Source organism: Streptococcus vicugnae (assembly GCF_016461705.1).
Lineage (GTDB): Bacteria > Bacillota > Bacilli > Lactobacillales > Streptococcaceae > Streptococcus > Streptococcus vicugnae.
The window spans coordinates 1-47,883 of the sequence record NZ_JAEMHW010000008.1 but is presented as its reverse complement, the minus strand read 5'-3'; the positions used below and the strand labels follow the sequence as shown (position 1 = coordinate 47,883).

General features: G+C 38.3%; 57 protein-coding genes and 13 tRNA genes. All 70 read right to left on the bottom strand.

The genetic code is table 11. The features are described from left to right. Window positions 1-836: 836 nt before the first annotated feature. The 70 genes from rplQ to JG537_RS09120 all read right to left on the bottom strand — a co-directional run bounded on the left by rplQ (window position 837) and on the right by JG537_RS09120 (window position 47,831). A complete protein-coding gene (rplQ, locus tag JG537_RS09465) occupies window positions 837-1,223 on the bottom strand; it encodes a 50S ribosomal protein L17 (protein WP_003062890.1) in 387 nt (128 codons plus the stop codon). Between the two features lie 14 nt (window positions 1,224-1,237). Continuing rightward, entirely contained in the window at window positions 1,238-2,176 is a 939-nt protein-coding gene (locus JG537_RS09460) for a DNA-directed RNA polymerase subunit alpha (RefSeq protein WP_009853219.1), read from the bottom strand. Window positions 2,177-2,224: 48 nt separating this feature from the next. Then, window positions 2,225-2,608 carry a 30S ribosomal protein S11 gene (gene rpsK, locus JG537_RS09455; RefSeq protein ID WP_003062885.1) on the bottom strand — a complete coding sequence of 128 codons (384 nt, stop codon included), beginning with the start codon at window positions 2,606-2,608 and terminating at the stop codon, window positions 2,225-2,227. 17 nt (window positions 2,609-2,625) lie between these two features. Further along, complete coding sequence (rpsM, locus tag JG537_RS09450) at window positions 2,626-2,991, bottom strand: 30S ribosomal protein S13 (RefSeq protein ID WP_003067196.1); 366 nt, start codon at window positions 2,989-2,991, stop codon at window positions 2,626-2,628. Between the two features lie 17 nt (window positions 2,992-3,008). Next, window positions 3,009-3,125 carry a 50S ribosomal protein L36 gene (gene rpmJ / locus JG537_RS09445; RefSeq protein ID WP_002959355.1) on the bottom strand — a complete coding sequence of 39 codons (117 nt, stop codon included), beginning with the start codon at window positions 3,123-3,125 and terminating at the stop codon, window positions 3,009-3,011. Window positions 3,126-3,150: 25 nt separating this feature from the next. Beyond that, a complete protein-coding gene (gene infA / locus JG537_RS09440) occupies window positions 3,151-3,369 on the bottom strand; it encodes a translation initiation factor IF-1 (protein ID WP_001040189.1) in 219 nt (72 codons plus the stop codon). Between the two features lie 117 nt (window positions 3,370-3,486). Beyond that, complete coding sequence (locus JG537_RS09435) at window positions 3,487-4,143, bottom strand: adenylate kinase (RefSeq protein ID WP_074482941.1); 657 nt, start codon at window positions 4,141-4,143, stop codon at window positions 3,487-3,489. 96 nt (window positions 4,144-4,239) lie between these two features. Continuing rightward, entirely contained in the window at window positions 4,240-5,544 is a 1,305-nt protein-coding gene (gene secY, locus JG537_RS09430) for a preprotein translocase subunit SecY (protein ID WP_039696042.1), read from the bottom strand. 16 nt (window positions 5,545-5,560) lie between these two features. Continuing rightward, window positions 5,561-6,001 (bottom strand): 50S ribosomal protein L15, encoded by a 441-nt coding sequence (rplO, locus tag JG537_RS09425; protein ID WP_003062876.1) that lies wholly within the window; start codon window positions 5,999-6,001, stop codon window positions 5,561-5,563. 141 nt (window positions 6,002-6,142) lie between these two features. Continuing rightward, window positions 6,143-6,325, bottom strand: coding sequence for a 50S ribosomal protein L30 (gene rpmD, locus JG537_RS09420; protein ID WP_006531331.1), 183 nt, complete (start codon window positions 6,323-6,325; stop codon window positions 6,143-6,145). A gap of 14 nt (window positions 6,326-6,339) precedes the next feature. Continuing rightward, window positions 6,340-6,834, bottom strand: coding sequence for a 30S ribosomal protein S5 (gene rpsE / locus JG537_RS09415; RefSeq protein WP_003062871.1), 495 nt, complete (start codon window positions 6,832-6,834; stop codon window positions 6,340-6,342). An 18-nt stretch (window positions 6,835-6,852) separates the two neighbouring features. Beyond that, window positions 6,853-7,209, bottom strand: a complete 357-nt coding sequence (rplR, locus tag JG537_RS09410; protein WP_003001342.1) for a 50S ribosomal protein L18 — start codon at window positions 7,207-7,209, stop codon at window positions 6,853-6,855. A gap of 107 nt (window positions 7,210-7,316) precedes the next feature. After that, on the bottom strand, window positions 7,317-7,853 hold the full coding sequence (rplF, locus tag JG537_RS09405; protein ID WP_074482938.1) for a 50S ribosomal protein L6: 537 nt from the start codon (window positions 7,851-7,853) through the stop codon (window positions 7,317-7,319). Between the two features lie 140 nt (window positions 7,854-7,993). Beyond that, the gene (gene rpsH, locus JG537_RS09400; protein ID WP_006531328.1) at window positions 7,994-8,392 is read right to left on the bottom strand and encodes a 30S ribosomal protein S8; all 399 of its coding nucleotides are present in this window, start codon (window positions 8,390-8,392) and stop codon (window positions 7,994-7,996) included. 177 nt (window positions 8,393-8,569) lie between these two features. After that, window positions 8,570-8,755: a type Z 30S ribosomal protein S14 gene (locus tag JG537_RS09395; RefSeq protein WP_003062863.1), complete on the bottom strand. Its 186-nt coding sequence runs from the start codon at window positions 8,753-8,755 to the stop codon at window positions 8,570-8,572. Window positions 8,756-8,772: 17 nt separating this feature from the next. Then, on the bottom strand, window positions 8,773-9,315 hold the full coding sequence (gene rplE, locus JG537_RS09390) for a 50S ribosomal protein L5 (RefSeq protein ID WP_003067215.1): 543 nt from the start codon (window positions 9,313-9,315) through the stop codon (window positions 8,773-8,775). 26 nt (window positions 9,316-9,341) lie between these two features. Then, the gene (gene rplX, locus JG537_RS09385) at window positions 9,342-9,647 is read right to left on the bottom strand and encodes a 50S ribosomal protein L24 (protein WP_003067218.1); all 306 of its coding nucleotides are present in this window, start codon (window positions 9,645-9,647) and stop codon (window positions 9,342-9,344) included. A 76-nt stretch (window positions 9,648-9,723) separates the two neighbouring features. Next, on the bottom strand, window positions 9,724-10,092 hold the full coding sequence (rplN, locus tag JG537_RS09380) for a 50S ribosomal protein L14 (protein WP_003062856.1): 369 nt from the start codon (window positions 10,090-10,092) through the stop codon (window positions 9,724-9,726). A 24-nt stretch (window positions 10,093-10,116) separates the two neighbouring features. After that, window positions 10,117-10,377, bottom strand: a complete 261-nt coding sequence (gene rpsQ / locus JG537_RS09375; RefSeq protein ID WP_002944482.1) for a 30S ribosomal protein S17 — start codon at window positions 10,375-10,377, stop codon at window positions 10,117-10,119. A gap of 27 nt (window positions 10,378-10,404) precedes the next feature. Then, a complete protein-coding gene (gene rpmC / locus JG537_RS09370) occupies window positions 10,405-10,611 on the bottom strand; it encodes a 50S ribosomal protein L29 (protein ID WP_003062854.1) in 207 nt (68 codons plus the stop codon). 9 nt (window positions 10,612-10,620) lie between these two features. Further along, entirely contained in the window at window positions 10,621-11,034 is a 414-nt protein-coding gene (gene rplP, locus JG537_RS09365) for a 50S ribosomal protein L16 (RefSeq protein WP_003062852.1), read from the bottom strand. A gap of 3 nt (window positions 11,035-11,037) precedes the next feature. Further along, the gene (rpsC, locus tag JG537_RS09360) at window positions 11,038-11,691 is read right to left on the bottom strand and encodes a 30S ribosomal protein S3 (RefSeq protein WP_021141408.1); all 654 of its coding nucleotides are present in this window, start codon (window positions 11,689-11,691) and stop codon (window positions 11,038-11,040) included. Between the two features lie 12 nt (window positions 11,692-11,703). Next, window positions 11,704-12,048 carry a 50S ribosomal protein L22 gene (gene rplV, locus JG537_RS09355; RefSeq protein ID WP_003062848.1) on the bottom strand — a complete coding sequence of 115 codons (345 nt, stop codon included), beginning with the start codon at window positions 12,046-12,048 and terminating at the stop codon, window positions 11,704-11,706. A gap of 15 nt (window positions 12,049-12,063) precedes the next feature. Continuing rightward, entirely contained in the window at window positions 12,064-12,342 is a 279-nt protein-coding gene (rpsS, locus tag JG537_RS09350; RefSeq protein ID WP_000533765.1) for a 30S ribosomal protein S19, read from the bottom strand. Window positions 12,343-12,443: 101 nt separating this feature from the next. After that, on the bottom strand, window positions 12,444-13,277 hold the full coding sequence (rplB, locus tag JG537_RS09345) for a 50S ribosomal protein L2 (RefSeq protein ID WP_003067222.1): 834 nt from the start codon (window positions 13,275-13,277) through the stop codon (window positions 12,444-12,446). Window positions 13,278-13,294: 17 nt separating this feature from the next. Next, a complete protein-coding gene (locus tag JG537_RS09340; protein WP_003062842.1) occupies window positions 13,295-13,591 on the bottom strand; it encodes a 50S ribosomal protein L23 in 297 nt (98 codons plus the stop codon). Beyond that, entirely contained in the window at window positions 13,591-14,214 is a 624-nt protein-coding gene (gene rplD, locus JG537_RS09335; RefSeq protein ID WP_003067225.1) for a 50S ribosomal protein L4, read from the bottom strand. Before rplD ends, JG537_RS09340 begins: the two co-directional genes overlap by 1 nt. A 23-nt stretch (window positions 14,215-14,237) precedes the next feature. After that, on the bottom strand, window positions 14,238-14,864 hold the full coding sequence (gene rplC / locus JG537_RS09330) for a 50S ribosomal protein L3 (RefSeq protein ID WP_003067226.1): 627 nt from the start codon (window positions 14,862-14,864) through the stop codon (window positions 14,238-14,240). Window positions 14,865-14,973: 109 nt separating this feature from the next. Further along, window positions 14,974-15,282: a 30S ribosomal protein S10 gene (gene rpsJ / locus JG537_RS09325; protein WP_006531319.1), complete on the bottom strand. Its 309-nt coding sequence runs from the start codon at window positions 15,280-15,282 to the stop codon at window positions 14,974-14,976. Window positions 15,283-15,555: 273 nt separating this feature from the next. Beyond that, window positions 15,556-16,854: an MATE family efflux transporter gene (locus tag JG537_RS09320; RefSeq protein WP_199545147.1), complete on the bottom strand. Its 1,299-nt coding sequence runs from the start codon at window positions 16,852-16,854 to the stop codon at window positions 15,556-15,558. A gap of 53 nt (window positions 16,855-16,907) precedes the next feature. Next, on the bottom strand, window positions 16,908-18,392 hold the full coding sequence (gene thrC, locus JG537_RS09315; RefSeq protein ID WP_199545145.1) for a threonine synthase: 1,485 nt from the start codon (window positions 18,390-18,392) through the stop codon (window positions 16,908-16,910). A gap of 352 nt (window positions 18,393-18,744) precedes the next feature. Beyond that, window positions 18,745-20,538 carry an acyltransferase family protein gene (locus tag JG537_RS09310; RefSeq protein WP_199545143.1) on the bottom strand — a complete coding sequence of 598 codons (1,794 nt, stop codon included), beginning with the start codon at window positions 20,536-20,538 and terminating at the stop codon, window positions 18,745-18,747. Continuing rightward, complete coding sequence (locus tag JG537_RS09305; protein ID WP_199545141.1) at window positions 20,535-20,915, bottom strand: MORN repeat-containing protein; 381 nt, start codon at window positions 20,913-20,915, stop codon at window positions 20,535-20,537. Before JG537_RS09305 ends, JG537_RS09310 begins: the two co-directional genes overlap by 4 nt. 18 nt (window positions 20,916-20,933) lie before the next feature. Further along, complete coding sequence (locus JG537_RS09300; protein WP_132870026.1) at window positions 20,934-21,365, bottom strand: low molecular weight protein-tyrosine-phosphatase; 432 nt, start codon at window positions 21,363-21,365, stop codon at window positions 20,934-20,936. 248 nt (window positions 21,366-21,613) lie between these two features. Continuing rightward, entirely contained in the window at window positions 21,614-22,141 is a 528-nt protein-coding gene (locus tag JG537_RS09295) for a DUF7010 family protein (protein ID WP_074482928.1), read from the bottom strand. Between the two features lie 170 nt (window positions 22,142-22,311). After that, complete coding sequence (gene ruvB / locus JG537_RS09290; RefSeq protein WP_199545139.1) at window positions 22,312-23,310, bottom strand: Holliday junction branch migration DNA helicase RuvB; 999 nt, start codon at window positions 23,308-23,310, stop codon at window positions 22,312-22,314. Window positions 23,311-23,483: 173 nt separating this feature from the next. Further along, on the bottom strand, window positions 23,484-24,506 hold the full coding sequence (locus tag JG537_RS09285; protein ID WP_343068290.1) for a helix-turn-helix domain-containing protein: 1,023 nt from the start codon (window positions 24,504-24,506) through the stop codon (window positions 23,484-23,486). Between the two features lie 32 nt (window positions 24,507-24,538). After that, window positions 24,539-25,837, bottom strand: coding sequence for an adenylosuccinate lyase (gene purB, locus JG537_RS09280; RefSeq protein WP_199545130.1), 1,299 nt, complete (start codon window positions 25,835-25,837; stop codon window positions 24,539-24,541). 92 nt (window positions 25,838-25,929) lie between these two features. After that, window positions 25,930-26,154 (bottom strand): phosphoribosylaminoimidazole carboxylase, encoded by a 225-nt coding sequence (locus JG537_RS09275; RefSeq protein ID WP_199545128.1) that lies wholly within the window; start codon window positions 26,152-26,154, stop codon window positions 25,930-25,932. A 19-nt stretch (window positions 26,155-26,173) separates the two neighbouring features. After that, window positions 26,174-27,265, bottom strand: coding sequence for a 5-(carboxyamino)imidazole ribonucleotide synthase (gene purK / locus JG537_RS09270; RefSeq protein ID WP_199545126.1), 1,092 nt, complete (start codon window positions 27,263-27,265; stop codon window positions 26,174-26,176). Then, a complete protein-coding gene (gene purE, locus JG537_RS09265) occupies window positions 27,252-27,740 on the bottom strand; it encodes a 5-(carboxyamino)imidazole ribonucleotide mutase (RefSeq protein WP_021141395.1) in 489 nt (162 codons plus the stop codon). Before purE ends, purK begins: the two co-directional genes overlap by 14 nt. Continuing rightward, complete coding sequence (locus JG537_RS09260) at window positions 27,740-28,189, bottom strand: 2-thiouracil desulfurase family protein (protein WP_246454405.1); 450 nt, start codon at window positions 28,187-28,189, stop codon at window positions 27,740-27,742. The genes purE and JG537_RS09260 overlap by 1 nt, the downstream gene beginning before the upstream one ends. After that, complete coding sequence (purD, locus tag JG537_RS09255; protein ID WP_199545122.1) at window positions 28,179-29,441, bottom strand: phosphoribosylamine--glycine ligase; 1,263 nt, start codon at window positions 29,439-29,441, stop codon at window positions 28,179-28,181. The genes JG537_RS09260 and purD overlap by 11 nt, the downstream gene beginning before the upstream one ends. A gap of 362 nt (window positions 29,442-29,803) precedes the next feature. After that, on the bottom strand, window positions 29,804-31,351 hold the full coding sequence (purH, locus tag JG537_RS09250; RefSeq protein WP_199545105.1) for a bifunctional phosphoribosylaminoimidazolecarboxamide formyltransferase/IMP cyclohydrolase: 1,548 nt from the start codon (window positions 31,349-31,351) through the stop codon (window positions 29,804-29,806). 48 nt (window positions 31,352-31,399) lie between these two features. Then, window positions 31,400-31,951: a phosphoribosylglycinamide formyltransferase gene (purN, locus tag JG537_RS09245; protein WP_199545103.1), complete on the bottom strand. Its 552-nt coding sequence runs from the start codon at window positions 31,949-31,951 to the stop codon at window positions 31,400-31,402. Continuing rightward, window positions 31,951-32,970, bottom strand: a complete 1,020-nt coding sequence (gene purM, locus JG537_RS09240) for a phosphoribosylformylglycinamidine cyclo-ligase (protein WP_199545101.1) — start codon at window positions 32,968-32,970, stop codon at window positions 31,951-31,953. Before purM ends, purN begins: the two co-directional genes overlap by 1 nt. 32 nt (window positions 32,971-33,002) lie before the next feature. Further along, window positions 33,003-34,466 carry an amidophosphoribosyltransferase gene (purF, locus tag JG537_RS09235; protein WP_199545099.1) on the bottom strand — a complete coding sequence of 488 codons (1,464 nt, stop codon included), beginning with the start codon at window positions 34,464-34,466 and terminating at the stop codon, window positions 33,003-33,005. Window positions 34,467-34,578: 112 nt separating this feature from the next. After that, entirely contained in the window at window positions 34,579-38,304 is a 3,726-nt protein-coding gene (locus tag JG537_RS09230; protein WP_199545097.1) for a phosphoribosylformylglycinamidine synthase, read from the bottom strand. A 51-nt stretch (window positions 38,305-38,355) separates the two neighbouring features. After that, a complete protein-coding gene (gene purC, locus JG537_RS09225; protein WP_074482917.1) occupies window positions 38,356-39,066 on the bottom strand; it encodes a phosphoribosylaminoimidazolesuccinocarboxamide synthase in 711 nt (236 codons plus the stop codon). Between the two features lie 124 nt (window positions 39,067-39,190). Next, the gene (locus JG537_RS09220; RefSeq protein ID WP_157628625.1) at window positions 39,191-39,433 is read right to left on the bottom strand and encodes an acyl carrier protein; all 243 of its coding nucleotides are present in this window, start codon (window positions 39,431-39,433) and stop codon (window positions 39,191-39,193) included. A gap of 17 nt (window positions 39,434-39,450) precedes the next feature. Beyond that, a complete protein-coding gene (plsX, locus tag JG537_RS09215) occupies window positions 39,451-40,446 on the bottom strand; it encodes a phosphate acyltransferase PlsX (protein WP_132869539.1) in 996 nt (331 codons plus the stop codon). 136 nt (window positions 40,447-40,582) lie between these two features. After that, a complete protein-coding gene (gene recO, locus JG537_RS09210) occupies window positions 40,583-41,338 on the bottom strand; it encodes a DNA repair protein RecO (protein WP_199545094.1) in 756 nt (251 codons plus the stop codon). After that, entirely contained in the window at window positions 41,328-42,503 is a 1,176-nt protein-coding gene (locus JG537_RS09205) for a pyridoxal phosphate-dependent aminotransferase (RefSeq protein ID WP_132869537.1), read from the bottom strand. Before JG537_RS09205 ends, recO begins: the two co-directional genes overlap by 11 nt. A 186-nt stretch (window positions 42,504-42,689) precedes the next feature. Then, window positions 42,690-43,661, bottom strand: coding sequence for a ribose-phosphate diphosphokinase (locus tag JG537_RS09200; RefSeq protein WP_006531291.1), 972 nt, complete (start codon window positions 43,659-43,661; stop codon window positions 42,690-42,692). A 142-nt stretch (window positions 43,662-43,803) separates the two neighbouring features. After that, window positions 43,804-45,141 (bottom strand): CHAP domain-containing protein, encoded by a 1,338-nt coding sequence (locus tag JG537_RS09195; RefSeq protein WP_199545092.1) that lies wholly within the window; start codon window positions 45,139-45,141, stop codon window positions 43,804-43,806. Between the two features lie 101 nt (window positions 45,142-45,242). Continuing rightward, a complete protein-coding gene (gene mreD / locus JG537_RS09190) occupies window positions 45,243-45,758 on the bottom strand; it encodes a rod shape-determining protein MreD (protein ID WP_199545151.1) in 516 nt (171 codons plus the stop codon). Continuing rightward, window positions 45,751-46,578: a rod shape-determining protein MreC gene (mreC, locus tag JG537_RS09185; protein WP_213085507.1), complete on the bottom strand. Its 828-nt coding sequence runs from the start codon at window positions 46,576-46,578 to the stop codon at window positions 45,751-45,753. Before mreC ends, mreD begins: the two co-directional genes overlap by 8 nt. A 74-nt stretch (window positions 46,579-46,652) precedes the next feature. Continuing rightward, a tRNA-Ser gene (locus JG537_RS09180) sits at window positions 46,653-46,740 on the bottom strand. Between the two features lie 10 nt (window positions 46,741-46,750). Beyond that, window positions 46,751-46,824, bottom strand: a tRNA-Ile gene (locus JG537_RS09175). A gap of 36 nt (window positions 46,825-46,860) precedes the next feature. After that, window positions 46,861-46,931: transfer RNA gene (locus tag JG537_RS09170), tRNA-Gly, on the bottom strand. Window positions 46,932-46,947: 16 nt separating this feature from the next. Further along, a tRNA-Phe gene (locus JG537_RS09165) sits at window positions 46,948-47,020 on the bottom strand. A gap of 6 nt (window positions 47,021-47,026) precedes the next feature. After that, window positions 47,027-47,100, bottom strand: a tRNA-Met gene (locus tag JG537_RS09160). A 13-nt stretch (window positions 47,101-47,113) separates the two neighbouring features. Further along, window positions 47,114-47,203 (bottom strand) — tRNA-Ser (locus tag JG537_RS09155). A 24-nt stretch (window positions 47,204-47,227) separates the two neighbouring features. After that, a tRNA-Ile gene (locus tag JG537_RS09150) sits at window positions 47,228-47,301 on the bottom strand. Window positions 47,302-47,323: 22 nt separating this feature from the next. Next, window positions 47,324-47,397: transfer RNA gene (locus tag JG537_RS09145), tRNA-Met, on the bottom strand. 5 nt (window positions 47,398-47,402) lie between these two features. Further along, window positions 47,403-47,476: transfer RNA gene (locus JG537_RS09140), tRNA-Pro, on the bottom strand. Between the two features lie 6 nt (window positions 47,477-47,482). Next, window positions 47,483-47,556 (bottom strand) — tRNA-Arg (locus JG537_RS09135). Between the two features lie 19 nt (window positions 47,557-47,575). Beyond that, window positions 47,576-47,661, bottom strand: a tRNA-Leu gene (locus JG537_RS09130). 8 nt (window positions 47,662-47,669) lie between these two features. Further along, window positions 47,670-47,741 (bottom strand) — tRNA-Gly (locus JG537_RS09125). 17 nt (window positions 47,742-47,758) lie between these two features. Next, window positions 47,759-47,831 (bottom strand) — tRNA-Thr (locus tag JG537_RS09120). Window positions 47,832-47,883 lie beyond the last annotated feature (52 nt).

Below are 47,883 nucleotides of genomic sequence, written 5' to 3'. Positions count from 1 at the left end.
TAACTCGCTTTGTCAAGAACTTTTTTAAGTTTTTTCAAAGCTGTTTGAAATGTTAGCTGCTTCAAACAACAGCTTATTTAGTATACTAAACTTAATTTACACTGTCAACACTTTTTTGATAGTTTTTGATATTTTTTTGTAATACTGTCATAAAATCTGTCATGATAGGCATTCTTTCAGGCGTTTAAATTTTGATGGAATACTCTTTCTACTCTCTTATTTGACTATTTTATGACTTTATCACCGTCATTCTCCACCCAAAGCTTTCCTTTTTACTTTTCCGCACTTAGCTTATCAGGAAAAAATTAATTTTACCTATCCGCGAACGTCCCTCATTGCTGCCTTAGCTGCTTATTAAACTAATCTTACTCATCTAATACAGATAATTTTTTGTGCTTAGATGTTATAACTACCTCACCAACTCAAGAATCACTACTTTCGATTCTAGTAGGAGATTAAACGAAGTGTAAAGACGGATTTTATCCCATTTAGGCAATTTTTATACTCTGTTAATCGGATTTTTTGATATTGACGTCTACAAAGGCCATATAGCGTTCTCTGAAAGGTCTTATACCATTTCCCTCATTTGTAATATTAGGAGCTGTTATAAAGCAATTTTGAGCGTTTCTGAGCGACTTAGGTAGTAATGTAATAAATAAAGTATAAAAACGCCTGCTTACGAAGTGTTTCTAAACTAGAGACATTTCGTAAACAAGCGTTACTAAATCACCAATATGATGAGTGTTCCCGCTAGGGAAAATCCCCAGCGGTAGACCAGAGCTAGACTAAGAACCCTAGAGTTCCATCATCATAACACTCAACAAAATTGATAAAAATTATACTAATTCAATGATTGCCATTGGAGCAGCATCACCACGGCGAGGTTCAGTTTTAAGAATACGAGTGTATCCACCGTTGCGTTCTGCGTAACGTGGTGCGATTTCATCGAAAAGTTTTTGAAGTGCTGTTTGTGAAGTGTATTTTTCAGTAGCTTCATCAAAGTTTTCAGATGCAATTTCATTGCGAACGAAAGCAGCAGCTTGACGACGAGCATGAAGATCACCACGTTTACCTAAAGTAATCATTTTTTCAACTGTTTTGCGGATTTCTTTAGCACGAGCTTCTGTAGTTACAATAGATTCGTTAATCAAAAGATCTGTTGTCAAATCACGAAGCATTGCTTTACGTTGTGAGCTAGTGCGTCCTAGTTTACGGTAAGCCATTTTATCCTCCTATATTATTTATCGTTTTTGAGTCCGAGTCCAAGATCAGCAAGTTTAACTTTGACTTCTTCAAGGCTCTTACGACCAAGGTTACGGACTTTCATCATTTCAGGCTCAGTTTTTTCTGTCAAATCAAATACAGTGTTGATACCTGCACGTTTAAGACAGTTATATGAGCGGACTGACAAATCAAGTTCTTCGATAGTACGGTCAAGCACTTTTTCATCGTTAACTTTTTCAGTTTCTTTCATCACATCAGTGTTTTTAGCCACTTCAGTAAGGTCAGTAAACAAATTCAAGTGTTCGATCAAAACGCGCGCAGATAGACCTAAAGCATCTTCAGGAATGATTGTGCCATTTGTCATGATTTCGATTGTTAATTTATCAAAGCCATCATTGCTACCTACGCGAGCAGGTTCAACTTGATAATTAACTTTTTTCACTGGTGTGTAGATAGAGTCTACAGCCAATGTTCCCACTGGAGCATCTTCTTTTTTATTACCTTCTGCTGGAACGTAACCACGTTTTTTAGCAACAGTCATTGTAGCTTTCAAACTGTGTCCTTCAGCGATTGTAAAGAGATAGTGGTCTGGGTTGACGATTTCAACATCGCTATCTGTTAAAATATCTCCTGCAGTAACTTCTGCTGGGCCTTCAACATCAAGTTCGATAATTTTTTCATCATCAACATAAGATTTTACTGCAAGTCCTTTAATATTAAGGATGATTTGCATAACATCTTCGCGTACACCTGGAATAGTGTCAAATTCGTGGAGTACTCCATCAATTTTAATTGATGTTACTGCCGCACCTGGGAGTGAAGACAAGAGTACACGACGAAGAGAATTACCTAGAGTTGTCCCGTATCCACGTTCAAGTGGTTCGATGACAAATCTGCCGTAATCTTTATTTTCATCAATTTTTGTTATTATTGGTTTTTCAAACTCAATCATTTATTATACTCCCTCGAAACGAATCTTGTGTACTATTAACAATTATGATTACACACGACGACGTTTTGGAGGACGAGCACCATTGTGTGGCACAGGAGTAACGTCACGGATTGAAGTCACTTCAAGACCAGCAGCAGCAAGAGCACGAATAGCAGACTCACGACCTGAACCAGGACCTTTTACAGTAACTTCAACAGTTTTAAGACCATGTTCTTGTGCAGATTTAGCAGCAGCTTCAGCAGCCATTTGTGCAGCGAATGGAGTAGATTTACGAGAACCTTTGAATCCAAGAGCACCAGCTGATGACCAAGCAATTGCATTACCATGCACATCTGTAATCATAACAATAGTGTTATTGAATGTAGCGTGAATATGAGCAACACCAGATTCGATGTTCTTTTTCACACGACGTTTACGTGTTGGTTTAGCCAATTTTTTTACCTCCTATTTTATTTTTTCTTACCAGCAATCGCAACTGCTTTACCTTTACGAGTGCGAGCGTTATTTTTAGTGTTTTGACCACGGACAGGAAGTCCACGACGGTGACGGATACCACGGTATGAACCAATTTCCATCAAGCGTTTGATGTTCATGTTCACTTCACGACGAAGGTCACCTTCAACTTTAATTGCATCAACTTCACGACGGATAGCATCTTCTTGATCTGATGTCAAATCTTTAACACGGATGTCTTCAGAAACACCAGCAGCTGCTAAGATTTTCTTAGAAGTTGCAAGACCGATACCATATACATAAGTAAGTGAAATTACTACACGTTTTTCATTTGGAATATCAACTCCAGCAATACGAGCCATTTTTTCTCCTTTCTATATTATCCTTGACGTTGTTTGTGTTTTGGATTTGATGGACAAATTACCATAACACGACCGTTACGACGAATAACTTTACAGTATTCGCAAATTGGTTTGACTGATGGTCTTACCTTCATTTTTTAATCCCTCCAATTATTTCGATTATTTAAAGCGGTATGTGATACGTCCACGTGTTAAATCGTATGGACTCATTTCAACAGTAACACGGTCACCTACCAAAATACGAATGTAGTTTTTACGGATTTTTCCTGATACAGTTGCCAAGATTTGGTGTCCATTTTCTAATTCAACAGTAAACATAGCGTTAGGCATCGTCTCAACAACTTTACCTTCAATTTCAATCACATCTTCTTTTGCCACGCAAAAGTACCCCCTAAATTTCGATTTGATGTCCTCTGAGTACAGAGGTAACAATTATAAGCCAGACTAGCCTATTATATCACGACTCTTCTACTTGTGCAAGTAGAAACTCTTAAATTATTTTAATGATGAGATTGCTTTTTCAATGTCAGCAAATACATCATTGATGTCTTGGTTACCTTGAATATCAAAAACAATACCAGCTTTACGATAGTGTTCAATGATTGGTGCACCTTGAGCAATATTAACATCAAGACGACGTTTTACAGTTTCAGGTTTGTCATCTTCACGTTGGTAGAATTCATGTCCGCCACATGCATCACAAGTTCCTTCAACTTTTGTTGGATTGAATACTTTGTGGTATGTTGCTCCACAAGAACGGCAAATAAAGCGGCCAGATAAGCGTTCAATCAAGCTGTCTGGATTAACATCAATGTTAATAACACCGTCTAATTTAAGATCCAAATTTTTAAGTGTTTCATCCAAAGCATGTGCTTGTTCGATAGTACGTGGGTAACCATCAAGCAAGAAACCTTTTTCAGCGATATCAGCTTGTGCCAAACGTTCTTTAACAATACCGTTAGTTACTTCGTCAGGTACAAGTTCACCTTTATCGATGAATGATTTAGCAAGAACACCCATTTCAGTTTTGTTTGCCATTGCAGCACGGAACATATCTCCGGTAGAAATGTGTGCAACGCCGAATTCTTCAACGATTTTTGCTGCTTGAGTCCCTTTACCAGCCCCTGGTAAACCCATGATTAAAAGATTCATGATACTCTCCTTATTTTGTTTTTAAATAAATTTAACACCGAAGTGCTAAACTTATTCAAAAACAAAATAGAAAGGTTGACTAGGTCAACCTATATTCTATTCTGCTGTGTTCATGAAACCAACATACTGTCTCTTCAAGAGATAACCTTCAAGTTGTTTCATTCCTTCAATACCTGTTGAAATCAAGATAAGAAGACTTGTTCCTCCAAGAGCAATACTGCTAGATAAGTTCATTGCTTGTTGTGCAATAATTGGTGTTAATGAAATAAACGCCAAGAAAATTGAACCTACAGTAGCTAATTTCTTCAATAATGAAGAAAGATATTCTTCTGTTTCGCGTCCAGGTCGAACACTAGGAATATATGACGCACCTTTTTGCAAGTTTTCTGCTGTTTTTTCAGGATTAACTTGAACAAAAGTATAGAAGAATGAGAATAAAATAATTAGTACTGCGTAAATTACCATTCCGATCGGTGTTTGGTAATTCAAATATGATTCTAGAGTTGTAAGCCAAGGAATATCATGTCCATTTGAAATCAACGGAATAATCGTACTTGGAATCGTTGTAATCGAACTGGCAAAGATAACGGGAATGACGCCAGCCGGATTAATTTTTAAAGGAAGATAAGAACTTGTTGGTGCACCTTGAACCAATTTTGTATATTGGATTGGAATTTTATATTCTGCTTGTTGGACAAAGGTTGTAAAGAACACAATTGCCAATACAGCTACAATCAACAAAGCTACAAAGATATATGAAGATATTAAATCACTTGAACGAACGTTTACAAAGAAATCTTCATAGATTGTTGAAATAGCATTTGGAATTGATGAAATGATACCCGCGAAGATAATCATTGAAACACCATTTCCGAAACCTTTGTCGGTGATTTGTTCACCGAGCCATGTCACAATCATACTACCAGTAGTTAACAAAGCACCAATTAGAATGTATGTTTTAACATTTGGTGTTGACACCAATGAAATACTTGATAAAGTATTAAAGCCTGCTGTAATCCCGATTGATTGAATGAAAGCCAAGACAAGTGAAATATAACGAGTCGCTTGATTTAACTTACGACGCCCAACTTCACCTTGTTTGCTCCATTCAACAAACTTAGGCAAGATATCCATTTGCAACAGCTGAACAATGATAGATGCTGTGATGTACGGGCTAACACCCATTGAGAATACAGAGAAGTTACTCATAGCATTACCAGAAACAAGGTTCAACATATTTAGAAAGGGAAGTTCACCTAGTTGATCAAGACTTTTAGCATTGATACCTGGCACAGTAATATGTGTTCCAACACGGAAAACAAAGATGATAAAAAGTGTAAAGAAAATTTTATTTCTAACATTTTTTACCTTTAGTGCATCTTTAAGTAATTTAAAGAACATACCGAGTCCTCCTTAATTAGATGACTTCGATTGAACCACCTTTTGCAGTGATAGCTGCTTCAGCAGATTTAGAGAATTTAGCTGCTTTAACAGTCAATTTTTTAGTCAATTCGCCGTTACCAAGAACTTTAACGCCTGATTTTTCAGCACGAATGATTCCAGCTTCTTTAAGAACAACTGGAGTTACTTCTGTACCATCTTCGAAAACGTTAAGTTGGTCAAGGTTTACAAGAGCGTATTCTTTAGCGTTAACGTTCAAGAAACCACGTTTTGGCATACGACGGAACAATGGAGTTTGTCCACCTTCAAAACCAAGACGTACTTTACCACCGCTACGAGCTTTTTGACCTTTTTGACCGCGTCCTGCAGTTTTACCGTTACCAGATGATGTACCACGACCTACACGGTTACGTACTTTACGAGAACCTTCAGCAGGTTTAAGTTCATGAAGTTTCATTATTATTTTCTCCTTTTTTGTAAAATGCTAGCGCCTCTATGAGGGGAAAGGACTCCCCATAGAAACTCGCCTATACTAATATCTAGTTTAAGTCGCAAGAGTACCCCTTGCGACTTAAACCTAAAATTTATTTAATGTTAATTATTTAACATCTTCAACAGTTACCAAGTGTGAAACTGAAGTAACCATTCCACGGATAGCTGGAGTGTCTTCTTTGACAACTGAGCTATGTAATTTACCAAGTCCAAGAGCAGCAACTGTTTTACGTTGTGCAGGAATGCGTCCGATTGGAGACTTAGTCAAAGTAATTTTAATTTGAGCCATTATTATCCCCTTTCTTATGCTAAATCAGAAACTGAAACACCGCGAAGAGCAGCAACGTCTTCTGCACGTTTAAGTTGTTTCAAACCTTCAACAGTTGCGCGAACAATGTTGATTGGAGTGTTTGAACCAAGTGATTTAGATGTAACATCTGCAACACCGGCCAATTCGATGACGGCACGAACAGCACCACCAGCAGCAACCCCAGCACCTTCTACAGCAGGTTTCAACAATACTTTAGCTCCACCAAATTCTGAACGAACTTCGTGAGGAATTGTTGTACCAACCATAGGTACTTCGATCAAGTTTTTCTTAGCGTCTTCAACAGCTTTACGAATAGCTTCTGGTACTTCTTGAGCTTTACCAGTACCGAAACCTACACGACCATTACGGTCACCAACAACTACAAGAGCAGCAAAGCGAAGACGACGTCCACCTTTAACAACTTTTGTAACACGGTTGATCGCAACAACGCGTTCTTCAAGTTCAACTGCATTATCTTTAAATGCCATTATTAAGTGTCCTCCCTATTAGAATTTCAATCCGTTTTCACGAGCTGAGTCAGCCAAAGCTTTAACACGTCCGTGATAGAGATATCCACCGCGGTCAAACACCACTTCAGAAATACCTTTAGCTACTGCGCGTTCAGCAACAAGTTTACCGACAACAACGGCTTGTTCTGTTTTAGTTCCTTTAGAAACTTCTTTATCAAGAGTTGATGCACTTGCGAGCGTTACACCCGCTACGTCATCAATAACTTGAGCGTAGATGCCTGTATTAGAACGGAAAACGTTCAAACGTGGGCGATCAGCAGTTCCAGAGAGTTTACCGCGAACGCGACGGTGGCGTTTTTGGCGGATTTTGTTTTTATCTGGTTTCGAAATCACAATTTTCACCTCTTAATTAATTGATTAATGTCAAAACGACATTGTTTTTATAAATGTTAGCATATGAGTGCTGCGAGAATAGATCTCGCAAAACATCCCATAAACTATTATTTACCTGTTTTACCTTCTTTACGACGTACGTATTCACCAACGTAACGGATACCTTTACCTTTGTAAGGTTCTGGAGCACGAAGGCTACGGATGTAAGCAGCTGTTTGACCAACAACTTCTTTGCTGATACCGTTAACGACGATTGAAGTTGCAGATGGTACTTCAAATGAAATTCCTTCTGGAGCTTCTACTTCGTCTTGGTGAGATTTACCTACAGAAAGTACAAGTTTTGAACCTTGAAGTTGTGCACGGTAACCAACCCCGCGCATTTCAAGTTCTTTTTTGAAACCTTCAGAAACACCAATTACCATGTTGTTCAAGTTAGCACGAGCTGTACCATGGATTGTTTTCATTTCTTTTGAGTCGTTTGGACGGTGAAGTGAAACTTCAGTTCCTTCAACTTTGATTTCAATGTTTTTGTTAAACTCACGAGTGAGTTCGCCTTTAGGTCCTTTAACAGTTACTACATTGTTGTTGTTAGTAACTTCTACACCAGCAGGCAAGTTGATAACTTTATTACCAATACGTGACATAGTTTTATTTTCTCCTGTTAAATTGTCAAGCCGCATAAAGCGACGAGTTTTCACGGGGCGACTAATATACAGTAGCTGTATTATAGTCCATTATTAAGTAAGAAACTTTCTTCAATGAAAATTGAAGTGAAGTTTTTATCTTACCAAACGTAAGCAATAACCTCTCCACCAACGTTCTTTTGACGAGCTTCTTTGTCAGTCAAAAGACCTTCTGATGTAGAAATAATTGCAATTCCAAGTCCGTTAAGAACTTTAGGAACATCTTCACGTTTTGCGTAAACACGAAGACCTGGTTTAGAAATACGTTTCAAGTTAGTGATAACACGTTCACCGTTTTGTCCGTATTTAAGGAATACACGGATGATACCTTGTTTATCGTCTTCGATAACTTCAACGTTTTTCACGAAACCTTCGCGTTTAAGGATTTCAGCAATACCTTTTTTGATGTTTGATGCAGGTACTTCAAGCACTTCGTGTTTTGCTTGGTTAGCATTACGAATGCGTGTCAAAAAGTCTGCAATTGGGTCAGTCATAACCATTTATATATTCTCCTCTTACTAGTAGTTTGAATGTGTTCACTTGCTAGTTAATGTCGCCCTAGGGCTTAATTTTGTTCAAGCAATATTCTTGAACCCATCATGAACGGTGCCAAGCAGAAAATTGTTAAAACAACTTACCACTTTGGCTAGTTCAGTCTGGTTTCTTATATCATCGACTTACCAAGAAGCTTTGGTAACGCCTGGGATTTGTCCTTTGTAAGCTAACTCACGGAAGCAAACACGGCAAAGTTTGAATTTGCGGTAAACTGAGTGTGGACGGCCACAACGTTCGCAACGAGTGTAAGCTTGCGTAGAGAATTTCGCAGGGCGATGATTCTTAGCAATCATAGATTTTTTAGCCAATTGATTTACCTCCTAAATTATTTTGCAAAAGGCATTCCAAGGCCCTTAAGCAATTCACGACCTTCTTCGTCAGTGTTAGCAGTAGTTACGATAACAATATCAAGACCACGTACTTTATCAACATCATCAAAGTTGATTTCTGGGAAGATCAATTGTTCTTTCACACCAAGTGTGTAGTTACCACGTCCGTCAAATGATTTTGTTGGAACACCGTGGAAGTCACGTACACGTGGAAGTGAAACAGTTACCAATTTATCTAAGAATTCGTACATACGTTCACCACGAAGGGTAACTTTTGCACCGATCGCTACACCTTCACGAAGACGGAAGCCAGCGATTGATTTCTTAGCTTTAGTAATCAATGGTTTTTGACCTGAAATAAGTGCCAATTCAGCAGCAGCTTTTTCAAGATTTTTAGCGTTATTTACAGCATCACCAACACCCATGTTAAGAACGATTTTCTCAACTTTTGGGACAGCCATAACTGAAGTGTAGTTGAATTTTTCAGTCAAAGCAGGAACTACTTCGTTAGTGTATTTTTCTTTTAAGCGATTTGCCATTATATACTTTCTCCTTTCCTTCGTGATTAATCAAGCACTTCGCCTGATTTTTTGTTGTAACGAACTTTTTTGCCGTCTACAACTTTGTAACCAACACGTCCTGCAACACCATTTTTGTCAAGAACTTGAACGTTAGACACATGAATCGGTGCTTCTTTTTCCACGATAGCACCTTGAGGGTTTACGTTGTTTGGTTTTTGATGTTTTTTAACAATAGCAACACCTTCAACAACAACTTTGTTGACTTTAGGAAGGGCTTTAAGAACTACAGCTTCAACGCCTTTGTCCTTACCAGCAATAACGCGAACTTTATCGCCTTTTTTTACAAACATTTGGTTTTTCTCCTATTATTTCTTACGCCCTAATGGGCACCCTGCAAAAGCAGGGGACTTAGTTTGTGTTTATGAATTAAAGTACTTCTGGTGCAAGTGATACGATCTTCATGAAGCCACCTTCACGCAATTCACGTGCAACAGGGCCGAAGATACGAGTTCCGCGAGGAGTTTTGTCATCACGGATAATTACTGCAGCGTTGTCGTCAAATTTGATGTATGAACCGTCTGGACGGCGTGCACCTGATTTAGTACGAACAACTACAGCTTTTACGACATCACCTTTTTTAACAGCTCCACCAGGAGTAGCTTGTTTTACAGAAGCAACGATTACGTCACCGATGTTAGCGAATTTACGTCCTGAACCACCAAGAACTTTGATAGTCAAGATCTCACGAGCACCGCTATTATCAGCAACTTTCAAGCGAGTTTCTTGTTGAATCATTTCAAATTTCTCCTTTTAGTTTGATTAGATAATAACAGCTTCTTCCACAACTTCTACAAGACGGAAGTGTTTTGTAGCTGAAAGTGGACGAGTTTCCATGATACGAACGATATCGCCTTCTTTAGCAACGTTGTTTTCATCATGTGCTTTGTATTTTTTAGAATAGTTGATACGTTTACCATAGACTGGGTGGTTACGTTTAGTTTCAACTACAACAGTGATTGTTTTATCCATTTTGTCAGATACTACGCGTCCAACAAGGGTTTTACGTTGATTACGTTCCATTATTAGAATTTCTCCTTTCCCAATCTATTATTTCTTTTCAGATTGCACTGTTTTAACACGTGCAATTTGTTTTTTAACTTCGTTCAAACGAGCAGTTTGATCAAGTTGACCTGCTGCAGCTTGGAAACGAAGATCGAAAAGTTCTTTCTTAAGTTCGTTTTCTTTCTTAGCAAGTTCTTCTTGAGAAAGACCACGAAGCTCTTTAACAAAATCTTTAATTTCTTGAAGTTTCATGATTTCTCCTTATTCTGCTTCACGTTTCACGAATTTAGTCTTAACTGGCAATTTGTGGCTAGCAAGACGAAGTGCTTCACGTGCAACTTCTTCAGATACACCAGCGATTTCGAACATAACTTTACCACGTTTAACTGGTGCTACCCAACCTTCAGGTGCCCCTTTACCAGAACCCATACGTACACCGATAGCTTTAGCAGTGTATGATTTGTGTGGGAAGATTTTAATCCAAACTTTACCACCACGTTTCATGTAACGAGTCATTGCGATACGGGCAGCTTCGATTTGACGGTTTGTGATCCAGTGGCTAGTAGTAGCTTGAAGACCGTATTCACCGAATGCGACTTCTTTACCACCTTTAGCTTCACCGCGCATTTTTCCACGGAATTCGCGACGGTGTTTAACACGTTTAGGTACTAACATTTGTTATTTGCCTCCTTTAGTGTTTTTACGAGCTGGAAGAACTTCACCACGGTAGATCCAAACTTTAACACCAAGTTTACCGTAAGTAGTGTCAGCTTCTTCCCAAGCGTAGTCGATATCTGCACGAAGTGTGTGAAGTGGAACAGTTCCTTCTGAGTAACCTTCAGCACGAGCGATATCAGCACCGTTCAAACGACCAGATACTTGAGTTTTGATACCTTTAGCACCTGCACGCATTGTACGTTGGATAGCTTGTTTTTGAGCACGACGGAAAGCAACACGTTGTTCAAGTTGACGTGCAATGTTTTCACCAACAAGGTGTGCGTCCAAATCAGGTTGTTTGATTTCAACGATGTTGATGTGAACTTGTTTTCCTGTCAATTTATTAAGTTTAACGCGAAGAGCGTCAACGTTAGCTCCACCTTTACCGATAACCATACCAGGTTTTGCAGTGTGAAGTGAAACAATTACTTTATTTACAGCACGTTCAATTTCAATACGTGAAACTGAAGCGTCTGCCAATTCTGTTTGGATGAATTTGCGGATTGCAAGATCTTCATGAAGGTAATCCGCGTATTCTTTTTCAGCATACCATTTCGCATCCCAATCACGGATGATTCCGACACGCATACCAATTGGATGTACTTTTTGACCCACGATTTTACCTCCTTATTTTTCTGACACAACTACTGTTACGTGAGTTGTGCGTTTGTTGATTGGTGAAGCTGAACCTTTAGCACGTGGACGGAAACGTTTCATTGTTGGTCCTTCGTTTGCGAAAGTTTCAGATACTACCAAGTTAGCTTTTTCCAAACCAAAGTTGTTTTCTGCATTAGCGATAGCAGAGTTAAGAACTTTTTCAACTACACGAGCTGCTTTGTTTGGAGTGAATTTCAAGATTGCGATTGCGTCAGCAACATTCTTACCACGGATAAGATCAAGTACAAGACGTGTTTTACGAGGTGAAACACGGACTGTACGAGCCATTGCTTTAGCTGAAGTAATTTCTGCCATTGTGTCCTCCTCCTATTAACGACGTGTTTTCTTATCGTCAGCTGCGTGACCTTTGTAAGTACGAGTTGGTGCGAATTCACCAAGTTTGTGACCTACCATGTCTTCTTGGATGTAAACTGGTACGTGTTTACGTCCATCATAAACTGCGATTGTATAACCGATGAAACTTGGAAAAATCGTTGAACGACGTGACCAAGTTTTAATTACTTTTTTCTTTTCGTCATTTGCTTGAGCTTCAACTTTTTTCATCAAATGCTCATCGACGAAAGGTCCTTTTTTAAGACTACGTCCCATTTTGTAGTTTTCTCCTTTAAAATATAGTACCACAGCGGCCTGTGTGCATAAATGCACACTACCGAGCTGGCGGATGTTTATTAAACTAAGCGACTAACAGATTATTTGTCGTTACGACGACGAACGATAAGCTTGTCAGATTTAGCTTTTTTGTTACGAGTTTTAAGACCAAGCGCAGGTTTACCCCAAGGAGTAGATGGCGCTTTACGTCCAACTGGTGCTTTACCTTCACCACCACCGTGTGGGTGATCATTAGGGTTCATTACAGAACCACGAACTGTAGGACGGACACCCATCCAACGGCTGCGACCAGCTTTACCAAGGTTAACAAGAACTTGTTGTTCGTTACCAACTGTACCGATTGTAGCACGGCAAGTTCCAAGAATCATACGAACTTCGCCTGATTGAAGACGTACAAGAACATATTTACCTTCTTGACCAAGTACTTGTGCAGATGCACCAGCGGCACGAATCAATTCAGCACCTTTACCTGGTTGAAGTTCGATGTTGTGAATAACTGTACCAACAGGGATGTTAGCAAGTGGAAGAGCATTACCAACTTTGATATCTGCATCTGGGCCTGAAACGATACGTTGACCAACTTCAAGACCTTTAGGTGCAAGGATGTAAGCTTTCACACCATCAGTGTAGTGTACAAGAGCGATGTTTGCTGTACGGTTTGGATCGTACTCGATAGTTTTAACAACTGCTTCAACGCCATCTTTGTTACGTTTGAAGTCGATCAAACGGTAGTGACGTTTGTGACCGCCACCTTGGTGACGAACAGTGATGCGACCGTTGTTGTTACGACCAGCTTTGTTTTTAAGTGAAACAAGCAATGATTTCTCAGGAGTGCTTGTAGTGATTTCAGCAAAATCCAAAGAAGTCATATTACGACGACCATTTGTCGTTGGTTTATAAGCTTTAATACCCACGTTATTTCCTCCTTAGATTATTCAGCTTCAGCTGCAAACAACTCGATTGCTTTAGAATCAGCTGTAAGAGTGATGATAGCTTTTTTAGTTTTTGAAGTGAAACCAGTGTAACGACCAACACGTTTAGCTTTTGGTTTAACAGTTACAGTGTTCACGTTTGCAACTTTAACTCCATCAAAAGCAGCTTCAACAGCTTGTTTGATCAAAAGTTTGTGCGCACGAGAGTCAACTTCAAATGTATATTTACCTGCTTCGAGGTCGTACATTGATTTTTCAGTGATAACTGGTTTTTTGATTACGTCGTACAAATTCATTATGCAAGAACCTCCTCGATTGTAGAGATTGCTTCTTTAGTAACAAGAAGTTTGTCGCTGTTTACGATATCAAGAACACTTGCAGTTGTTGCAGTTGCAACTTTAACGTTTGGAAGGTTACGTGCAGAAAGAGCTGCAAATTCATTACCTTCTTCAAGGATTACAAGTACTTTTGAGTCAACGTTAAGAGCTGAAAGTACGTTTGCGAATTCAGCAGTTTTTGGAGCTGCAAATGAAAGGCTTTCTACAGCTACAAATTTTTCTTCAGCAACTTTAGCTGAGTAAACTGATTTCAATGCAAGGCGACGAACTTTTTGTGGAAGTTTGTATCCGTATGAACGTGGAGTTGGTCCGAAGACTACACCACCACCACGCCATTGTGGTGAGCGGATAGAACCTTGACGAGCGCGTCCAGTTCCTTTTTGACGCCATGGTTTACGACCACCACCAGATACTGCAGAGCGGTTTTTAACTGCGTGAGTACCTTGGCGAAGGCTAGCGCGTTGGCTGATAACAACATCAAACACTACTGATTCGTTTGGTTCGATACCGAAGATAGCGTCGTTCAATTCAACTGAGCTAACTTCTTTACCAGTTTGGTCAAATAGTTTTACGTTTGCCATTTTAACTGTTTTCTCCTTTCTTATTATTTAGCAGCCTTAACTGCTGATTTGATAGTGATAAGAGATTTCTTAGCACCTGGTACGTTACCTTTGATAAGGATAACGTTTTTCTCTGGGATAACTTGGACAACTTCAAGGTTTTGGATTGTCACACGGTTACCACCCATACGTCCTGCCAAGTGTTTATTTTTGAAAACACGGTTAGGCGCAACAGGTCCCATAGAACCTGGACGACGGTGATAACGAGAACCGTGAGCCATTGGTCCACGAGCTTGACCATGGCGTTTGATAACACCTTGGAAACCTTTACCTTTAGATGTACCAGTTACATCAACAACATCTCCAGCTTCGAATGTATCAACTGTGATTTCTTGACCAACTTCCAAGCCTTCAATGTTTTTGAATTCACGAATGAAGCGCTTAGGAGCTGTGTTAGCTTTTGCTACATGGCCTTTGGCAGGTTTGTTGCTCAATACTTCACGTTTGTCGTCAAAACCAACTTGAACAGCTTCATAACCGTCTGTTTCAACAGTTTTCACTTGAAGCACAACGTTTGGAGTTGCTTCGATGACAGTAACAGGGATGAATTCACCAGATTCAGTGAAGATTTGAGTCATTCCCACTTTTTTCCCTAAGATTCCTTTTGTCATGAGAAAATATTTCCTTTACTTTATTTATTTAAAAAGTTTTTAATGAGCGTTTTTTATGCTCAAAAAAGTTTTTAACGAGCGTTTTTTGTGCTCAAGAATCAAATCCTTATTAAAGTTTGATTTCTACGTTAACACCACTTGGAAGATCCAATTTCATCAAAGCATCAACTGTTTTTTGAGTTGGGTTGATGATATCGATCAAGCGTTTGTGAGTACGCATTTCGAATTGTTCGCGAGAATCTTTATATTTGTGAGTCGCACGAATAATTGTGTACAAGCTACGTTCAGTTGGAAGTGGAACTGGTCCAGCTACTGAAGCACCTGTACGTGTTGCAGTTTCAACAATTTTTTCTGCCGCTGTGTCAAGTGTACGATGTTCGTATGCTTTCAAACGGATACGGATTTTTTTGTTTGCCATCTTTTTCTCCTTTTCGTCTATTTAAGATAATAGGCTAGCTCCTCAAGAAAACCAACACGTCTTTTGCGTGGCAATGCAACCGAGCGTGTCGCAACCTCTTGTATCATAGCTAAAGTCACTGTATTAACAGCACCAGTATATAATATCAGATTTAACAGTGGTTTGCAAGGATTTTGCACCCTTTTTTTCCAATTTTTTAGAAGAAAATGTTTTCAGCAGTTCCTTTCATTTTTTCAATAAAAAAACCAGATTTATATCTGGTCAAAATTTATGTTATTTAATAGTAGATTCTTGTAATTTCTTTATATATTTTCGATAGAGGATGTATAGAAAAATCCAACGGAAAATATTGTCTGCTACTGTCGCTAACCAAACTCCCGTTAAACCCAAATTCATGCTTACACCAAGTACGTAACCCGAAATAATTCGGATAACCCACATACCAAAAGTGGTTGCATAAAATGGTAACTTTGCATTCCCTAAACCTTGCCAAGCTGCCGTAAATATCAATGTTCCTGCAGTTGCCGGCCCACCAATAAAAGAATAAAACAAAACAACAAGACTTGCAGTTAAAGCCGCTTGGTTATTAGTAAATAAGTGTGTTAAATAGCCACCCGAAAAGAATACTGTAGCACCAACCAAAAGCATGAGCATAACCGAAATTAGATAAGATTCTCTTACCAGCTGCTTGATTTCTTGAACATTTTTCTTTCCAAGACTATGAGCTACAAGAATCACCGTAGCTGTAGCAACTCCCATTCCTGGCATATAGTTAAATTGGGTTAAGGTCTCACCGATAGCATTTCCTGCTACCACTTCTGTCCCAAACTTAACGATAATAGCCACAATAACAACATCTCCAGCACGCATCATCAAACGTTCACCGGCAGCGGGCAAAGCAATTTTTACCAAGTCACGATCCAAGGTCCACCTGATATTTTTAATGATCTTTTTAATTGGTAACTGGCTCGCTAACATCAAGGTCCCAACTAAGCGCGATAAGACCGTTGAACATGCAACACCAATAATTCCCCAATGAAAAACAAATACAGCTATAGCTGACAAGCCAGCATTCAAAACGTTTGTCAATAAGCTGATGTACATCGGAAGTTGTGGTTTCCCTAGTGCTCGCAAAAACGCGCTCAAGGTCGTCATTAACCCCAAACTAAAAATCAAACCTCCCACAATAGCAAGATATAAACCACCAGCTTGAGTAACAGCTTCTTCAGTGCCGAGCCAAGTCAGAATCGCCTTTCCAAATACAATAGAAATTAAGCCAAGAGCTAAACTTAAACCTAAAGTAATAAGCAAAGACTCAGATTGATAATGGAGAGATTTTTTAGCATTTTTTTCTCCAATGCTCTTAGCAACCAAACTTGAGACCGCTGCACCAAGAGCAATAAAAATAGCCTGATAAATGGTAATAATATTATTAGCCACAGAGACACCAGACACAGCAATGAGACCAACTTGTGCGACAAGATAGTTATCAACCACCCCCATGAGCATCTGCAAAAGATTTTCCATCATGGCTGGAAAGGCCAATCGAATAATTTTCTTTGTTTGTTTCATGTTTCTATCGTAACAAAAAGAAAAGCCGAGAACCAGTCTCAGCTCTTGCTTTTTTAAAGCCCTAGGTACTCCTCAACAGCTTTTTGCATATCGCTTGTTGCGACAACTGTTTTGTGGCGTACTTCAGCTGTTTCAAGTCCGTCAACAGCTTTCGGAATAACAACACCTGATAATTTTTCAAGTTCTTTAACTGCCACAAAATCATCCGCCGGCGCTTGTCCACTAACAGCCTCTACCGCTACACGTGGGAATTTGTATGGGCTAGCAGTTGAGGCAATAACTGTTGGAGTGTGATCACCTGTACGTTCCACATATTTTTGGTAAACAGCTGAGGCAACTGCTGTATGAGGATCTTCAATATAATCAGAGGCATCATAAACACGTTTAATTTCAGCAGAAGTTTCAGCTTCTGTTGCATAACCGGCTTCAAACATATCAAGAATAGCTTGATTAGCATCTGAAAGAGTGTATTCTCCTTCTGAAACAAGCTTTTCCATCAACGCTTTAGTTTTTACAGCATCATTACCTAAAAGATGGAAAATCAAACGTTCCAAGTTAGATGATACCAAGATATCCATTGATGGGCTTGTTGTCACTTTAAATTCACGTTTTTTATCATAAGTTCCTGTTGTGAAGAAATCAGTTAGCACTTTATTTTCATTTGAAGCACAGATTAGTTTACCAACTGGAACACCAATTTGACTTGCATAATAAGCTGCTAGAATGTTACCGAAGTTACCTGTTGGCACAGTAAAGTTAACTTTTTCGCCCGCTTTAATATGACCTGCTTTAACAAGTTGTGCGTAAGCATAAACATAGTAAACAACTTGCGGTACCAAACGTCCAACATTCATTGAGTTAGCTGATGAAAATTGTGTTTTGTGCGCAAGAAGTTTTTCACGTAAATCAACATCATTAAACATGCGTTTCACATCTGTTTGAGCATCATCAAAGTTACCAGTAATCGCTACAACATGCGTATTGTTACCAGTTTGCGTTGTCATTTGAAGCTCTTGAATTTTGCTGACGCCATCTTTTGGATAAAAGACAATAATTTCAGTCCCTGGAACATCTGCAAAACCAGCCATAGCAGCTTTACCAGTATCTCCTGATGTTGCTGTTAAAATAACAATTTTATTATCAACACCCTGCTTTTTAGCTGATGTTGTCAAAAGGTATGGCAAGATTGACAAAGCCATATCTTTAAAAGCGATTGTTGAACCATGGAAAAGTTCAAGATTATATTGATCACCTAATTTGACAACCGGAGCAATTGCGGGAGTGTCAAATTTTTCGTCATAGGCAGAATCAATACAATAAGTTAATTCTTCTTCAGTAAAATCATCCAAAAATGCTGATAGAACTAATTTAGCTACTTCTTGATATGAAGCATCTTTCAAAGTTTCAAAATCCAATGCTACTTCTGGAATTGATACAGGGGTAAACAAACCGCCGTCAGTTGCCAATCCTTGTAAAATAGCTTGGCTAGCAGTTACTTTGTTATTTTCGTCGCGAGTTGATTGGTAAATTAACGTCATCACAAATTCCTCATATTTTCAGATAGTCTTGCACCCATTGTATCATAATTATCAGAAAATTTATACAAATTTACGCTATTTATTAAAAAAAGCACTTTTCAGTGCTCTTTTACCTATTCATTACCCCAGCGTGAATCTACTCCAGCAATAGCAATCCAGACATTTGCCAATACATCATAAAATAAGTCAACCACTTCTTTAGCCCCTCTTTTCTCACGTTTTATGTCACATGTATTATAACGCTACAAAGTGCTGATGTAAAGGTGTTTTTTCATCTTTTTTAACGTTATATCTTCTAACATTAAATGATAGTTTTATTATAAAAAAGCCAACCAAAGTTGACTTTTAACGATTAACTATTAGATTCACCCTTTGCAGGTCTTTTAGCGGATTTGTCAATTGCTTTTTGAATTGTTTTAACATAAAGATCTGCTCCTGTGCTGTTCGCATCACTATAGTGAACACCATCAGTTCCATTCCAAATTTCTGAATGATTTGTTGCCGTTTTATACCAATCGGCAATCGTAATATAATCATAAGTTTTTGACAGACTCAATTCATAATCACGCGCTTGTTTAACCTGAGCTTCATCACTAGCATTATACGGTGTCACGATAATTAAGCGGTGACCATCAGGCAAAGCATCGATAAATTGTTGGATATCTTCTTGATAATGATCCAAAGAATTTACACCAATCGCAAGCACAGTTGTCTTAGACAAAGTTCCACTTGAAATTTGGTTTTGGAAAATTTCAAAAGCATTATCAAAACTACGACTTACCGCTGCATCTAATTGTGCATTCGGTAATAAATTTGAAAATGCTGCACTCGAGCGAAGAGCAACAGAATCACCAATGACAGTGACATCACTTAACGCTCCCGCATCCCCTGCTGTCACAGTGTGAGTACGGTTCAAATTCGTTTGTGCTTGTTGAAGCGAATTAACCAAAAGTCCTGTTTCAAAATTACCCATAGCAGGCGCTGTAGCAACAGTTAACACTGTTACCAAACCTAGCGCAGCTGACACACCATAAATCCATTTTTTATAGGGGTGTAAATCCAATGAAATTCCAAATGGCTTAACTGGTTTTCCAGCAAGATAAGGTTCAATCACATAGTAAGATAAAGTTGAAAAGGCTAACGAAAGCACAACAGTCAAAAGAACAGCCAAAGCATTTGACATCAATTGTGTAAAGATAATATAAAACGGCCAGTGGAACAAATAAACCCCATAACTGACATCTGCTAAGTAATTAATAATTGCAGGTTCTTTAGCATTTGGTGTTTGGTCGTTTAAAACACGCGCTGCATAAATCATCACAGTAGCAAATAAACTTGCCAAAGCAAAACCAAATAGATAGGTAATGCGTTGATCAAATTTCAAGGTGAACATCAAAAGAACTAAAAGTCCTGCGCTCACTAGCATTGTGATAATACTACGTTTCATAGACCATAAACGAACATTCTTTTTAAAACGGATTGTTGTTTCTTTGATACCAGTCATCGTTGCCGCCATAGCTCCTAAGAAGAACGGAAAACTATGCGTTAAAGATGAGAAGTAAATCGACGAAACATTATCCACAAAGAAAGCTCGGATAAACATTGATAGAAAACTTCCAACAAAAAACGCTGCAGAGATTGCAAAAATCAAACTACGGAATTTTGCTAAATTATCTTGATGTCTTCCTAACAACCAAACCAAAAAGCCCCAGATTAAATAGAAATGCATCTCAATCGCCAAACTCCACGTATGGACAAAGAGGTGCGGGATAAATTGTGTTTCGTAATTACCACCTGTAATAATTTCAAAGAAATTCGTTGTAAATCCAATTGCCGCAGCAACCTGACTGCCAATACTTGCCACATAGTCCCTACGAACCAAGTACGTAAATGGCATAACAATCAAAATCATCAAAATTAATGGCGGAACAATACGATAGAATCGTCTCTTGTAAAAACCTAAAAGAGCAATTTTCTTATTTCTCGAATACTCATCAATCAGCAATGCTGTAATCAAGTAACCTGAAAAAGTAAAGAAAATATCAACACCAATAAAACCACCTGGAAAGGCTGTTTTAAAGAAATGATAGAGTAGAACTAATAAAAGTCCTGTTACCCTAACCATTGAAAACCATTTTATTCTCATTTTTGAAAAATCCCCTGTTTAAAGGTTCCTGTGTATACCTCACCATTTTGTGCGGTCAAAGTTCCCTCGCCATCTGGTTGGCCATTTTTAAATTCACCCTTATAAATCCATCCAGAATGTGAGGTAAAAACTCCTTGACCTTCAAAGACACCATCATTAAAATTACCTTCGTAAGAATCACCATTTTCATAAGTTAACTTACCTTGGCCATTCATACGATGATTAACCACATAACCTGTGTATGTGATCTTACCATTGTCATAAGTCAATGTTGTTTTTGATTTCATCGATAAGGTAAATACCGATAAACCACAAATGATAAGAATTAAAACCGTCAGAAGTTCAATACGTCCTCGGGTTATTTCGATTTTTTTCATTTCTACTCAACTTCTCTTCTAAGAATTTCTTAGTTGCGCTAGCCATTGTTCACAACCGCGCTTAACTAAATCATAGGTAGCATCAAAATCACCAGTAAACCATGGATCTGGTACACCACCATCTACAAAAAGAAAGATTTTATCATCAAATCTACCTTGTGACATTTCTTTTAAATCTGCCACATTATTAGTATCCATACCAATAATAACATCGAAGTCCTGAAAATCTTGGTGTGAAATTTGTTGCGATGATTTTTGGAAATCATATTCAATATGATGCTTTTTAAAAATGCCTTGTGTCCCATGGTGAATAGGATTACCATGCTCCCAACTAGATGTAGCACGACTTTCAATCACTAGCTCATCATCACAAAGCAAATCTTTCATCACAAATTCAGCCATTGGACTACGACAAATATTTCCTAAGCAAACAAAACAGACTTTTTTCATTTTCTCTCCTACGTAGTCAAACAACTAATAGATAAAAACTTCTTTTATCATTATAACAAAAAAAAGAGCTCTTATCACACGCCAAATTTCCCTTTAGCTTTTGACTTTAAGAAAAAATTAAGCCTATCTTCCTATAATATAGACAATCCTAAAACTTTTCTTTTTCATAATCTCCTGAAAGGACTCCACTTATGGAGTCCTTTCTTTTTTTACAAAAAAGTCCTTAGATAACTAAGAACTTTTAATCATTAACTCTTCTTTAATTCAATTTCTAACAAAACTGCAAAGATAAATTCCACAACCACCATTACTAAACCAAAACTAGTCATACTTGCCACATGCCCCAGTACCAGCGCAAGTATCGGAATAAAAATTGAAAACACAAGATAAATCTTTGATTTGTAGAGCCAAGAGTAAGGCAAGAGATGTGCTCCGAAAACCATTGCATAAACCATCAACATCTTTGCAGGTAAGGCACTATATACCCACATAACAATCAATAGATAAATCAATTGATTACAAGTAACTAAAAAACCTAATTGACTTAAAGGATTTTCTTTAGAAAAAATATCAACTTTCAGCCATTTTCCTACTAACCAAGAAAGGGGTAATAAAGGACACGAGCAACAAAAAATCAATAGATTCTGCAATTGTATTGTTGCATTTAATGTAGTCACCAAAGTTATCAGCCCCCAGATGATGATGGAAGCAATGATGAATGGTAGACCTTTCTTCTGATTGACAATGATATCTTTTCGTAAAACTTCTAACTCCATAATTCTCCCTTTAAAAACTTTTTTTCAATTATATCACATATCACTGACTCTTTAAAAAGCAAAGAAAGAACCTTGGCAAACCAAGGTTCTTTCCGGAGATTATGAAAAAGAAAAGTTTTAGGATGGTTATAGTATATAAAGCCTTGCTTAAACTTTCCTTAAGATAATATTTATTTCTCTGCAAAAGGATATCCTAAATGTTCATAAGCCTTTGCAGTTGCTACACGACCTGTACGTGTTCGCATAATAAATCCTTTTTGAATCAGATAAGGCTCGTACATATCTTCAACAGTATCACGCTCTTCAGCGATATTAACAGATAACGTTCCTAAACCAACAGGACCACCATTATATACTTCAATCATGGTACGCAAGATTTTTTGGTCAATGTAATCAAGTCCCTCATGATCAACATCAAGCATTGTTAATGCTTTATCAGTAATATCCTTTGTAATAATGCCATCTCCCATAATTTGGGCATAGTCGCGCACACGTTTTAACAAACGATTCGCAATACGAGGGGTTCCTCGACTACGTCTTGCCAGCTCTTGTGCAGCTTCATGTACAATTTCCATTTCAAAAATATCTGCTGTACGTTCCACAATTTCAGTCAAATCCTCAACAGCATAATATTCCATATGTCCCGTAATACCAAAACGAGCACGCAAAGGATTTGACAACATCCCTGCTCGAGTTGTTGCTCCAATTAGCGTAAAAGGTGGTAAATCCAAATGGACACTACGACTAGTCTCACCATTACCGATCATAATATCAATATAGAAATCTTCCATCGCACTATAGAGTACTTCTTCTACCGCCATTGGCATACGATGAATTTCATCGATAAACAAAACATCCCCTGGTTCCAAATCATTCAAAATAGCAACCAAATCTCCCGCTTTTTCAATTGCTGGCCCAGATGTTTGTTTGAGATTCACCCCTAATTCATTAGCAATTACAAACGCCATTGTTGTCTTACCAAGACCTGGAGGTCCAAACAATAGCACGTGGTCAAGTGATTCATCTCGTAATTTAGCAGCTTCAATAAAAATTTTCAGCTGGTTTTTAACTTTATCCTGCCCAATATATTCTTTTAAATATTGAGGACGAAGCGTACGTTCCACAAACTCTTCATCACCCATAATATCATTATCTAAAATTCTACTCATGGCTCTATTATACCAAAACGAAAGCCGTCAGTGAATTGTTTTGATAGCATCTAACCGAACCACCAACCCGTCAAAAGAACTGAAAAACCCTTAAACATTTGCTTCTTCTCCCCTTTCCATAAATTCTAATATTATTGTAATCGGTTAAAAGAAAAAACAACATGACAAAAATGTCATGTTGCGTCATTTTCCCATTCTTCTGTGATTTTATGAGCTAGGTAAGTATCATCAATTAAATGTGCATATAAAACAGCTTCCTCATATAATTTTCGAGCACGTTCAACTTCACCCTTACTTTTTAAAATATATTTCCACTCAATCATATTCAAAATAGGTTTCTTATGATAATCTTGAATTTTCGCCATAATACCTTTCAATACCAAAAAGGTATTATCAATTTCATCCCACATTTCTAAATCTAACAACAAACTTAGACTGTTAAACAAAGTGTTATTCAATACGAATATTTCTTCCAAAGAAAAAAACTTTTCTTGCTTCAAAAGATTATCAGCAATATCCTTAAACTCATCTTGATTAAACATAGAGTACGTATAATTTGAAGCATTGGCACAAACCATATACAAATCAATTATAATCAAATCATTAATAGAATAACGTCTTTTCGTCTTTATCTGATAAAAATAATCCTTTAGCAATTTCGTAGCTAAATGACTATTATCCGTTAAAAAAACATCCGCTTTTGAACACATACACTCTACGACCAGTTGTTCTTCCTCTGGAAGGTTATCATAAAAATCAGCATAAATTTCATCAAAATAAGAATCCTTTAATAATAATCGTTTCTCATCTTTATAAGTCGGCGTCCGTAAAATTAAATATTTTAATTCCTTATACCGCTTAGGTAATTCCAAACTGTCACCATCAGTTAGAACACCTAGTTTTACACCTAATTGATTAGCAATAAAACTAGCTTTACTTAAATTAGGTATCGACTGACTTAATTCAATTCTCGCTAATTGCCGCACAGATAATTCTGTTTCATCACCGCAGAATTCTTCCCGTGAAATTCCCTTTTCTTCCCGCAATAAGCGGACCTTCTCCCCAAATTTTTCCACTTCCATCTCCTGTTTATTAAAAATTCTGTATATTTCATATTTTAACATACCGCTTTCATTTAATAAACTATTTTCATTAAAAACAACAAATTTTCTAATAAATGATTTAATAAAAAACACCTGAGATAATTATCTCAGGTGTTTTTTTAATATTAGTCACCTAAACCGATACGGTTAAAGATTTCATCAACACGTTTAGTGTAGTATGATGGGTTAAATAATTCATCAATTTCTTCTTGTGTTAGACGTGAAGTGACTTCTTCATCAGCTTCAAGAAGTGGTTTGAAGTCAACTTGATTATCCCAAGAATAAGCTGTCTTAGGTTGAACAAGGTCATAAGCTTGTTCACGTGTCATCCCTTTTTCAATCAATTTAAGCATAACACGTTGACTGAAGATAAGACCAAATGTAGAACCCATATTGCGAATCATGTTTTCTGGGAAAACAGTCAAGTTTTTCACGATGTTACCAAAACGGTTAAGCATGTAATCGATAAGAATTGTAGTATCTGGTGAAATGATACGTTCAGCAGATGAGTGTGAGATATCACGTTCATGCCAAAGTGACACGTTTTCGTAAGCTGTAACCATATGACCACGAATAACACGTGCAAGACCTGTCATATTTTCTGAACCGATTGGGTTGCGTTTGTGAGGCATAGCTGAGCTACCTTTTTGACCTTTAGCGAAGAATTCTTCAACTTCACGTTGTTCAGATTTTTGCAGACCACGGATTTCAGTTGCCATACGTTCAATTGATGTTGCAATGCTAGCAAGAACTGCAAAGTATTCTGCATGAAGGTCACGTGGAAGAACTTGTGTTGAAATTTCTTGTGCACGGATACCAAGTTTTTCACACACATAAGCTTCAACAAATGGTGGAATGTTAGCGAAGTTACCAACAGCACCTGAGATTTTACCAGCTTCAACACCAGCAGCAGCGTGTTCAAAACGTTCGATGTTACGTTTCATTTCACTGTACCAAGTTGCCAATTTCAAACCAAAGGTAGTTGGCTCAGCATGGACACCGTGAGTACGTCCCATCATGATAGTAAATTTATGTTCTTTAGCTTTATTAGCAATGATTTCAAGGAAATTGTGCAAATCTTTGCGGATGATTTCGTTAGCTTGTTTGTAAAGGTAACCATAAGCTGTGTCAACAACGTCAGTTGATGTCAAACCATAGTGAACCCATTTACGTTCTTGACCAAGACTTTCAGAAACTGCACGAGTGAAGGCTACAACGTCATGGCGTGTTTGTTGTTCAATTTCTAAAATACGGTCAACGTCAAAACTTGCGTTAGCACGGATTTTAGCCACATCTTCTTTAGGAATTTCTCCTAATTCAGCCCAAGCTTCGTCAGCCAAAATTTCAACTTCAAGCCAAGCTTTGTATTTGTTTTCTTCACTCCAAATTACCGCCATCTCAGGGCGTGAATAACGATTGATCATGTTTAAGATATTAAGGGTGTTAAACAAAATTGGTTAACAACCCTATCTCCTTTCCTTTTTTAAGTTATATATCAATAAAATAACTAACGCATTTAATTAAAATCTTCCTTACCAATTTCAACAGATGGATAGTGAGGTAAAGTTGTCAAATCTGTATCAAGTGGCAAATCATAAGCAGCAAGGTAGTCATTCGGGTACTTACTTGTCAACTCTGCCATTTTTATAGAAATTATAGACTCATCCGAAGAAGCAAAAACAACTTCAACGATAGCTTTCTCAGCATTATCAATATAAGCATGAACAATGATTTTCAGCATATTTCCTCCGATTAACACCTTAAAAATCCATTCCTTCACCCATTTCCGCGATGGTATCTGGTTCACTACTAAACAAGGTAATGTGTCCCATCTTGCGGTTATGTTTCGCCTCTAGTTTACCATAAAGGTGGAGGTGAGCGCTAGGATTTTCCTTAACATAAGCTCGTGCTTTGTCCATATGTTGTCCGAGAACATTAAGCATAACGGCTGGTTGATGCAAGTGAATCTTAGGAAGTGGCAAGCCAAGAATTCCTAAAATATGTGTATCAAATTGTGAAAAATCACAAGCCTCGATTGAATAGTGCCCAGAATTGTGAGGGCGTGGTGCGATTTCATTGACAATAATGTCATCAGATGTCGCAAACATTTCAACACATAGTGTTCCAGACAATTCTAGTTTTTCAGCAATTTGAACAGCCATCGCTTGTGCTTTTTTAGCAAGTTCATCAGAAATGCGAGCTGGCACGATTGTCTTAGATAGAATGTTATTACGATGAATATTTTCTTGTACTGGAAAAACGGTCATATCCTTGCCATTTCCTGAAACAATCACTGAAATTTCAAGGTCAAAATTCACAAATTCTTCTAGCACACATTCGCAAGAATTGGCTAATTTGTTAGCGTCAGCTAAATTATCTGCTGACTTAATCACGATTTGCCCGTGACCATCATAACCACCAGTTGCTGTTTTCAAAACATAATTCTTAGATAAATCAATATTCTCAAGATCAAGGCTCGATGTCACAACCTTGTAAGGTGCCACTTTCACACCTGCTTTTTGGGACAAAAAGTTTTTCTCAAAGATACGATTTTGTGAAATACGAAGTAGGTCAGTTCCTTGTGGCAATTGATTATCTTTTACCACAGCATCCAAGGCATCTGCATCGACATTTTCAAACTCATAAGTAAGCACATCGCAACGCTCTGCCAATTCACGCATCGCATCAACATCATCGTACGGTGCCACAATCATATCACTAACACGAGATGCCGGACAATCTTTCGTTGGATCAAGTGTAACCACCTTGTGTCCCATGTAAATAGCTGAAATAGCCATCATCTGACCTAATTGTCCACCACCGATAATACCAATTGTTTTAGTCGAGTTCATCTGTTGATGCCTCCGCAACCTTACCTTGTTCGATAGCAAAGTTTTCTAGCTTTTCTGCCAAAGCTGCATCTTCAATCGCCAAAATACGAAGAGCTGTCAAAGCTGCATTTTTAGCTCCTGATTCACCAATCGCCATTGTCGCAACTGGTACGCCACCAGGCATTTGAACGATTGAATAAAGAGAATCAAGTCCACTAAGGGCACGTGATTTCACAGGAACACCAATAACTGGAAGTGTTGTTTTTGCTGCAACCATACCAGGCAAATGCGCAGCACCACCAGCACCAGCAATAATCACCTTGATACCACGACCTCGTGCTTCTTCGGCATGTTTAAACATCAAATCTGGTGTACGATGAGCTGAAACGACTTTCTTTTCATAAGCCACACCAAATTCATCAAGTACTTCTGCTGTTTTTTTCATGGTAGCCCAATCTGATTTGCTACCCATGATAACTGAAATTAATGGTTTCATTATTTTCCTTCCAATTGTTTTATATCTTCAACATCAAGAACAGGATAGCCAAGTGCTTTTAACTTTTGGGCAAAAAGACCACTACCTGCCACTTTTTCACCAGAAAAGTTTCCATCGTAAATCTGATTAACACCACATGACGGGCTGCGCGATTGCAAAATGGCTAAATCAACAGACTTTTTAGCAAGCTCATGGACACAACGCTCAATGCCTTTTCCAAACAGGTCATCGTAACAATTTCCTCTCTTATCAAGAACATGTCCATCAACTAATTCAACAGGTTCTCGTGGTGTAGGCAGACCAGCTAAAACTTCTGGACAAATGGCTACCACTTCTTTGTCAGCACCATAATCAACCAGAGCTTGATTGTAATTATGACCACCGTTATACTTACACTTCTCACCCAAGAGACAAGCGCTGACTAAAACACATTTAGGTTTAACGTCCAAGAGCTTTACTTCCGATATCGTTGCGATAGAAAAGACCTGTTGTATCTTGCTTAGCAAGCTCTGCATAAATAACATCTTGAGCAGATTTTACGTCAGCTTCTGTTGTAACTAGCATGTATACACGTCCGCCGTTTGAAAGCAATGCTTTATCATCAGCGAACTTAGCTCCTGCGTAATAAGTAATCACATCACCTGATGTTTTTTCTGGAAGACGAACACCTTTTTCGTAGGCAACTGGGTAACCTTCTGAGGCAACTACCACACCCAAAGTAACGCCCTTGTCAGTCCAAGTGATTTCTGGCTCTTTACCATCTAAAATATCAGTAATATTTTGAGCAAAATCAGATGTCAAACGTGGCAAGATAACTTGAGTTTCAGGGTCGCCAAAGCGTGAATTAAATTCAATAACTTTAGGACCATCAGCTGTTAAAATAAGACCTGCATAAAGAACACCAAGGTATGGACGCCCTTCGGCAATCATCCCATTAAGAACAGGTTTAACGATTGTTTCAACGGCTGTATCAACAACACTTTGTGGCAAATGTGGTACCGGTGCGTAAGCTCCCATACCTCCAGTATTAGGACCTTTATCACCATCAAAAGCACGTTTGTGGTCTTGCGCAGTTGGCATGATGTAGAAGTTATCGCCATTGACAAAAGCAAATAACGAGAATTCTTCGCCATCAAGAAATTCTTCAATAACCACACGCGCACCAGAATCACCAAATTTATTATCAAGCAACATTTCGTGTGCAGCTTCCACAGCTTGCTCAACTGTTTCGGCAACTACCACACCTTTACCCAAAGCCAAACCGTCAGCTTTGACAACAATCGGTGCACCATGTTCTTCAATATAGCTCTTTGCTTGCTCAAAATCTGAGAAAGTGCTGTAAGCCGCTGTTGGAACATGGTATTTAGCCATGATTGATTTAGCAAAGTCTTTAGACCATTCTAGCTCCGCAGCTGCTTTACTTGGACCGAAGGCTTTCAAGCCAGCAGCATTAAAATCATCAACGATTCCTGCAGCCAACGCATCATCAGGTCCGATAAATGCCCAAGCAATATCATTTTCTTTTGCAAAATCAATAAGCTTAGAATGTTCGGAAATTCCGATATCTACCAAATCAAGTCCATCAAGTGTCATCCCATCATTTCCAGGTGCTACAAAAACCTGGCTCACTTGAGGAGATTCCAACAACTTCTTAGCAATAGCGTGCTCACGCCCGCCAGAGCCAACAACTAAAAGTTTCATAAGTAAAAATACCTCAATAGAAAACAATCACAGGAGCCTAGGCTCCAAAATCAACAAAGCACGTAAAAACAAAATATTTTCACGAATTATCTAGATATATTATAACATATTTGTTCGGAAATAGATGGAAATCCTGTGATAAGTTTAGAAAAAATAGCATAAAAATAAAAAAGTCCCAATCTAAATAGATTGGGACTTGGTTGGATTATGAAAAAAAGTTTATTTAGGAGTTATTGTTAGTATAGTAAGCCTTACTTAAGTAAGACTTAAGCATAACTTTCAAAAAACTTAAAGTAAAAGCATCCTAGCCTTAGCCAAGATGCTTCATGAAATATTTATTAAAGGAAGTTTGCCTATTTATCTTAGTGGCGGAAGTGACGAACACCTGTAAATACCATGGCAATACCGTATTTATCAGCCATGTCGATAGATTCTTGGTCACGAACTGAACCACCAGGTTGGATGATAGCTTTCACACCTGCGGCAGCAATTTCTTCAACGTTGTCCGCAAATGGGAAGAAAGCATCACTAGCAAGAACAGCACCGTCAAGACGGTCTTTAGCTTGGTCAAGTGCAATACGAACTGAGGCTACACGGTTTGTTTGACCAGGACCAACACCAAGTGTCATGTGGTCATTTGTCACGATGATACCGTTAGATTTAACATATTTGATTGATTTCCAAGCAAATTCAAGAGCTGCTTTTTCTTGGTCAGTTGGTTGACGTTTTGTCACAACTTTCCAATCAGCTGGATTTTCTTCGATAACATCTTGGTTTTGAACCAAAAGTCCACCAACAACACCAGTGTATTCTTTTTCAACTTGGCTAGCTTCTTGAGCATCAAACGGCAATTGAAGAATACGCATATTTTTCTTCTTAGTTGTCAAAATTTCAAGAGCTTCTTCTGAGTAACTTGGTGCAATGATGATTTCAAGGAAGATAGCATGCATCTTCTTAGCTGTTGCTGCATCAACTTCGCGGTTAAGAACGATAATACCACCAAAGATAGATACTGGATCTGATTCATAAGCGTAATCCCAAGCAGTTTCAATATCGTCAGCTTGTCCAATACCACATGGGTTCATGTGTTTAAGCGCAACAACAGTTGGGCGATCTTTGAAATCACGGATAATACGGATTGCAGCGTCAGCGTCACGAATATTGTTAAATGACAATTCTTTACCGTTTAATTGTTTTGCAGAAGCAATTGAGTAATCTGTTGGCAAAGCTTTTTGGTAGAAATCAGCGTCTTGTTGAGGGTTTTCACCATAACGCATTGGTTGTTTCAAATCGTAAGTGATTGTGAGTTTTTCAGGTTTTGTTTCACCAACTTGTTTTGTAAAGTATTCTGCAATCAAAGCATCATAAGCTGCTGTGTGACGGAAGACTTTAGCTGCCAAACGTTGACGAGTTTCAAAGCTTGTTTCGCCATTAGCTGACAATTCATCCAAAACAACAGCATAATCAGCTGGATCAACGACAACTGTAACACTAGCATGGTTTTTAGCTGCAGAACGAAGCATTGAAGGTCCACCGATATCAATGTTTTCAACTGCATCAGCATAAGTCACATCTGGTTTCAAAATTGTTTCTTTGAATGGGTAAAGGTTAACCACAACAAGGTCAATCAATTCAATGTGATTGTCTTTTGCAGCTTGAAGGTGACTGTCCAAATCACGACGAGCCAAAAGTCCACCGTGAATATTTGGGTGAAGTGTTTTTACACGACCGTCCATCATTTCTGGGAATCCAGTCACATCATCAATCGCGATAGTGTCAACACCTGCTTTATCAAGCGCAACTTTTGTTCCACCAGTCGAGATAATATCCCAACCAAGTTTTTTCAATTCTTGAGCAAATTCAACAATGCCCGCTTTGTCAGAAACACTAATTAGTGCACGTTTTGTCATTTTTATTCCTTTCTTATTAGAGAAATTTAGTCACAGTTGCTACATCAACTATTTTCTCTTAACTCCTAAGCTCTCTAAAACTTCTGGGTAGAGTTTATACTCATTTTCATGAATGCGAGCTTCAAAACTATCAATGGTATCGTCAGCCAGACGAGGCACACGAACTTGTTTAATCACTTTTCCTGTGTCAACACCATTGTCAACCCAGTGAATGGTAACACCAGATTGGTCAACACCTGCTTCCCAAGCATCATCAATACCATGAGCACCTGGAAATTCCGGCAGATAAGCTGGGTGAATATTGATGATACGACCTTCGTAAGCTGCTAGCAAAGTCGGACCAACAATCTTCATATAACCAGCTAAGCAAACCAAATCAATGTCATATTTTTTAAGCAAAGCAACAATAGCCTCTTCGTAAGCTGCTTTATTATCAAACTCTTTGAGTTCAAAAGTGTGAGCTGTCACACCAAGTTTTTCAGCACGTTCTAATACATAGGCATCTCGATGATCTGAAAAAACAAACTCAACAGGAAATTGCTCTGCAATGACTTGAAAATTTGATCCGTTACCACTCGCAAAAACTGCGATTTTTTTCATTATTTAATCACCACACTTGCATCAGCTTTCTTAACGATACGACCAAGTTCGTAAACTGGTTCGTCAAGCAATTCTTTCACGCGTTCAACTTTATCAGGACTAACTGCCATCATCAAACCAATACCCATGTTGAAGATTTCAAACATTTCTTCGTGTTTGATGTTACCGTATTTTTCAAGAGCTTTGAAAATTGGAAGAACTGGAATTTTGTCTTCTTCGATTTCAGCAGCCAAGCTATCAGCGAACATACGTGGCACATTTTCGATGAATCCACCACCAGTGATGTGGGCAATACCATTAACCAATTCTTCTTTGATAAGCGGAAGCACTGCTTTAACATAAATACGAGTTGGTTCAAGAAGGACTTCTTTCAATTTTTTACCTTCAAGTTCTGGAAGAACTTCTTCACCTGAGTAATCAGTAAAAACTCGACGAACAAGTGAGTAACCATTTGAGTGGATACCGCTTGAAGCAAGTCCAAGAAGAACGTCACCATCAGAAACTTTTGAACCATCAATGATTTGTGATTTTTCAGCAACACCTACTGCAAAACCAGCCAAATCATAATCATCTTCGCCGTACATACCAGGCATTTCAGCCGTTTCACCACCGATAAGAGCTGCACCAGATTGGACACAACCTTCAGCAACACCTGCAACAACTTGTTCAAGTTTTGCAGGTTCATTTTTACCAGTTGCGATGTAATCTAAGAAGTAAAGTGGTTCTGCACCAGCAGCAATAATATCATTAACACACATTGCCACACAGTCTTGACCGATGGTATCGTGTTTGTCATATTTGATGGCAAGCATGAGTTTTGTTCCCACACCATCAGTTCCTGAAATCAAAACAGGTTCTTTAACGCCAGTTTTAGTAAGGTCAAACATACCACCAAAACCACCAAGAGCGCCCATAACACCAGCACGTTCAGTACGTGCCACGTGTTTTTTGATACGTGCAACAACTTCATAACCCGCTTCAACATCAACACCAGACTGAGCGTAAGCATTTTTTGACATAATAATTTTCTCCTTTTTGGGAAATAGCAGAGCTATTTGTTCTCATTAACTTCGTGAATATAGAAACTTGTTTTTTCTTCTAAGCTCTTGAGGTATGCTTCTTCATAATCATAGAGTGGTGTTGGATACTTACCGTCAAAGTATGCCACACAAAGACCACCATTTGGAGCATCTGTATCAAGACCGATTGATTCAATCAAACCATCAATTGACAAGTAAGTTAGACTATCTGCACCGATAATTTCACAAACTTCATCTTTAGTATGATTAGCCGAAATCAATTCACGACGATTTTGAATGTCGATACCGTAGAAACATGGGTATTTCAACTCTGGACTACCGATTGCCACGTGAACTTCTGTCGCACCAGCTTCACGAAGAAGGCGAACAATACGACGTGAAGTTGTTCCGCGTACGATAGAATCATCAACCATGACAACACGTTTACCTTTAACAACGCCAGATACCGCTGAAAGTTTCATACGAACACCTTGCTCACGCAATTCTTGTGTTGGTTGAATGAAAGTACGTTGTGTATACTGATTTTTCACCAAGCCCATTTCATTTGGAAGACCTGATTCTTCAGCAAATCCCATCGCTGCTGAAAGTGATGAGTTTGGCACCCCTACAACGATATCAGCTTCGTGATGAAATTCTTGTGCTAAACGTTTACCCATATTTTTACGAGCAGTATGAACATTTACACCGTAAATGTCACTATCAGGGCGGGCAAAGTAGATGTATTCCATTGAACAAATAGCAAGTTGTGTGTCATTTGTATAAGAATCATAGCGAATACCACTATCGTCGATAATCACCATTTCACCTGGTTTAACATCGCGAACCCATTTAGCACCAACCACTTCAAAGGCACATGTTTCACTTGAAACTACCCAAGCACCGTTTTCCATTTGACCAACAGACAATGGACGGAAACCATTTGGATCAAGTGCTGCAATCAACTTATCTTCTGTTAATAAAAGATAAGCAAAGCCACCTTTAACAGTATTAAGTGCTTCTTTCACTTTTCCAAGAAATTCTGGATTGTGACTACGACGAATCAAATGCATCAAAATTTCAGTATCAGATGACGCATTAAAAATGGCACCTTCATCTTCCAATTCCTTCTTCAAAGAAACCGCATTTGTCAAATTACCATTGTGGCAAAGACCAAATTGTTCATCGGTGAAGTTGTAAAGAAATGGTTGAATGTTATTAATAGATGCAGAACCAGCAGTCGCATAGCGAACGTGACCAATAGCTGCAGAACCTGTCAATTTTTCCAAATCAGCAGGATTTTTAAATACTTCTGAAAGAAGACCAGTATTACGGTGTTGAAGAAGTTTACCGTTATCGTTAGAAACGATACCAGCACCTTCTTGACCGCGGTGTTGAAGACTGTGGAGTCCAAAATAAGTGACATGAGCTGCTTGAGGGTGTCCCCAAATCCCAAATACACCACATTCTTCATTAAGAGATTTAACTTCGTATGTCATTATTTTTTATTACCTAGATTAATTAGTTAAGACCTATTCCCTTTAATAAGTTGACAAAAGGTACTCACGTACCTTGTCAATGTCATCTATAAAATATATTTAACGTGTATTCTTAGCCTTTAGTGAAATATTCAACAGCGCTACGGAACAGGTGTTGATCTTTATTTCCTGGAATATTTTGGAAAAGACCATCTTCGTAACGTTCTGAATGTCCCATTTTACCAATGATTTGACCATTCTTACTTGTGATACCTTCGATAGCATTAACAGAACCATTTGGATTGTATTTAGAATCCATACTTGGTTTACCATCAAAGTCAACGTATTGGCTAAAGATTTGTCCATTGTCACGGAGTTCTGCAAACTCTTCAGCTGTGACAACAAATTTACCTTCACCATGCGAAACCGGAATAGCATAAACATCACCGACTTCTACACCTGCAAGCCATGGTGAGTTCGTATTAGCAATACGTGTTTCAACCATTTTCGCAACGTGTTGGTTAGCATCATTGTAGAAGAGCGTTGGGCTTGTTTCAGTAGCATCTTCAAAGTTACCGTATGGAAGAAGACCTGATTTCACAAGTGCTTGGAATCCATTACAGATACCAATAATCAGACCACCTTTTTCGATGAAGCTATCAATAGCTGCGCGAACTTTTTGGTTAAGCAAGATGTTCACGATAAATTTAGCAGAACCATCTGGTTCATCAGCTGCTGAGAATCCACCAGCAAAGAAGATAATGTTAGCTTTACTGATATTGTCAACCATTGTATCAACTGAAGCTTCGATTGCTGCTTCGTTAAGTGTCACAAATGGTACCAAATTAACTTTTGCACCAGCTTGTTCAAAGGCTTTAGCTGAATCGTACTCTGAGTTTGTACCAGGGAATACTGGAATGTAAACCAATGGTTCAGCAACTTTTTCACTAGCTTTAATCACTGCATTTGAAGCAACAGCTGGAACATCTTCAAGTTCAGTACTTTGTTCAAATTCAGTTGGATAAACATCTTCAAGTTTACCTTCAAAAGCTGAAAGAAGTTTGTCACAAGCAAGGTTGACACCATTGACAGTAAGTGTAAAGTCTTCAGTAGTTTCACCAATTTTGTTAACTCCTGCAATTTCTTCTGCAGATGTAAAGATAAAACCACCAAGTTGTGCTGTCAAGCTAGTTGCAAGTTCTGCCAATTCAACCTTAGCACCGATATGGTTACCAAAGCTAGCTAAAGCTAAGCTTTCAATCACACCACCGTATTTAACAGCTGAAGCTGATGTGATGTGGTGCTCTTTTTGAATAGCTTCAAATTTAGCAAAGTTAGCTTTAATAAGGTCAAAATCAATGTCTTGTGAAATAGCTTGACCTGGAATGTAGTAAACATGCTCACCAGCAGCTTTAAATTCTGGTGAAAGAACTTTACGGCTATCTGCTGTTGTCACACCAAAAGCAACCAATGTTGGTGGTACTGTCAATTCTTCGAATGTACCAGACATTGAGTCTTTACCACCAATTGATGGCAAACCAAGTTGGATTTGTGCTTCGATTGAACCAAGAAGCGCTGAAACTGGTTGACCAAATCGTTCAGCTTTTTTATCCATACGTTGGAAGTATTCTTGATAAGAGAAGCGCGCTTTAGACCAGTTAGCACCTGTTGCAACCAAACGTGCTGTCGCTTCAATCACAGCATAAGCTGCACCGTGATATGGTGACCATTCTGCGATATATGGGTTGAACCCTTGAGCCATAACAGAAGCTGTTGTTGTTACACCGTTTTGAACAGGGAGTTTTTGAACGGAACTTTCTGTTGGGGTGATTTGGTAACGACCACCAATTGGATGGTTAACTGTTGAACGACCAACAGAGCTATCAAAGATAGTTTGCAAACCTTTTTGACTAGCATGGTTAAGGTCAGAAAGCACATTTGCAGCATCTGTTTCAAGTGTTGCAGCTGATGTTGTACGTTGCTCAGGCATTTCAACTTGACTATCAACGACATCAGCGTCAACGACCACGCGCACACCATTTGTATCAAGGAAACGGCGTTCAATATCAACGATTGTTTGACCATTCCAAGTCATGACAAGGTTTGGTTTTTCAGTAACAGTAGCAACCACTACTGCATCGATGTTTTCTTTATGACATTCTGCCACGAAAGCCTCAACATCTTTCGGACGAACCACAACAGCCATACGTTCTTGTGATTCAGAAATAGCAATTTCAGTTCCGTTAAGTCCTTGGTATTTAAGTGGTACTTTATTAAGGTCGATTTCAAGACCATCAGCCAATTCACCGATAGCAACGCAAACACCACCAGCACCAAAGTCATTTGATTTTTTAATAAGGCGAGTCACATTACCATTACGGAAAAGACGTTGAATTTTACGTTCTTCAATGGCATTACCTTTTTGAACTTCTGCGCCAGCTGTTTCAACAGATTCAACTGTTTGAACTTTAGATGAACCAGTTGCACCACCGACACCATCACGACCTGTTTTACCTCCAAGAAGGATAACCACATCGCCTGCTTCTGGTTTTTCACGAACAACGTTACCTTTTGGAGCTGCACCGACTACCGCACCAAGTTCCATACGCTTAGCAACAAATCCTGGATGGAAATATTCTTTAACGTAAGTTGTTGCAAGACCGATTTGGTTACCATATGAAGAATAACCATGAGCTGCTGTTTTAGAAATCACTTGTTGTGGCAATTTACCAAGACGAGTTTCTGCAATTGGTGTTGTGATATCACCAGCACCTGAAATACGCATGGCTTGGTAAACATATGAACGTCCTGACAATGGGTCGCGAATAGCACCACCGATACATGTTGCAGCCCCACCAAATGGTTCGATTTCTGTTGGATGATTGTGTGTTTCGTTCTTGAACATAAGAAGCCAAGGTTCTTTAACACCATTCACATCAACTTCAATTTCAACAGAACATGCGTTAATTTCATCTGACACTTCCATATCATCCAAACGACCATTCGCACGTTCGTAACGACCAAAAATAGTCGCCATATCCATCAATGTTTGTGGTTTTTCAGAACGTCCTAGTTCGTCACGCATAGCAATGTATTTATCATATGTTGCTTGCAATTGTTTTTGGAATTTAGACGCTGAGAAATCAATATGCTTAAGCTCAGTTTCAAAGGTTGTATGACGACAGTGGTCTGACCAGTAAGTATCCAAAACTTTTAATTCTGTTTCAGTCGGCACACGTCCAATTGATTTAAAGTAATCTTGGATGAAAACAAGGTCATCAACTTCCATTGCCAAACCTTGCTCTGCTTTGTATTCAGCAAATTCAGCTGCTGTATAAGTTTTGAAGAAATCAAGATTTGGAATTGTTTTGTCAGATTCTGAAAATGCTTGTGGTGCGATACCAGTTGTAATATCTTTAAAACGAGAATCAACTGGGTTAAGAAGATAGTTCTTAACAGCATCAAGTTCAGCTGTATCAATATCTTTATTAACAAGATAAAGTTGCGCAGTATTAACAGTCACATCGTTATTGCTACCAAGTAAAAGCAAAGCTTCTTGTGAAGATGCTGCACGTTGGTCAAATTGACCAGGAAGTGATTCAATGGCAAAGAAAGCATAATTAGCAAGTTCAGCAACCACATCACTTTCAGCCAAAATATTGTCTGTTACTTGTTCAGAAAAAATATGTTTTTCAGCACGTTCGAAAAGCGAATCTGCCAAACCAAAAACATCATAAACTTGAATAATACGTAAATCAGTCAAGCTTGTTAATTGAAGATTATGTTTAAGCTCTTTGACAAGTGCTTGAGCTTTAATATTAAAATTTGATTTTTTCTCAACGAAAATTCGTTTATCCATTTTTTACCCTTTTTAGAATTTCTCTGTCAACTACTTAGCAAGTGTAGTGGCTTAGTCAAGTCCTTTTAATTTTTCAAGAACAACTTCGTATACATCTGTCAAGCTACCTAAATCACGACGAAAGACATCTTTGTCCATGTGGTGACCTTCAGCATCCCAAAGACGGCAGTTATCTGGTGAAAATTCATCAGCAAGAATGATTTTGCCATCTTTGTCTTTACCAAATTCCAATTTAAAGTCGATCAAAGTAAGACCAATTTGTTTGAACCAATCTTTCAATAGTTCGTTGATACGACGTGTTTCTGCTTTGATATATGCAATATCTTCATCACTTGCAATACCAAGGAATTTCACGTGTTCATCATTGATAAATGGATCATCTAATTCATCATTTTTATAGTAAAATTCAACAATCGGTGTGTCTAATTTGATACCTTCTTCAACACCAAAACGTTTTGAGAATGAACCTGCAGTGACATTACGTAAAACAACTTCAAGAGGAACAATATCAACTTTTTTGTTCAATTGTTCGGTTTCTGATAATTGCTTAACAAAGTGAGTTGCCACACCTGCTTCATTCAATTTAGTAAAAATTAAAGATGAGATTTGATTATTAAGAACGCCTTTACCTTTAATAGTCTCTTTACGAGCTCCATTAAGCATTGTTGCCTGGTCTTTATAGACTGAAATAATCAAATTCTCATCTTCTGATGTAGTGTAGATATCTTTAGCTTTTCCCGTATAAATAAGTTGTCGTGACATGTTTTCGTTCGCCTTTCGCTTTTATTCTACTAAATTTTAACACATGCTCTGGCCAATTTCAACATTTAACAGACTTTTTAATAAAATAAAAATAAAAACGTCCGCTTTTAACGAACGTTTTTGCTTAATTTACTCTATTATAGAGATATTCCATCATTTCTCCCATACATTTCATGTCTTCAACATCTTCGTCGGGAATTTCCAAATGAAACTCATCTTCTAAATTAATGATAAATTCCATCAAAGCAATTGAATCAACTCCCAAATCATCATGAAGACTAGTTGTTTGTGTAATCTCCAAATCAGGTTTATTCATTTGCTCTTTAATAATGAAACTAATCCTTTCAAAAATAGCCTCTTTTGTCATCTCGTCCTCCCTTTTCGTTAGTCTTTTGGTGTAAATGCTTCTACCAACTGACCAACGACATTTGTATCTAACATCTTACGAGCTTGTCTAATGGTATAATAAACAGCTTGTGCATCACTTGAACCGTGGCATTTCACAACAGGTGCTTTAAGACCAAAAAGAACAGCCCCACCTGCACTTGAATAGTCCATAGAATCTTTTAGACTGTACAAACTATCTTTTAATAGAAGTGCTCCCAATTTTGCCTTAAAGCCACCAGACTTAATAGAAGATTTCAAACTTCCCATAATGTTAAGGGCAGTTCCTTCCATTGTTTTAAGAACAGCATTTCCAGTAAATCCATCTGATACCACAACATCAGCAACGCCATTCATCAAATCACGCGCTTCAACATTTCCAACAAAATTCAAACTAGTATCTTCTGCCAAAAGAGCATAAGCTTCCTTATGAAGCGGGTCACCTTTAGTAGCCTCTGTTCCGTTATTTAGCAGACCAACTCGAGGTTTATCAATGCCACGAACATTTTTAGCATAAAATGAGCCCAAGATAGCATATTGGTGCAAGTGTTTAGGTGTATTTTCCGCATTAGCACCAAGGTCCAACATATCATAACCTTTACCATCTAAAGTTGGTAGAGTAGACATAAGCCCTGGACGATCAATTCCTTTAATACGTCCCACAACAAAAAGACCTGCTGCAAGAAGAGCTCCTGTATTACCTGCAGAAATCACAGCGTCTGCTGTACCGTCCTTAACAGCTTGTGCACCAAGAACCATACTTGCTTTCTTTTTACGACGAATTGCCTTAGCTGGCTCATCATCGGAATTAATTTTTTCATCTGTATGAATAATTGACACACGATCTGTTGCTGTCAAATACTCTTTAATTTTTGCTTCATCTCCATAAAGTTGGATCTCAATATCTGAGAAGTCTGCTAGAGCACGGTTCACTCCTTCAACAATAGCTTTAGGAGCATTATCGCCACCCATAGCATCAATAGCAATTTTTTTCATATGAATTTCCTCACAAAACATTATCGCCTTATTATAGCATGATTCGCGATTTTTTTCATTTTTCGAAAATTTTAGAGCGGCTTTCAGAAAAAAAGCCACCAGATAAACACAGAAATTCTGCGCTTATCAAGTGAGCTTATTTCATAATATTTCCCCAAGTGCCCAAATCATCGATGAATTTTTTACTCTTTAAACGTAATCCAACATAATTGTCATAAATATCATCAATGAACAACCGTAATTTTCGTTTCATCTCTGGTTTAACAGAAATTGTCTTCAAATCATCAAATTGAATTGCTTGAAAACGATCCACCAGATAAAGAACATTTGGATCCAAATGACTGCGATGCTCATCCTTAGCATAATGTTCTGGACAGAGCAGCCCAGAATATTTATGTGAAAAATCAAAAGGAAGCCCTACACGATGACAAAAAGCACAGTCATGAAAATTAAGACTAACACCAAAACGTTCTAAAATCTGGATCTCAAAAATATTAGTCAAAATTTCATAGTCAAGCCCCTCTTCCATCAACAAAAGAGTCTTCTTTAAAAAGGCAAATAACTGCGGATCTGCAACACCATCTGGTACAGCAGCATCAGCTAGGGACGTCACATAAGACGCATAAGATAGTTTAAATAAATCCACATTAATCTCCTTGAAAGAATCAACTTCCTTATAATCTTCAATAAAAGATAAACCAGTCTCATTGATTTTTAAAATAAATTTAGCTACCGTTAACGGTTGAATAGCCGAATTAAAACGAGATTTACTAGCATGTTTCACAAAAAACATATGCTTTCCATTCGTCTCGGTGAAAATCTTAACCAACTTATCATCCTCACGATAATTACGATTATAAAGGACGAGACCATAAGTTTCCTTATTTTGCATGTTCTTCCATAAATTCTTTCAAACGATCCATAGCTGTTGTGATTGTTTCCATGCTAGCTGCATATGACAAACGAAGATAACCTTCACCATATTTACCAAAAGCAACACCTGGAATGAAAGCAACTGCTTTTTCACGCGCAAAATCCTGACAGAATTTAAATGAATCTTGTTCATAGCCAGCTGGAATCTTAGCAAAAATGTAAAAGGCACCATCTGGTTTAATAATCTTAAAACCAAGTGCTGACATCTTATCAATGATGTAATCACGACGTTTCATATACTCTGCTTTCATTGGAAGAGCATCATCTTTACCAACTGAAAGAGCTTCAATCGCAGCAAACTGTGCCATTGTTGCAGCAGCTGTAACCAAGTATTGGTGACTCTTAATCAACTGTGCTGTAAAATTAGCTGGTGCAAAAATCATACCAATTCGCCAACCAGTCATAGCGTGAGATTTAGAAAGCCCATTAATTAAAATCGTTTGTTCTGGAAGATATTCAGCAATTGAGACATGAGGTTCATCACTATAAGTTAACTCAGAATAAACTTCATCTGAAACTACAAAGACATCATATTTCTTAAGCACGTCTGCCAAAGCTTTAATTTGTTCACGTGAATAAGTGACACCAGTTGGATTTGTTGGGTAGTTAAGCAAAACAGCTTTTAGTTTATCACCTTGTTCTAAGATAGCATTTTCAAGCATCTCTGGCGTTAAAACAAAATCATTAGCTGTTGTATCAATTTCAACGATTTCAGCCCCTACAAGATTAACAATTGGTTCATAACCAGGATAAGCTGGTGCTGGTAAAAGCACAGTATCACCAGGTTCCAAAATAGCTGTCAAAGTTGCAGACAAGGCTTCAGTCGCTCCAATTGTAACCAAAATTTCATTATCAGGATTATATGATAAATTGTATTTTGTTTTCAAAAAATCTGCAGCAGCTTGACGAAGAGCAGGCAAACCAGCCATACCAGTATAATGAGATTGATTGGCATCAATGGCTGCTTTGGCTGCTTCTTTAACATGATCAGGTGTTGTAAAATCAGGCTCTCCAAGAGTCAATTTCATAATGCCTGGCACGTCAGAAATAGATTGATCAAATTGACGAATCAACGATACTTCAATTTTATTTAAATTTTTATTAAAACGATCTGTTAAACTCATAGTCTCACCTCAAAAATTTAATTATATCTATTATACATGAAATTTGATAATTATACACCCTTTTTCAAGTTATCCACAGCGCCTGCTAAAAAAGCCAAGTCGCAAAGTTATCCACATGTTAATAGGTAAAAATAAAAAACCGCTGGAATTTTACACCAACGATTTTTTCTGACCTTTAAGTCATCCTTATTTATTAGCTGTTCCCATTTCAAACAATGGTGACAAAGGACGTTTTTCATGAATGCGAGTAATAGCTTCTGCAATCAACTCAGCAATTGAAATTTGTTCAATTTTATCAATCAAACGTTCTTCTGGGAGATAAATAGTATCCAAAACAACCAATTTTTCGATTGCTGATTTTTCAATATTTTCAAGAGCAGGTCCAGAAAGAACTGGGTGAGTACATGAAGCATAAACTGCTGTTGCACCAGCTTCTGCAAGAGCATCTGCTGCGTGACAAATAGTACCTGCTGTATCAATCATATCATCAATCAAGATACATTTTTTACCTTTAACATTACCAATGATATTCATAACTTCACTGGTATTCATTTTTGTAACACTACGACGTTTATCAATGATAGCAATCGGTGTTTGGAGGAATTGTGCCAATTTACGTGCACGAGTCACACCACCATGGTCAGGACTAACGACAACAACATCGTCTCCAACCAATCCGTGACGGTCAAAGTAATCAGCGATCAATGGTGCACCCATCAAGTGATCAACTGGAATATCAAAGAAGCCTTGAATTTGTGCAGCGTGCAAGTCAACTGTCAAAAGACGATCAACTCCTGCTACTTCAAGCATATTTGCTACTAATTTAGAAGTAATCGGTTCGCGAGAACGAGCTTTACGGTCTTGACGAGCGTAACCGTAGTAAGGAATAACCACACTAATTTTTTCAGCACTAGCGCGTTTAAGAGCATCAACCATAATCAAGATTTCCATCAAGTTATCGTTAACTGGTGAGCTAGTTGACTGCAAAATAAAGACATGGTCGCCGCGAATTGATTCTTCAATGTTGACTTGGATTTCACCATCAGAAAATTGACGAACAGTTGATTTTCCGAGTTGAATTCCCATAGCCGAAGCTACTTTTTCTGCTAATTCTTTGTTTGACGATAAGGCAAACAATTTTAAATCAGAATAAGACATGATTTCCTCCAAAGTTTTTATCCTTTACCATTTTAACGTTTTTTTAGCATTTTTTCAATGACAAATGCGTTAAATCCGCTAAATACAGGGAAAATAGGGGGGGATAAAAAAAGAGAAGGACATAATCCTTCTCACAGTTTTATTATTGGTAGATGTAGTAGACAGTTCCGCCACCCCAAGTTGATGAAGTTGGGTTGAACCATCCACGATAGTTACCGATTGATGAGTTACCAGCGTAGTTAGCTTCCATAACTTGGATATTAGTTGAGCTTTGAACAGCTGTTACGTATGCAACGTGTCCATAACCACCACCATCGTATGGCCATACAGCTACTGCACCAGCTTGTGGTGTAGTACCTACAGAGTGACCAGCAGCTTGTGCGCTAGCAATCCATTGATTAGCATTACCCCAGTAGTTACCAACCCATGAAGCAAGTGATTTAACACCCCAAGTACATTGACCTACTGGGTAAGTGTTACCTGCTGTGTTAGTAGTTGGTGTTACTGAAGATGGTTTAGCAGCACTCGAAGATGAATTATTTGTAGTTGCTGGTTTAGCAGCTTGTGCTGGAGTTGATACTTGTTGTGCAGGTGCACTTTGAGCTGGAGTTGATACTTGTTGTGCAGGTGCTTGTGCAGAAGTATCAGCTGATGAATCTTGAGCAGAAGTATCTGTAGTAGTATCAGTTGTTGCTGTACCATTTTGAACAGCAGCTTGTGCTTGTGCTACAGATTCAGCTTGCGCTTGTGCTTCAGCTTGTGCTTGTGCTTCAGCAGCAGCTTGTGCAGCGGCAGCTTCGGCAGCGGCTTGTTCAGCAGCTTCTTTTTGAGCTACCAAGTTAGCACGTTCATCTTCAGCAGTTGCCAATTGAGCAGAAAGGTTCAATTGAGCAGCTTGCAATTCAGCTTGTTGTGTTGCCAAAGCAGCTTGGTTTTGTTCGATAGTTGCTTTGTTAGCTACAACAGTATTGATAGCTTCTTGATTTTCAGCTTGTTTTTGTTCAATAGCAGCTTTGTCAGCTTCTTGTTCATCAAGCATTTTTTTGTTTGCAGCAACTACTTCACGAATTGCTTGAACACGATTGATAGCATCAGAAACTGATTTAGAGTTCAAGATAGTGTTGATGTAGCTAGTAGCTGAAGCATTCTTTTGTGCGTTACGAGCTTGGTTTTTCAAAGTTTCGTTACGAGCAACAATTTTACTTGAAAGAACTTGAATTTCTTCACTTAATTTTTTAGATTCAGCTTCAAGTTGAGCATTTTGTGCTTCCAATTCAGCTTGTTGTGATTGTAGTGAAGACACTTGGCTTTGAATAGCATCAACTTGACTTTGTGCTGCAGCTTGTTCAGATGTAAGATTACTGATAACAGCATCCTGTGCAGCAATTTGTGTATCATAATCGTCCGCATTAACAGTTACGGCCGCTGTACCCAATGTCACGCCACTAACAAGGACAGCTGATAAAATTCTTTTTTTCATATTAATTAAACTACTCCTTTTTGATAAGACAATATTATTTTACCAAAAAATCACGCAATTAATATTACGTGATTGTTACATTTATGTTTTGTTATGGTAATCTAAGCATTAAAATATACTTTTTTAAACAATTTCTGAAATATCAAATACAACAAAATATTAAAAATAAGGGTTGGCGCAAAACTATATGCTATAAAATTAGCCATTGACAACGTTGTCATCCCTAATAAAACAGCCATGGTTTCGCCAACAATTTCAAACAAAAACAAAACAACAATATAGAAGGTTAATGTTTGAAAATTACTAGCAAAAATACTCTTAGTAATTTTATTAGTAAAGATTACTAAAATTGGTAATAAGAAAACAACCAATCCAATTCTATTCAAATAATAAATATCATAAAGAGCACCTAAAATTAGAGTACTAAATAATACAAAATGCTTATTTCTATTATGATAAAAATCAATAATTGCCAACAAAAGAAGATGACTACTAATTGTCACATGATATGAGAAAATAGAACTCATCAAATAAGAGAGCTGACCATCAATCAACATTAAGAGAAAAAGCAAAAAAAGTAAAAAATATTTATTCTTAAAAAATGCCACTTTAATCACCAACTATTGTTACATAGGAAATGTCAGAAAAATCTGCAGTTGGTGTCACATAAACAACACGCTCCAAATTCTCTGAACTATTCTTCACGCTTGAAACAGAACCGACAGTAATATTTGCAACAGTGTCACCGTCAAGACCACTCGTCACAACACTATCCCCCTCATTAATATCAATAGAGGAATTAAGATTTGAAACTACAAAACATTTCTTATCAGAGTCATAAGACTCTAAGATTCCAAAAGCATCTCCTGATGCAGTTGATATTTTTACTGGAATACTAAAATCTGAACCATTTGCCAAAAGTGCAACACTTGAAGTAGTCGAATCAACATCAGTAACAACACCAATAAGACCACCATTTGACAAAGCAAGCATCTTCATAGCAACTTTATTACTTTTTCCTAACTTAACAGTCAAAGAATCATACCAAGAAACTGGACTACGAACAATAACTTTTCCTGTAGCAGAAAACTGAGTAGTGATAGATGATGATGCATTAATAGCATTATTTAATTGATCATTCTCAGATTTTAAAGAATCAATTACTTCACTTTGATTTTCGAGCTCTGCAACCTTTTTCTTCAATTTTTTATTTTCAGAATAAGTATCAAAAAGATCATGAATATCCTCATTAAGAGAATCTAAGGATCTAAAAGGAGCAGAAACAACAGAATCCACTCTGGCTACTACACTTCTAATCGGAGAAGTGACACTAGAAACAATTCCCACATTCTTAAAAAGAAAAGCTAAAGAAAGAGAGAGAAGTAATAAAATCAACACAGTGAAGAAAACGAGACGAGAGATTCTTAATTTTTTCAAGATCGTGCACCAACTAACTTAGAATATAAAAATAAAACGAGATATCAAAAGATAATCTCGCTTGAAAAATAGCACGGAGAATAAGGGATTCGAACCCTTGCGCCAGTTACCCGACCTAACGATTTAGCAAACCGTCCTCTTCAGCCTCTTGAGTAATTCTCCATTCCATGTATGGGCACAAGTGGACTCGAACCACCGACCTCACGCTTATCAGGCGTGCGCTCTAACCAGCTGAGCTATGCGCCCATGAAACTTGGAATAACCAATATAAATAAAATAAAAAGCGGGTGACGAGAATCGAACTCGCGACAACAGCTTGGAAGGCTGTAGTTTTACCACTAAACTACACCCGCATTTATTAAATTATAATGGCGCGAGACGGAATCGAACCGCCGACACATGGAGCTTCAATCCATTGCTCTACCAACTGAGCTACCGAGCCAAACTATTGCGGGAGCAGGATTTGAACCTACGACCTTCGGGTTATGAGCCCGACGAGCTACCGAGCTGCTCCATCCCGCGTTAACAATATGAAAGGAGGATGTGGGATTCGAACCCACGCACGCTTTTACACGCCTGACGGTTTTCAAGACCGTTCCCTTCAGCCGGACTTGGGTAATCCTCCATAACAAAAATATTCAAATCAATATGGACCTTGTAGGACTCGAACCTACGACCGCTCGGTTATGAGCCGAGTGCTCTAACCAGTTGAGCTAAAGGTCCAAAGTCATCCATATATCATCTATAGCGGCGAAGGGGATCGAACCCCCGACCTCCCGGGTATGAACCGGACGCTCTAGCCAGCTGAGCTACACCGCCATCAATCGGGAAGACAGGATTCGAACCTGCGACCCCTTGGTCCCAAACCAAGTGCTCTACCAAGCTGAGCTACTTCCCGAAATTATGCACCCTGCAGGATTCGAACCTGCAACCGCCTGATTCGTAGTCAGGTACTCTATCCAGTTGAGCCAAGGGTGCATCATATTAAATTGTATACTGCCGAGGACCGGAATCGAACCGGTACGAAGGTTACCCTTCGCAGGATTTTAAGTCCTGTGCGTCTGCCAGTTCCGCCACCCCGGCCTCTAACAAGCGAACGACGGGGTTCGAACCCGCGACCCCCACCTTGGCAAGGTGATGTTCTACCACTGAACTACGTTCGCATAAAGAGTATCCTATATGCCGGCTACATGACTTGAACACGCGACCCTCTGATTACAAATCAGATGCTCTACCAACTGAGCTAAGCCGGCAACTTCTTATTTAATGCGGGTTAAGGGACTTGAACCCCCACGCCGTTAAGCG

Excerpts from the sequence above, each read along its gene's own strand:
- rplQ (WP_003062890.1), bottom strand. The coding sequence starts at position 1,223 with ATGGCTTACCGTAAACTAGGACGCACTAGCTCACAACGTAAAGCAATG.
- JG537_RS09460 (WP_009853219.1), bottom strand. The coding sequence starts at position 2,176 with ATGATTGAGTTTGAAAAACCAATAATAACAAAAATTGATGAAAATAAA.
- rpsM (WP_003067196.1), bottom strand. The coding sequence starts at position 2,991 with ATGGCTCGTATTGCTGGAGTTGATATTCCAAATGAAAAACGTGTAGTA.
- rpmJ (WP_002959355.1), bottom strand. The coding sequence starts at position 3,125 with ATGAAGGTAAGACCATCAGTCAAACCAATTTGCGAATACTGTAAAGTT.
- JG537_RS09435 (WP_074482941.1), bottom strand. The coding sequence starts at position 4,143 with ATGAATCTTTTAATCATGGGTTTACCAGGGGCTGGTAAAGGGACTCAA.
- secY (WP_039696042.1), bottom strand. The coding sequence starts at position 5,544 with ATGTTCTTTAAATTACTTAAAGATGCACTAAAGGTAAAAAATGTTAGA.
- rplO (WP_003062876.1), bottom strand. The coding sequence starts at position 6,001 with ATGAAACTTCATGAACTTAAACCTGCTGAAGGTTCTCGTAAAGTACGT.
- rpmD (WP_006531331.1), bottom strand. The coding sequence starts at position 6,325 with ATGGCTCAAATTAAAATTACTTTGACTAAGTCTCCAATCGGACGCATT.
- rpsE (WP_003062871.1), bottom strand. The coding sequence starts at position 6,834 with ATGGCATTTAAAGATAATGCAGTTGAACTTGAAGAACGCGTTGTTGCG.
- rplF (WP_074482938.1), bottom strand. The coding sequence starts at position 7,853 with ATGTCACGTATTGGTAATAAAGTTATCAACTTGCCTGCTGGTGTAGAA.
- rpsH (WP_006531328.1), bottom strand. The coding sequence starts at position 8,392 with ATGGTTATGACTGACCCAATTGCAGACTTTTTGACACGCATTCGTAAT.
- rplE (WP_003067215.1), bottom strand. The coding sequence starts at position 9,315 with ATGGCAAATCGCTTAAAAGAAAAATACACTAACGAAGTAGTTCCTGCT.
- rplX (WP_003067218.1), bottom strand. The coding sequence starts at position 9,647 with ATGTTTGTAAAAAAAGGCGATAAAGTTCGCGTTATTGCTGGTAAGGAC.
- rplN (WP_003062856.1), bottom strand. The coding sequence starts at position 10,092 with ATGATTCAACAAGAAACTCGCTTGAAAGTTGCTGATAATAGCGGTGCT.
- rpsQ (WP_002944482.1), bottom strand. The coding sequence starts at position 10,377 with ATGGAACGTAATCAACGTAAAACCCTTGTTGGACGCGTAGTATCTGAC.
- rpmC (WP_003062854.1), bottom strand. The coding sequence starts at position 10,611 with ATGAAACTTCAAGAAATTAAAGATTTTGTTAAAGAGCTTCGTGGTCTT.
- rplP (WP_003062852.1), bottom strand. The coding sequence starts at position 11,034 with ATGTTAGTACCTAAACGTGTTAAACACCGTCGCGAATTCCGTGGAAAA.
- rplV (WP_003062848.1), bottom strand. The coding sequence starts at position 12,048 with ATGGCAGAAATTACTTCAGCTAAAGCAATGGCTCGTACAGTCCGTGTT.
- rpsS (WP_000533765.1), bottom strand. The coding sequence starts at position 12,342 with ATGGGACGTAGTCTTAAAAAAGGACCTTTCGTCGATGAGCATTTGATG.
- JG537_RS09340 (WP_003062842.1), bottom strand. The coding sequence starts at position 13,591 with ATGAATTTGTACGACGTAATCAAAAAACCAGTTATCACTGAAAAATCA.
- rplD (WP_003067225.1), bottom strand. The coding sequence starts at position 14,214 with ATGGCAAACGTAAAACTATTTGACCAAACTGGTAAAGAAGTTAGCTCA.
- rplC (WP_003067226.1), bottom strand. The coding sequence starts at position 14,864 with ATGACAAAAGGAATCTTAGGGAAAAAAGTGGGAATGACTCAAATCTTC.
- rpsJ (WP_006531319.1), bottom strand. The coding sequence starts at position 15,282 with ATGGCAAACAAAAAAATCCGTATCCGTTTGAAAGCATACGAACATCGT.
- JG537_RS09320 (WP_199545147.1), bottom strand. The coding sequence starts at position 16,854 with ATGAAACAAACAAAGAAAATTATTCGATTGGCCTTTCCAGCCATGATG.
- thrC (WP_199545145.1), bottom strand. The coding sequence starts at position 18,392 with ATGACGTTAATTTACCAATCAACTCGCGACGAAAATAACAAAGTAACT.
- JG537_RS09310 (WP_199545143.1), bottom strand. The coding sequence starts at position 20,538 with ATGAGAATAAAATGGTTTTCAATGGTTAGGGTAACAGGACTTTTATTA.
- JG537_RS09305 (WP_199545141.1), bottom strand. The coding sequence starts at position 20,915 with ATGAAAAAAATCGAAATAACCCGAGGACGTATTGAACTTCTGACGGTT.
- JG537_RS09300 (WP_132870026.1), bottom strand. The coding sequence starts at position 21,365 with ATGAAAAAAGTCTGTTTTGTTTGCTTAGGAAATATTTGTCGTAGTCCA.
- JG537_RS09295 (WP_074482928.1), bottom strand. The coding sequence starts at position 22,141 with ATGGAGTTAGAAGTTTTACGAAAAGATATCATTGTCAATCAGAAGAAA.
- ruvB (WP_199545139.1), bottom strand. The coding sequence starts at position 23,310 with ATGAGTAGAATTTTAGATAATGATATTATGGGTGATGAAGAGTTTGTG.
- purB (WP_199545130.1), bottom strand. The coding sequence starts at position 25,837 with ATGATCAATCGTTATTCACGCCCTGAGATGGCGGTAATTTGGAGTGAA.
- JG537_RS09275 (WP_199545128.1), bottom strand. The coding sequence starts at position 26,154 with ATGCTGAAAATCATTGTTCATGCTTATATTGATAATGCTGAGAAAGCT.
- purK (WP_199545126.1), bottom strand. The coding sequence starts at position 27,265 with ATGAACTCGACTAAAACAATTGGTATTATCGGTGGTGGACAATTAGGT.
- purE (WP_021141395.1), bottom strand. The coding sequence starts at position 27,740 with ATGAAACCATTAATTTCAGTTATCATGGGTAGCAAATCAGATTGGGCT.
- purD (WP_199545122.1), bottom strand. The coding sequence starts at position 29,441 with ATGAAACTTTTAGTTGTTGGCTCTGGCGGGCGTGAGCACGCTATTGCT.
- purH (WP_199545105.1), bottom strand. The coding sequence starts at position 31,351 with ATGACAAAACGTGCACTAATTAGTGTTTCTGACAAAGCGGGCATTGTT.
- purN (WP_199545103.1), bottom strand. The coding sequence starts at position 31,951 with ATGAAAAAAATCGCAGTTTTTGCGAGTGGTAACGGATCAAATTTTCAA.
- purM (WP_199545101.1), bottom strand. The coding sequence starts at position 32,970 with ATGTCAAAAAATGCTTACGCTCAGTCTGGTGTTGATGTTGAAGCGGGT.
- purF (WP_199545099.1), bottom strand. The coding sequence starts at position 34,466 with ATGACATACGAAGTTAAATCTCTTAATGAAGAATGTGGTGTATTTGGG.
- JG537_RS09230 (WP_199545097.1), bottom strand. The coding sequence starts at position 38,304 with ATGGATAAACGAATTTTCGTTGAGAAAAAATCAAATTTTAATATTAAA.
- purC (WP_074482917.1), bottom strand. The coding sequence starts at position 39,066 with ATGTCACGACAACTTATTTATACGGGAAAAGCTAAAGATATCTACACT.
- JG537_RS09220 (WP_157628625.1), bottom strand. The coding sequence starts at position 39,433 with ATGACAAAAGAGGCTATTTTTGAAAGGATTAGTTTCATTATTAAAGAG.
- plsX (WP_132869539.1), bottom strand. The coding sequence starts at position 40,446 with ATGAAAAAAATTGCTATTGATGCTATGGGTGGCGATAATGCTCCTAAA.
- recO (WP_199545094.1), bottom strand. The coding sequence starts at position 41,338 with ATGCAAAATAAGGAAACTTATGGTCTCGTCCTTTATAATCGTAATTAT.
- JG537_RS09205 (WP_132869537.1), bottom strand. The coding sequence starts at position 42,503 with ATGAGTTTAACAGATCGTTTTAATAAAAATTTAAATAAAATTGAAGTA.
- JG537_RS09200 (WP_006531291.1), bottom strand. The coding sequence starts at position 43,661 with ATGTCTTATTCTGATTTAAAATTGTTTGCCTTATCGTCAAACAAAGAA.
- JG537_RS09195 (WP_199545092.1), bottom strand. The coding sequence starts at position 45,141 with ATGAAAAAAAGAATTTTATCAGCTGTCCTTGTTAGTGGCGTGACATTG.